This window comes from Gordonia sp. UBA7599 (assembly GCA_002477755.1).
In the GTDB taxonomy this organism is placed as follows: domain Bacteria; phylum Actinomycetota; class Actinomycetes; order Mycobacteriales; family Mycobacteriaceae; genus Gordonia.
Map to the genome: position 1 here is coordinate 1 of DLKD01000131.1, position 54,252 is coordinate 54,252.

Below are 54,252 nucleotides of genomic sequence, written 5' to 3' on the forward strand. Positions count from 1 at the left end.
TCGGGCCCTTGCGAGTGCGGGCGTTGGTCTTGGTGCGCTGACCGTGGACCGGGAGGCCGCGACGGTGCCGCAGACCCTGGTAGCAGCCGATCTCGATCTTGCGACGGATGTCGGCCTGCACCTCGCGGCGCAGGTCACCTTCGACCTTCACCGACGCCTCGATGTATTCGCGCAGCTTGGCGACATCGGCGTCGGTCAGATCCTTCGCGCGCAGGTCCGGCGACAAGCCGGTGGCGGCGAGGATTTCCTTCGAAGTGGTACGACCCACCCCGTAGATGTAGGTAAGTGCGATCTCCAGCCGCTTTTCGCGGGGGAGATCCACACCGGCAACACGTGCCATGTGTTCGATTCCTTTTCGTTCTCAGAGGTCTGCTCCCAGTCCGTCCCGATCACTGTCGGGCCCCGGCCTCTGATCCGGGGGTCGGCGGATACGCGTCTGTGTCCGCTGGTGCTGGAAGTTCGTCAGATATTCGGTTGTGTGTATTCAGTTGTCACTGTTCGGCCAAGCGACCGGTGGAAGGGCGCTGCTCAGCCCTGGCGCTGCTTGTGGCGCAGGTTTTCGCAGATCACCATGACCCGACCATTGCGGCGGATCACCTTGCACTTCTCACAGATCGGCTTGACGCTCGGCTGGACCTTCACGTCAGCTTCTCCTGTTTCTTGTCACGGGCAGTGCGGTACCCCGCACTGCTCGTGGTGAGTTCCCCCGGCAGGTGCCGGGAAGTCTTACTTGTACCGGTAGACGATTCGTCCACGGCCGAGGTCATAGGGCGAAAGCTCGACGACCACGCGATCCTCGGGCAGGATGCGGATGTAGTGCTGCCGCATCTTCCCGCTGATGTGGGCGAGAACCTTGTGTCCGTTCTCCAGCTCAATGCGGAACATCGCATTGGGCAGGGGCTCGACCACGCGACCCTCGACCTCGATGGCACCGTCTTTCTTTGCCATGTCCTCCGCGCTCCCGGCCCGTAGGGCCTGGTGGTAGTAGTCGGCGCGCGGTACGCGCACCGACGATCCATCCTACGCGACGTGGCGCAGTCGATCCAATTCGGACGATCAGACTTTGACGCCCATGGAACGGGCGATGGGCCCGAGGCCCTCGAACGGCTCGCCACGGGCCATCAGGACCCACCGTGATCCGTCCCGCCGCAGGTCGGCGTATACGAGCGCGCTCTCGCCGGGGAACTGCGCCGAGAGGTCGCATCGCGCGAGTTGCCCGGCATCGGAATCCCACAGTTCGACGCATCCGGCCGGGAACCGGCCGAACAGCGCTTCGCCGCCGTAGGAGCTCACCGCGACGACCACGCGGTCGACCCGCGGCGGCAGCGCCGCGGTGTCCACCGTCATCTCCTCGTTCCACCCGCGGAAGACCGCGGCATCGGAGGTGAGCCGGATCGCGCCGTCGCACGCGGTCAGGTTGTTGAAGAAGACGAAGTCCTGATCAGACGCCACCACGCCGTCGGGCCCGAGGGCGAAGGCAGCGATATCGAGGTCGAGTTGGGTACTACCCGGCTCGATGGTCCAGCCGACGCCAATGCTTACTTTCTGCAGTCCTCTGCGCGTCGCCATCGTCAGCGGCCTCCCCACGGGTCGTAAGCGGTCGGAGCCACCGGCACGGCCGGCCGCCCACGGGCGTAGGTGCGCGACGGCGGCAACCACAGGAACACGACGGCGAGCACGCCCGCGAACACCAGCGCGATGACCACCGGCCCGCCCATCAGGCCGAACAGCGACAACGCGGCCAGCACGGTTCCCAGCGGGGCAGGCCACGCCTCACCACGCCACACCGCGTAGCCGAAGCCCGCATAGGCCAGTGCGAACACCGCGGCGAGCAACACGGTGAACACGATGGCCGTCGTCGACAGGTCGGCGACCTCGCGGCCCAAGTATTCGCGCTGGGCGTCGTCGACCCCCGACTCCGATGCGGCGCGCACGCCCATCACGGCCTGCACGACGCACAGGCCGACGGCCACGGCCAAGCAGGCCGATACCAGCCACACGGTGACCGGCGGTGCCGACGTGCGCGTCGCGGTCAACGGACGGGCCGATGCAACCGGCGGATACCCCGGGGCCGACGGGTGGGTCGGCAGCCCCGCCGGCACGGGCGGGTACGCACCGGGCGCGAACGGATCTGTACCGCGGAATCGGGGATCGGTCATCAGGCGCCGTCCATCATCACATTGTCAGCGGCCAGCACCCATCGCACCGGGTCGGTGACCCGGAACGGCGAGATGCCGCGGTCGGACAGCTTCTCCCCCTCCGGCGACGCGCCGAGCGCCGACACCGCGAAGAACCGGTGCTCGTATTGGTGGCCGGTCACCGGGTTCACCATCGTCGTCAATGCCGGACCGGCGTCGAGCTTGGTGAGCAAGCTGCGGACCTCTTCGTGCAACCCCTGGCCGTCGTTCTCGTCGTAGCCACGGGCGAGCAGGCTGGGATCGCGGTTGTAGGCGGCCCCGAGCTGCCCCATCACCTGCCCCCACGCACTGGCCTCCACCGCGCTTAGCGCCTGCAATGCGTCGAACTTCGACAGGATGACGGCCAGCTTGGGCGAGCCGTTGCCGATCAGGTTCGTCATCGTGTGCAGGACCTGCCTCGGGTCGCCGCCCAGGCTCGATGGCGGAGGCACCAGGTCGCGCAGCTGGTTGGCAACCTCGCCGACGCAGAGCGGGTCGAACATGAACAGCACGGCGTCGGCGCGGGAGAAGAACTCCCACGCCACCCCGCCGACGTCAGCGGCCTCGAGGTCCTCCCCCGCGACGTCGCGGATGACCAGGTAACGCCGCCGACCCGCCCATTCGCCGAGATTGAAGATGAGCGGATCGTGCTGGTAACTGCCATGCAGGGAGGCACGAGGCGTCGGCTGCAGGATCCCGCGCTCGGTGAACAGCGGCGTCTCGTACTCGTCGCGGAAGCGGCGGACGGTCTCGTCGTTGGCCGGGAAGACCTCGCGGTTGAGACGAGCCGCGAAACGCTGCAACTGCTTGATGAGCACCGCTATGTACACCGTCTTGCCGGTGGCGCGCGCACCCGCCATCGTGATGCACGTGGCACTGCCGTAGTACCAGTGCTGCGGCAAAACGAAGTGGCAGACCGGGCACGCCGGATCGCAGGCCCGGTCGGGCACCGGCGGCCACGAGCCCGACCACTCGTTGCGGCGGGCGACCTTCACCCGGCCCATCCGGACCTCGCGCCCGGCATAGGCCGACGCGACCGGGTCGACGGTGACCTCGGCGGGGTCACGATCTACCCAGGCGACGGCGTCGTCGGTCGTGAGCGACGAAAAACACCTCGGGCACTTGGTCAACGCACACCCCCGTGCAATGCGAAGGGCGCCAGCAGGTCGGCTACGACGCGCGCGACCACATCGGGGCGTGCGGTCAGCACCTGCACGGGATCGTCCGTCGGCATCAGCACCGCTCCCCGACGGCCGCCCGTGCCCGACAGTGCACCCGACAACACCAGGAGCACCTGGTCGTCGAACGGCTCATCGGCTGGCGCCGCATCGGTGACCAGGACGGTGAGCGTACCGGCGGCCGGCGGCAGCGCGGGACCGCCGCTCAGGCCGTATCCCTGCGCGGGTGCGGTGCCCAGCGCGGCACCGACACCGTTGGTGGCGACTGCGACGGCGGGCGCGGCGGCCGGCCCCAGCAGGCCCAGGGTCACCTCCGATCCACCGGACACGACCTCGGCCAGTCCGGCGACGATGTCACCGGCCGCAGCCACCATCCCGGAGGCGAAGAGCGGCGCCATCGACGCCGATGCGTCGACGAAAAGACGAACCGGGCGGGCGCGGTTCTCCGCGACCTGGTCGACGTTGAGCGCGCCGCGCGCCGCCACACGCGCCGCCTCGGCGAGCGGGGGAAGCTTGGAGTCCGGGCGTGTCAGCCACGTCGTGACCGTCACCGTGTCGGCCACTCCCGGGGCAATGCTCGCCAACTTGATGAAGCCCAGTCCGGACACATCGCGCGGCGTCAGCTGGGCGACGTCGGCCTCGTAGTCCGCCGCCGAATCCGGTCCGATAGACACGTGCACAATCGTGCCGGGCGCGAACAGGTCGCTGCCCTGTGGCACCGCGCCGATCACGATCTCCTCGGTCACGTGCGGGATGATCAGCATCGTCGGCGCCGTCTCCACCACCGCGCCCGACGGGCCGCCGTCGGCAGTCCGCGCGACCAAGCGCACACCGTTGGCGTTGGGGGTGCCCGACACCGCGATCCGCGCCGCAAGGGGACGACGGGCCAGCGTCGCCGCCGACTTTCCGTCCAATACGTACGTTGCCATCTACCCCAGTCCTCCCAGTCCCCCGTGGCCGAACGACACCGGCCCGGCGGGTCGTCTTATACCGACCTGCACAAGCCAGCTACCAGCCGCTTCCCGTAAGCCGGTGAAGAATTGCTCAGCGGTGTCGGCATCCAGTCCGCACACCACCCGCCAGGCCGCGTCGCGCAAGCCGTCTACGTCTGCCGGTCCACGATAGTCGCCGGCGGCGATCCGTTGCTCGATCAGCCACTGCGACCAAGGCACCAACCGCCCGGGTTCCCGCACCGAGGGTGACCCCAACCCTTCGAGCGGCCCCGCACCGGCTCCGGACAACCTCCTCGCGACGGTGAAGGCATGACCGACGACCCACGCGGTGTCGAGCATCCAGGCCGCTTCGGCGCGCGCCAACTCGTCAACGACCTGGGCGTACAAACCCTTCACGTTCGGTCCGCCTGCCATCCTGCCGTTCAGCGAGGCGCAGAAGCCTGAAGTCGGATCGGCCCACGACACACCATCGCTCTGAGCGAGGACGAATCCCGCCGCAGTCATGACGACGAGGTCATCGGCCGCCTGGGTGACCCAGGTGACCGTCGACCCGGGTTGCGGCACGCTCGACGCCGACCCGGCGAGGGTCTGGACGCTGTCGCACCACTGCTGCCGGTCGGCGGTGCCGCCGTGCCGCCAGGCCCGGCGCAACCAGGCCGCCGCCACCAGTTCCGGCGTGGCGGCGTCGGGCGCATCCAGGATGGCGGTCAATGCCGCGTCCTCCACGTCGCCGTAGAAGACCAGCGAGTCGAGGATCTTCGGGGGCACGCGATCGGTGGCCGCGGAGAATTCGAGCAGGTCCGCCGCGCTCGGCCGCGCCAGCGCCACGACTTGGTCGACCAGTGCCCGACATTGCGCATCGTCGAGACGGTCGCAGCGCAGCGCACCGCGGATCGCCTCGCCCGCATAGTGCGCACGGGCGTCGGCGGGGATCCCCAATTCCGGGTCGCGCAAGACCGCCTGGGCTGCGAAGGCGAACAGATAGTCGTCGACGTCGGTCCCCGGCTCCGGCCGGGCGAAGCGGACGCCGTCGGCCACCGTGCCGTAGAGCCACAGGGACACATCGGCGCGCAGCCCGTCCAGTTCCTCGGGCGACCGTCGGACGAATTCGGGCCGGACATAGCGCGCGAGCACCGCCTCGGAGATCTGTCCGGCATCGAGCGCATCGGCCCAGCCGGGCTCCCCGACCGAGTCAAGGCCGACCCGGGTCAACGCGCCGGTCAGCGTGGTCCGCACCGTATCGAGATCGGCGTCGTCAGCGGCGAGGCGCTCGATGAGTTCCGCGCACCGCAGAACGGCGCGGGTGGCGCCGGTCCGGTCCGGGGCGCCGGAATCCGGTGTGCTCAGATGCGCGAGGACGTCATCGGGCAGCGCACCGACGCGGGCGGTGACCACCGCGGGTACCGCGGCGAGATCGCAGCGGTCCAACCAACCCGGGTCGCGCAGTGCAGCGGCCAGGACGTACTGCGCCAACAGGCCGGTGCCGCGACCGCGCCGGGCGGCACCACCCAGGCGCGCCACGGCTTCGTCGGGGGTCGGTGGATGGGTGCGCAGGGTCCCCTCGACGAGCGCGGCCGCCCAGGGTACTGCGGCGAGATCCTCCGGCGCCTCGTCCACGACCACCGCGGCCGCATCCCGGTGGAACTCGGCGAGTTCGGGGTCGTCGAGGACCGCGACGGCGATAGGCCATTCGGGAACGAGTACGGAGCCATCCACCGCCTCGAATGCCGCGGCCACCGCATCACGCCGGGACAGCACCCGAAGAGCGATCTCCTCGTCGGCAAGTACAGCCTCAGCCAGGACCGACAGCGCGGTGACGGCCACCGTACCGGCGGCCGCAGCAGGCAGGCGGTGCACCGATCCCGGGTCGCCGAGGTAGGGCTCCTCAGTCTCGTCGATGACGGCGCCGACGCCGGTGTGCCCGATCAGCCCGGTCGCACCGGCCCGCGGCACGACCACCAGATGCAAGTCGGCGGCTACCCCGGCCGCAACCGCATCAGCGGAATCGTGGGTGCTCCACGAGAAGTCCCGCGCACCCGCCGGGGTGAGGAAGTGGCTGACGGCCGCTATCCACGAGGCGGCGCGGTCATGATCATCGACGGCTAGGACGACCGGTCCGTTCGTCGGATTGGTCAGCCGCGCGGCGACGGCATCGAGCAGCACTCGCGCGACGACGGTGCGGTCACCGGCCGGGTCGAGCAGGAAGGCCACCGAGGACTCCACTGACAATGCCGGGTTTGCCACCAGCGCCGGCGGACCGTCGGGAAGCGTCGCCGCGGTGACGGCCTCCTGGCCGTACGGGATGAGCCACCCCGGCCAGTGCCACAGTTCGATCGGCGCAAATCCGCCGACGGCCCCGTTCTGCTCCTCGACGGCGATCACGTGGGCGAACACATTGCCCGGCCGGCCAGTGCCATCGCGCCCGGCGTCGACGGTGTGCCAATAGGCGGCCCGACCGTCGCCTAATGCGACGTAGCTCAGGCGTGCGGGGCGGTGCTCGATCTGGTCGGGCGTCGGGAAGGCCGGCAGGGTGGGCTCGAGGTCGAATCGGGTGACGATGCGCGCGGTGAGGTGCTCGATCTCAGCGGGATCCAGGTCCCCGACCACTTGCTTGACCTGCCACCCGCCGCCGTGGCTGCGCTGGCCCGTCGCGGTGTGCAACGAGCCCCGCGGGGTCGACGCGCCGGCGTCGAACGAGGTGTAGGTGAGTTGGGAGTACCGACCCGGCCATGCGGTGGGCACGGTCGTTGTGACGGGCGCTGCGCCCGGCGCGGGCGGCGGGCGACGCGGTGCCGACGGTCGTTTGGTCAGGTCCGCCATCGTGTCACCACTGCACCTGCGGTACCTGCGGCGGCGGTGGCACGAGCCGCAGGTTGGCCATCGGCGGGTCGAGGACCGCAATCGGCCGTCCGCCGCGTCGACCGCCGTCATGGACGAACAACCGCACGTACCCGCTGACACCGGTCAGATCGGCCACCCACTCGGTCTGATGCTCTCCAGGGAGCAGTTCCCCGGTGATCTGGCAGTGCGGCACCAGCTGACCGCTGTCCGTGTAGAAGCGCATGGTGCGGCCATCGGCCGCATCCAGCGGCAGACGGTCGGGGCGGTGAACCAGGACCAGCGGCGGCAAGTCCATCACCGCCGACTCGCTGTGCAACAGCAGGCGGACCACATGCTGCCCGGGTGCCGCTTCCAGCGGCTCGAGCTTGTACGCGAGGCGGGCCAGCCCGGGATACTGCAGGCCCACCGGCTCACCGACGATCTCGCGGCCGCCCGAATACGACACGGCGACCAGCACCACCTGGCAGCCCTTGAGGGTCAGCGGCCGCGCCAGGATCAGTGCTCCGTCGCGCTCGTACTGCTCGGCACTGACCTCGCCGAACGGCCGGCCGTGGCACAGCTGCTCGGCCGGCACACCGGGCTGACCGATGTAGGCGCGCACTGCGGCCGCACCGCGCGGCCAGCCGAAGGTGATCATCTCGCAGTGGAAGCGCTCCACAATGCGCGGATCGACGACCGACGGCAACGGCCGCGCCAGCACCTGGGTCTTCCCGATCCGCGCCTTCCCCGAGGCCACGGTGACCGGCGTCAGATAAGCACGGTCCCAGCCGCTGGGCCACGGCACGCCGAGCATCTGCGAATGCGTCGGATCAGCTCCCGCCTTCACCGGATGACGCACACGGGTGGCTTCGTTGAAGCCCTGCGGCGAGAGTGCGTCGATCTCGATGTCGGCGCGCTCCAGCCCGGCAGGCGGCTGCTGCTGGAAGCGGTAGACGCGCACCTCCTGCCCGCTCTCCGGAGTCGTCCAGGTCAGGTCGAACTGCGAGTTGTTGTCACTGATGGCCACGGCGAGATCGGCGATCGACGTGAGCTTGGCCGAGACCAGGATCTCCTGCTGCGCCGGGCGCGAGAGCCGCAACTGGTTCCCGACCGGCACCTCGGCCTGCGCGCGGTAGAGATAGCGGCGGCCGCGAGGCACATCGGCGTCGACGAACCCGGTCAGATTGAGATCGGTGATGCTGATCTGGTAGCGCGGATCGGTCGTGATCGGCCCGCCCTCGTCGAGCGGGATGCGGAACACCCGGACCGCGCGGGTACCGGTGAACACCGACCATTCGCCCACGACCCGGCCCTCGTCCTCGGTGAGTCGCATGTCCTCGACCGGGCTGATCTCTTCGCCCGCCGCCCACTTGACCGGCTGGGCCGCGCGGGCCTGCGCCTCGTCGGTGCCGGCGTGCGCCCACACCTGGTAGTGACGCACCGCGGTCGTCAGGAAACGGGTGTCCTCGGTGGATGTACCGACGGTGACCGCCACCTGTTCGCCGACTTCGGGCTTGTAGGGCTGCTCACCATCACCTGACACGACCCGGTAGATGACTATCGGGACACCCGGAACCGGATCCCAGCTCAACCGGACGCCGTCGGCTGTGGTGGCAATATTGATCTGCCCGGGCACGACCTCGGTCTTGGCGTAACCGAACTCGGGGAAGTCGGCGTGGGTCAACGGCAGCAGATCGGGGTCGACGGCAGCGGCGCGCGCTACCGCGGGAGCCGGATCGATATGCGGCGGGGCGTAGGTCGGCTGAGGCAGCGGACCGGTCGGCGCCGGAGGGCCGACCGGTGCCGTCGGCGCCGACTGACCGCCGGTGAACCGCGCGAACAACGCGGCCAACTCGTCGACGAGGGCACCGGCACCGGGGAGCTTCTTGCGCAACTGCTCAGCGGAGACCGGCGCGCGCTTGGCCAGGTTGCGCAGGGTGAGGTCCTTGATCGTCTCTGCCCCCGGAGCACCCTCGGCGATCTTGGCGCCCCGCCACGCGATCAACGCGGTGGTCAGGTCCTCGACCGGATCGGTGGGCACCGGTGGCGGTACCGGCGCGGGGGGCACGACCGGTGACGGCGCTGCCTGCGCGACCGCGTGCGGAGGCTGGGCGACCACCGGCGGTTCTGGCGGGGGCCCGACCGGCGTGAGCGAACCGGGGACGTGCGCGACGGCGATGACCGGCAGCACGCCCAGGCCCACCTGGTTCAGCAGATGGTCGATCACCGGACCCCAGTACCGCGCTTCCGGCGATGCCGAGATGTCCTCGCGCCACGTTTGGGGTCGGCGCGCGATCGCATCGAGCTCGCGGTCCGGTGGCACCGCCTTGCCCTCGGCGGCCGTGGCCGCGGCCCACTGGTTCAGGGCAGTCGAGTAGTCCTGCACGGAGACCATGTGTCAGCGCCCCATCTCCGGTGGCCGGAACGGATCCGGCGCGAGTGTCTGGCTGGCGGGGTCGATCGGCGTCGGGGGTGTGACCGGGGAGCGCGGCGGCTCCCACGACGATGTGACCGGCGCGACGGGCGCCCCCTCGGTGCGCAGGTAGTCCAGCGTGATCGCCTCCGACAATTGGGTGGCGACGCAAACCATCCCCAACCCGGCGCGCACGCGGTGACGCACGTCGACGCGAACTCCCGCACCCCCGTGCGTGACGGCGATGTCGGTGAGCAGGGCATGGTCGAACGATCCACCGGGCGCCGCGTCGCGGTCGATCCCCGCGAGGAACTCCTCACGCGGCAACGTCGGACCGCCGGCGACGGCGACGGTGCTGACCAGCCGCGGAACCAGATCGCCCAGCGGACCGTCGAGGGACTGCAGGGCACGGCCCCACACGATGTCGGCACCCGTGGAGCCGATCACGCCGCGGAACAGGTCGGTGGACCACCGATCCAGTGCGGTACCGGTGTCCTTGCCGTGATCGAGCCAGACCGGCGACGCCTCGGCACCCGCTTCGCGCGAACCCAGCCGCGGCGGGATGGAGGACAGGATCAAGTGGTCCCACGACGGCGTGAGCCAACCGGGCCGGAACAGGTCCAGTCGCAGGTAGCTCACCGACTCGTCGACGTCGGGGTGGCTGGGCCGGGCCGAGCCCAGCCCGGTCGACATCGGCATCCCCCACATCATCGGCAGCGTGGCCGCCGACCCCGCGCTCGGCTTGCCCAGCGGCGCCTCGAGATAGGCGCCGAGGGCCCGGTTCCAAGAGAGGAATTGGCCGTACGCCTGAGAGAGCCGACGGACATCGCGCAACGCGGCGCGCAGGTTTTGCCGGTCCACCTCGAGCCGGTCGATCGCGGCGCGGCGCTGGTGCAGCAGCGCGAAGATCGTCCGCTGCGACTGGATGAACCCCCACAGGCAGGCCCCGACGCTGATCACCAGTAGCGAAACGATGACGATCAACGAGATCCACCAGGCCAGGTCGTGGCGGACCGTGAGGTAGATGAACAGCGCTGTGACCAGCAGCATCGACAGGACCGTGGCTTGAACCGCGCGGCCCAGGGACTTGTTGCGCTGATCGGGTTCGGGCGGCGGCGCGACAGCGGTGTTGACCTGGTGGAGCAGCTGCAGAACCTCGTTGTAGGCGCCGTAGAAGGCGTCGCCAAGGCGCTGGCCGGCGGCCACCCCGAAGCTGCGCCCGGAGTTGCGGCGCCATGTGTTGAGCTCGGTCAGCGTGGACCGTGCGCCGACGCCGTGGTCAGAACTGGACTCCAGCTCGTTGAGACGATTGGACAGGTCGTTGATGCCGAGCACGTCGGTGGCGTCGACGCTGTCCACCTCGACCGCGGCCGACACCGGGCCCGGTATGGAGCGGAACGCGGCCGACGGACCGGGCACGACTTCGTCGGCGTGCTTGACGATCGCGCGTGCCGAACCGACCTGGATGGGCGGAAGGTCGCGGCTGCGCGTCCCTGCGTCGGCCAGGGTCAGCGCGGCGCGCGCGTAGTCCTGCCACACCGGCGACAGGTCCGAATCGGCGTCGGCCAACTGCCCCGACGGGTCGAACAGCGCCCCCGACAGAGCGCTCGAGGCGGCACCGATCTCGGCCCATCCGGCCGGCCGGCCGGAACTGGTACGGCCGTTGACCACAACCTGGTAGGCGGCGGGCTGCCCCTGGAAGGCGGCCTGCTCGACGCCGACGGCGATCTTGCTCGACACGCTGTCGACGACGCTGCGGTACCACGCAGCCGGGGCATTGCGGATCGACGCCCAGACGAACGCGAAGAACATCTTCAACACGGCCATCGCACCGATCTGGGCCGGCGGTACCGCGTCGTAGGCCATCCGGGGCCCGCGCAGGACAGCAGCGTACTTGCGCCAGAACGCATCGGCCATCGTCGAGGTGGCCGTCGCGACGTCGGGAACGTAGACGATTTGGGACCGCTGGTCGCTGGGCAGCGGCAGCACGCCGTCGTTGGTCAACAGTGCGGTGCTGAGCGCTTCTTCGACCTCGTCGGTGCGCAGCTTGCGGTAGAAGGAGCGACCCAGGCGGACCGACTCCCCCGGAACGACGGGGAGCGTGTCCAGCGGGGCGTGGTCGACCCCGCTCCACAGCCCGACCAGGCCGGCGATCACCGGCGCGGCGTGGCGGCCGATGTCGTGGGCCGGGTCGGCGGCCGTCAACGGCACCCGGCCGAAGCCGGGGCCGCGCGCGTCCTCGGGCGACAGCACGACGTTGTGCCACCCGGGTACCGCCAATTCGCTGGTGGAACCGGCGACCGCCGGGGGGCGCGCGACGAGTGCCCGGATACGCGTGACCGCACCGGCGCCGGTCGCGCTGATCAACCGGTCGGCCAGCGACGTCTCGTCGGCCACCGACAGCCGGCGGGCACCGGGCAGTGCGGGGACCACCGAGCACACCCGCAGTAGCGACGTGCGCCGACCGGCCACGAGCTCAGTCAGGCCCACGTCGTGAACACGACCCCGCGAGACCAACGCCACCGTCGTCAGCGGCGTGTGTCCCGACGGATCGGCGACCCAGAGGAAATCGTCGACGAGTCCGGCGGCGGACAGGTCGGTCAACGCCGACATGACGCTGTCCGCCGGGCCGGTGGGCGCCACGAGGACGGTCAGCGCGGACATCAGAACCCGCCGGGTTGGTGGGGATCGCGAGGCGCGCCGAACGGATCGGACCCGCTCTCGGGACCCCCGCCGTATGACGGCGCAGCAGGCGGCGCCGGGTCGGCCGGCGGGTTCGGGGCGGCCGGCGGGTTCGGGGCACCGAATGCCGCCGCAGGGTCCATCGACGGCACGACGAAGGTGTCGCCGGATTGGAAGTTCGGGGCCGGGGCCGGAGCCGCAATGCCCTGCTCGGCCAACGCGACCGCGCTATCGATCAGCCCGATCAACTCGTCGGTCGCCCAGAACACGTCTGGAGCCACGTCTCGGTAGAGCGGCGTCTTCGACGCCTGCTGGCGCACCGTAATGCGTGCGAAGACACCGGTTCCCTCGGCACCGGCATGACCGGGGGTGGCGCCCTCGCCGGGCTCCATGTAGTTCGTCGACACGAAGTCGTGCTGGTAGCCGAAGTATGCCCGCAGCCTCTCGGCACGGTCTCGGATGGTCGCGCCCGGCCCGGTGTCAGGAATGGCCGACGCCACACCCGTCCCGGTCTCACCGGTGCGCAACCAGTTCGCGATGTTGATCGTCGCCGCCAAGTGGCCCTGGTCCAAGCCCGACGACGGGTTCTCGGCACCGGAGTCGTAGATGTGGCGCAACGCGCGGTAGGGCGCCATTGACGACATTGCCGGCGGCTTGTGGCTCTGGGCGATCGCAAGCAGCACCGACTCCAATACCGCCGGCAGCCAGTCGTAGTCGGCGAGGAACTCCGACTGCGGCGTGAGCAAGGGGTTGGGGAACGCCACCCAGCGGCGGTCCTGCGTATCCCAGACGTGCACCGCGTCGGCAAACGGCGGCGGGGGCACCTGGATGAACCCGATCGCCTGCCCCAGGACCCAGCCGGCGACCATGGCGCGACGCTCGTTCTGGTGCATCGGCAGGCTCGCCTCCAACGGCCGGGCCCGTCGCATCGTCCAGAAGGCCTTGCGTTGTCCCGGCGACGATGCGAGCCACTGCCGCGCGGCCGGTTCGATCACCGCTTCGTAGGCCAGCGGCGAATAGTTCGGGTAGGACCCGAAGATGTCGATGCGCTTGATCTTCGCCTCGTCGGTCAGGGCGTTGACGACGGCGTCGGCACTCTTCTTGTCCACACGGGCCGTCGCACCCAGGCTGGTCCGCAGGTCGTCGGCGACGGGCAGCCCCTTGAACGGGATGGCCGAGAACTTGTAGCGGTAGACCATCTCCGCGACGCCGTGGATGGCCTGCATGGCGTTCTCGTTGACACTCGCCAGCGGACGAGCCAGGTTGACCGCCTCGATGAAGCGCAACTCCAGGTCGGTACGGCGCGCGAGACGCTCGGACTCGGGTGCGTCGTAGCCCTCGACGTACTCACGCAGCGACACCGAGCAGAACCGGTCGAACGATTCCCCCGTGCGGGCGACGAAGCGCCGTGCCCGGCTCAGCAACTCGGCCGGGCGCAGGTGGACGTCGTAGGTGGCGCGCTGCGCGATGAGGCCGTCACCGGTCTCGGGATGGCGCGGGAAGGCCCGCGAGATCCAGGTCGTCGTGCGTTCGACGACCGGCTGCACCTCGGCCGGCGACTTGCTGCCGTCCAGGGTGGTCCAGTAGCCGGTGACCACATGCCCGGCGGCCCGCGAGATCCCCTCGCCCAACAGGCGGGGATCGCTGCTGGTCGCCCCGACCGCCGCTGGCAGGTCGATCTCGTAGCGCTGCTTGAAGTCCGCCGACCGGGTGAGCATCACCTCGTTGTCGGCCTCGGAGAACCGATCGGCGACGAGTTCGTCGGCGTCAGCCGGCCAGGCCGCGTACTCGTCGGTTTGCAGCTGTGCCAGACCGACCTGCTGCCGATTGGCCCCGGCGGCCTGCCGCAGCATCGTCTGCGCCTCGTTGAGGGCGTCGATCAACGGGTCGAAGACCTCGGTGACCATCGCGCCGCACGAATTGGCGACATGGTGGGCCAGTGCCGCATAGATCTGCCGCTCGACGGTGCGCGCCGAACCGGCGAACACCTCGTCGGCGATCGGCCCCGGGTTGGTGATGGTGCCCGAGAGTGACGCCAGCGTCGCCTTCGTCTCGCCGGGCAGGTCGGCGATGTCGGCGGGACCGTACTTCGACAGGTCGGCACACGCCGGCATCAGCACGTCGTCGAGCAGTCGGGCGACCCGCTTGACCAAGCCCGTCGCATACGGCAGGCCCTGCGTGGCCAGCGCACGCGTGGTGGCCTGCTCCAAGTACGCGACGAAGTGCTGGTGCCACCCGAACGCGTGGTGATAAGCGGCGGCATTGGCGCCCTCGGCGAGGCTGTGCCGCTGCGCGGCGAGCACCTGGCCGACCCGCGCGGCCCACTGCTCGCCGTTGACTCCGGGCGTCTGGTCGATCATCGGACGCACACACGAATTGACGACGCCGCGCGCCTGCGCGGCCACCTGGTCGCCGGGCAGCACGGTGTGGGTGAGCCACGGCGCGATCGCATTCCCGTCGGCCACTGCGGGCAACCCCAACGACGCGCAGATGTTGGCCCACTGGTTGTCCAGGATCGCGTTGACCTGCTCCTCGTCGGAAGCGTCATTGCCCGGCTGGAGATGCCCGTGCAGTAGTTTGTCCACGCTGCTTCGCGCCAGGCGCTGGGCGGAGTACTCCGCGTACCGGTCCCGGCCCATCGACAGGCTGGCGTACCCGAAGGTGCCCCATGGGATGTTGTTCCACTGCTTGTTGCCCCAACCGAGGAACTCCAACGACCCCTGGTCGCCGGTCTGGTTGGTCAGGTCCCACTCGATGAACTGCTGCGTGGCTGTGCCCGAGAGAACCATCCCCGCCAAGCCGCGACCCAGGCCGCGGTACACCGCGTTGGGCGTCCCGTCGCCGAAGATCGTCCGCTGCGCGCCGACGTAGCGGCCCACCGGGAAGACACGGGCGAACGGGATACGCTCGCCCTCGCCGTTCTCGTGGCCCAGCGCGCGCAGCAGCTCGACGTCGGTCACGCGCGCCGAGCCGGTCTGGCTGGCGACGATCTCCCCGAGCATGGCCAGCGCGTTGGCGCGGGTGCCGGTGACTGCCGAGTCGTCCAGCGATTCGAAGATGTCCGGTGTGACCAGGAACATGCCCATAAGGCGCGGATCCACCCCCTGCACGAGGGTGAGCATGCGGCAGATGTCCAGCGCCATCGACGCACCGGCACCGCCGGCCATCGACGAAACGACGAGCACGATCGGCTGGTCGTTGGAGCTGTACGCCCCGGCGCCGGGGATCTTCAGCGACCGCATCTCACTGTCGGTCGAGGTGGCGAACAGCGTGTCCCACGCCCGCTGCAACGACTTACGGACGGTGTCGACCCGGCTTAGGGTGATCATCCGGCCGAGCGCGCGGTACTGTCCGGCGCCGGTCGACAGCGGCGTGTACACCTGCTCCGGTTCACGCGGGGCCCACGTGGCGATCGTGTCGAGGGCGTTGTTGGCGGCCAGACGCTGCGACATCGCGTTGTCGAGGACCTTGTAACCGTCGCTCTCGGGTCCGGTACCGACGTACGCACCGCCGTGATCGGGCACAGTCCCGACGCCGGGGACCGGCGACGGCGAGGTGGGGACATCGAGGTGGACGAACTGCCACCCCGCCGGAAGCTTGTTGATGCCGTGCGACCGGAGGTCAGACTCAAGCTGATCCATCATGTACGCCAGGGCGGCCCCACCGGACCCACCGCAGCCGACGACCAGAAAACGCTTCATGTGTGCTCAATCCTCTTCACGGATGGTTCGATGTGGCTGACTCGACATACTCGGTGCGGGCCACGGTTTCAGTGTTGGAACGGGTTGTAGTCCGGAGGAGTTCCACCACCGGGTCCGGACGGCGGACCGGCGGGTCCTCCGGGCGGCGGACCGACGGGCCCTCCCGGTGGCGGCCCCTGCCCCAGTGGCGGTGCGCCGAAGGATCCCGGCGCGGAAGCGGGCGGGGGTGCGGCGAAGGGATCGGCACCGGCGGCGAAGCCGCCGCCTTGAGCGAACGGATCGGCGGGTCCCGCCGCCACCGTTGGCGCACCGGCCTGCTGACGCAGGGTCGCGATCAGTGTGGGCAGCGATTCGGTGATCTCCTCGCTGAAGCGTTGCAGGGTCGCCGCCCCGGCATCATCGCCGACGAGGACCACAACCGACGCCTGGTCGGGACCGCCGCTCGGGTTGTGCAGGACGAACCACCGATTGTGGACATTCAATGGCAGCCGCGCTTGTGGCGGCGTCCCGAAGCTGTCACCGGACTTCCCGGCCGCGCCCACCATGCCGGGCGCGCTCGCGACGACGAATCCCGTCCCGAACGGCGACTTACCGACCCTGGTATCCAGCCGCACTCCGCCGCCGGGCAGATCGAGGTGACGCGACGGACTGGCCGTGCCCGAGACCATCGCGACCAGATCGGTGTCGCGGAAGGCGAAGGGAGCATTGTCACGCAGCACCGAGGTGCCACTAAGGGTTACCGGGATGACCTCGGAGCGCAGGGTGCGCGCGGGGATCCGGGCGGTCCACCACTTCGCGAGATAGGCCAGGCCCAACGGGATCAGTGGTCCGAGCAGCAACGCCGCCAGGACGCCCAACAACGTGTTCGACGCGTCCTGCTTCTTGGCCAGGGACGCGCTGAACTGCACCTCCATCGGCTTGGGCGCACTGCCGTCGGCCTTGGCCAGCATCACGGTGACCGTGCCGTTGACGTCGCCGCGAGCCTGGTTGGGCACCCGCAGCGTCAGCGGCATCGAACCCTGCTTGCCGTCGGCGGCCTTGGCGCAGGACTCGCGGCTCGACGCTGCCGACGTCACTGCCAGACCGTCGGCGCCCGACGGGGCCGCGGTCACCTTGGTCGCGCCCTCGGGGGTGACCCAGACGCAGCCCGGTCCGGTCATCGCCAGTTGCGCGGTCGCCTCCCCGGCACCGGTGACGGTGCCGAAGTCGACCCGCGCGACTACTTCGGGATAGCCCGTGGGAGCGTAGATCGTCACCGGCAAGTCGACGCCCTTGGGCACCAGCGGGGTTCCGGGCACCCGTGTGCCCTTCGCGTCGCGCGCCGAGGCCGTGGTCACCGACAACTTCATCCGCAGCGTCGCGGCGCCGGGCGCGACCCCGGCGAGGTTGGCGGTCCACTTCTTGGTCACCGATGCCTTGCCGGCGTCGGAGACGATCGGGATCGTCTTACCGGCCCGGGTGACCAGCTCGGCGTCGAAGGACACCGTTCCCGGCAGGCCCGAGACGTCAACGGTCTCGTTCTTCTTGTTGACGACCTGGAACTCGAAGGCGGCGGCCTTGTTGCCGCTGCGCAGCTTCTCGGTGCCGTGTGCCGGCCACGTCGGCGACAGATCGCCGTAGATGCGGATGTTGGACTGCGTGTCCGCGTCGACCTTCGGTTGCGGTGAGACGAACACGAGTGCCCACACGCCGCGCCATTTTGCGACGTCGGTGCTGGTCATCTCGATCGATACCGACTTCTCACTCGGTGACGCGAAGTCGACCGAGGCGCCGCCCACATCGAGCTTGCCTGCCTTGCCCGCTTCGAGCCGGTGTTCGCTGCCGTCGGGCGCGACGAGCACCGGTGTCAGGCCAGCGACCGTCGCGTCGGCGATGATGCTCACACTCGACACCGACCGGTCGAGCACAAACCGGTGCTTCCCGGCCTCACAGACCTTGTTGTTCGGGCAGGCGGCATGGGTCGCCTCGACCCCCGAACCGCCGCCGATGCGGGCGAACGCCCGTACCAGGCTGTCGATGTCGGTGACCCGGTAGAACGCGCCCGGCACGGGCTCAGTCACCGAGCCGCACTTCACGCCACCGGGCGCGCTGCCGGTGGCGATCGCCTGCATCAGTGCGAAGTCGGTCTTGCCGGACTCGCCGTCGAGGCCGATCGCCACGGTGATCACGCCTGATGACCGCAGCTGGTCGGCGACACCGCCAGGACGGCAGACGCTCTCCTGCGCCGCCTTCTTCATCGCGTCGCGGTCGGCGGGGCTGTTGAGTTGCTGGCCTGGGGCGTATTCCTTGTCGACCTGCCCGCGGTTCTGGTAGTCGAAGTCCAGCGCGCCGTCGGAGAACCACACCAACATCTGGCATCCCGGCGCACCGTCGGGCTTGCGCTTGCCCGCAAGCGATGTCGCGGCATTGGCCAGGGCGGTCGCGTAGTCGGTGTCACGCCCGGAGTTGCTGTTCGCCAAGGTTGCCAGGCCGTCGGAGATCGTGCCCAGCGACCGCTCGTCGAGCACCGTCCAATCGGTGATGACGCGATAGCTGTCAGAGAAGGCCGCCACCGACACGTCGAGCTTGGAGCCGTCGCGCTCCCCCGCCAAGCGCAATTGACGCGCCAATTCCTTGGCCGCGGCCACGCGTGCGGCCTTCGGATCGGTCTTGCGCAGACTCAGCGACTCATCCATGAGGAAGAGGACCTGGCCGCTGCGCTGCCCGGCGACGCACGCCGCGAAGCGCTGCACCGCCGCGTCGGCATCGGTCGGCGCGGCCTGCGCGGAGGCCCCGACGAGCAGCCCCAGGGGTGCCAGCACCGTAGTCAGCGCACCGACGGCCAGCAGGCGTCTCATCCGTCCCCCCGTCATACCGCTCCCCCGCGCCATTACAGCTGCCCGACCCAGAATCCGACGGCGAGCGCCGTCACGGCGATCCCCACAACGACGGCCACGAGTGCGACCACCCACCACAGCCCTGTCGAACCGGGGCGCGAGTACACCGTGGCGGTCTTCCTCTCGGTGTCGACGGCGACGAAACGGGCGACCAACCAGATCGCGATCGGTCCGGCCAGCACCCAGCCCAGCAGCGACCACCACTGACCCCAGCCCAACGCGCCGATGACACCACCGATGACGGCGCACACCGTCGCCGCCAGCAGCAGGCCGTTCGGCGGGGAAGCCATCGTGATCGCCGGACCGCTGGCGGCCGGGATCGTCGCGGTCGTCGGTCGGGCCAGCGGGTCGTTCGGCTCGAAACCGGCCTGCGCATACGGGTTCGCGGGTGGGTACGCGGACGGGTACGGGCTGGCGGACGCATACGGATTGGCCGGCTGCGGCACCTCGTGCCGACCGTGTCCGGGATAGCCGGGACCACCATTCGGCACGGCTTGCCCACCGGGCATCGGGCCCGGCGGCGACTGCCCCGGATCGTTACCCGGTCCAAACGGATTGAACGACGACACGCTGACATGTTTTCACATGTGTCCACCTTCTGCGTGTCCCGGGCGAAGGAATCAAACGTCACAATTCGGGTTGCAATCCGGCGTGCGAGGGCCGAGCGACGTCCGATTCACGGCTTGTCCGGGACCTGATCTGGCAGGATCGATGGTGTGATCCCTTTCCTCTGGCGCACCGCGACCACGGGCCTGACACTGTGGCTGGCCACGCTCCTGGTCCCCGACAGCATGCATTTCGAATGGGGGGACGCCACGTCGACTTGGCAGAAGGTCGGCATCGTCGCTGTCGTGGCCGTCGTCTTCGGCGTGATCAACGCATTCATCAAACCGGTGGTGCAGGTTTTGTCGATCCCCTTCTACATCCTCACCCTGGGCCTGTTCCACGTCGTGATCAATGCGCTCATGCTGTGGCTGGTCTCCTGGTTCACCAAGCAGGTGACCCATTGGGGGCTCATCGTGGACAGCTTCTGGTGGTCGGCCATCTGGGCAGCGATCATCGTGTCGATCGTCGGCATGGTCGTCGCAGCTATCACCGACGCCCTCGCCGATAGATAGGTATGCCCATGGCTTCACCCCGTCGCATCACGACCGGACTCGCCGCACTCGCTGTGGCCGTCACCGCAACGACGGTCCTCGCCGGTTGCTCGGCGTCGACGGCGGTGGACCAGACCCGGTCGGTCACCGTCGTCGGCAACGGGAAGGTGACCGGCGTCCCCGACACCCTGAGCGCCTCCATCGGCGTCGAGGCTCAGGCCCCCGACGTCTCGGCCGCCATCAACGAGGCGTCGGACAAGATCGCCAAGATCACCGATGCCGCCGTCGCCGCAGGCGTCGACCGCAAAGACATCACGACCCAGCAGGTGAACGTGTCACCGCGGTATTCGACGCCGGGTACCGAGGGCGGAACAGCGACGATCAGCGGATATGAGGCGACCAACACCATCTCGGTCAAGATGCGTGACCTGTCCAAGGCGTCCAAAGTGCTCGGCGACCTGGTCACCGCGGGCGGTAACAACACCCGTCTGAGCGGGGTCGGCTTCTTTATCGACGACGATTCGGCACTCATGCGCAACGCACGCGAGGCCGCCTTCGCCGACGCGAAGGCACGCGCCGACCAGTACGCGCGCCTGGCCGGCGACAAGCTGGGCAAGGCCTTCGTCATCACCGAGACGAACACGGTCGATGCGCCGCAGGCCACTACCTTCCGCGGAGCGCCGGACTCCGCCGCTGCGGCGCCCGTACCGCTTGAGCCCGGCCAGCAGACACTGACTTACCGGGTCACCGTCAAGTTCGCGCTGACCTGACCCATGAACCCGGCACTGGAACCCTGGAAAGACTTCAACGTCGCCGTCGCCGGGGCGAGCGCGGCATTGGCGGGCCTGCTCATCGTCGCCATGTCGGTGAACGTCGATGCCATTCTCGCCGCCCCCGCTGTCGCGTCGCGCGCTGGATCAGCGATCGGGTCACTGACGCTGGCGGTCACCGCTGCCTGCCTCCCGCTGATACCCGACCAGTCTGTGGTCGTGCTGGGTGCGGAGATTCTGGTCGGCGGCGTCATCTGCTTGTTCCTGGCCCTGTTGGCCGCGCGCCAGATCTACTCGTCGCGAACCGCTTCGCCCGACCCGTCGCTCCCGCCGCCACCCAGCCACCAACAGCTGTCGGCCAAAGTCGCGATGAACCTGGCCGCGCCGGCGCTGTTCACCGTCGGCGGCGCAATCCTGTTGGCCGACAACGCGAGCGGACTGAATTGGGTTGCCGCCGGGTCGATCGTCTCGATCATCGCCGGCGTGGTCTTCGCCTGGATCGCCCTGGTCGAAATCCGGCGCTGACGCGCGAAACCGCAGGAGCAGGAGTCCCGATGACCGTGTTGTTCAAGAATGATTTCCTCGACGATTTCGGCCAGTGGCCGCTGGCTTATACGCCTTACGGTGGGGCCGACTTCGGCGAACTGCAGGCGATTGCTGCGACAGTCGGGGATGGTGGCGTCGACGAGTACTACGCGGCCTTCACGGGTATGGCCGGGCGTCTGGCCGCCGAGGCCGACGCGGCACAGGCCGCCGGACATCTCGCGTCGGCCCGGCAGGCGTACCTGCGGGCGTCCTCGTACTACGCGGCCTCGTATCACCCGCTGTACGGCTCCCCCGTCGATCCCCGTCTGCTCGACGCCTTCGACAAGCAGGTCGCCCAGCTCGACAAGGGCCTGGCACTCGGCGATGAGCCATGCACTCCGGCGCGGATCCCTTACGACGACACCACGCTCCCCGGATACCTGATCCCCGCGCCCGGGGCCGCAGGGCAGAAGCGACCCACGATCATCTTCACCAACGGCTACGACGCCACGATCACCGACTTGTTCTTCGCCTCAGCCGTCGCCGCCGGTGCACGCGGCTACCACTGCCTGCTCTTCGACGGTCCCGGGCAGGGCGAGATGCTGTACCACCGCGGCATGCCCATGCGCCCGGACTGGGAGCACGTCATTACGCAGGTCGTCGATTGGGCGCTGACCCAAGACATCGTCGATGCCGATCGGCTCGTACTGAGCGGCTGGAGTCTCGGCGGGTACCTCGCTCCCCGCGGCGCCTCCGGCGAGCACCGGCTGGCCGCCCTCATCGCCGACCCGGGCCAGTGGGACGTCGGAGCGACGATGGTCATGATGGCCACGGCGATGGGTGTGTCCGCACAGCAGGCCGCCGATCCAGCGACGATGGACCAGTCCGCGCTCGACGCGATGATGTCGGTGATCAACGGCGTCCCGCGCCTCCAGTGGTCCATCGTCAAGCGCGGGTTCTGGGTCAACGGCGTCGACAACCTGCGCGACTTCCTGGTCACGACGCTGCGCTACACGCTCGCCGATGTCGGCAAGAACATCGCCTGCCCCACCCTGGTGACCGCGGCCGAGAACGACATCCTCAGCAAGGGCGTCGGACAATTCGCCGACAATCTCGGCGACCGCGTGACGACCATGAATTTCAGTGCGGCCCAGGGCGCGGGTATGCACTGCGAGATGCTGAACCGATCGCTGCTGAACCGACAGTCCCTCGACTGGCTCGACGACGTGCTCGGCGGGCCGCCGTGCGGGCCGTAGTCCAGCGGGTCTCCTCGGCGCGCGTCGTCGTCGACGACGAGGTGGTCGGCGAACTCGATCTCGACGACGGCCGTCAGGGCCTCGTGGTGCTCGTCGGCGTCACCCACGAAGACACCGAGGCACAAGCCGTCGCCCTCGCCGACAAGATCTGGCGGTTGCGCATCCTCGACGGTCCTGACGGCGGGCAGGCAGGCGCAGCTGATGTCGATGCACCGATCCTGCTGGTCAGCCAGTTCACCCTGTACGCGAACACCGACAAGGGCCGTCGTCCGTCGTGGAACGCCGCAGCGCCCGCCGCTGTCGCCGAACCGCTCGTCGACGCGGTGGCCACGGCGTTGCGCAGCGCGGGCGCGACCGTCGCGACGGGACGGTTCGGTGCGCACATGCACGTGGGGTTGGTCAACGACGGGCCGGTCACGATCCTGCTCGAGCAGTGATCATCAACCGGGTCGCTACGGCCGCAGAGTAAGGATCCGCGGACCGTCAGCGGTGACGGCGACGGTGTGCTCCCAGTGCGCGGCACGGCTGCCGTCGTCGGTGACGACCGTCCAGTCGTCGTCGAGCACACTGGTCTCCTCGGTACCCAGCGTGAGCATCGGCTCGATCGCGAGCGTCGAGCCGACGACCAGGCGCGGCCCGCGGCCCGCGGGGCCCTCATTGGCGAGGAACGGATCGAGGTGCATTTCGCGGCCGATGCCGTGACCGCCATATCCCGCGACGATGCCGAAGTGCCGACCGAACTTCTCGCGTGCGGCGAGGGTGCCTAGCTCGATGGCGTGGGAGATGTCGGTCAACCGCGCTCCGTCGACCATTGCGGCGATGCCGGCCTCCAACGACAACCGGGTCGCTTCGCTGAGATCTGCGTCTGCCTCGGAGATCTCGCCGACACCGAAGGTCCAGGCAGAGTCGCCGTGCCAGCCGTCAAGGATCGCACCGCAGTCGATCGACACGAGGTCGCCGTCGGCGATGACCACCTCGGCGCTGGGGATGCCGTGCACGACGACGTCGTTGACCGAGCTGCAGATCGACCCCGGGAATCCGTGGTAGCCCTTGAACGAGGGCACTGCTCCCGCGTCGCGGATCACCGCTTCGGCGACGCCGTCCAACTCCAGGGTGGAAACTCCCGGCTTGGTGGCCTCACGCACGGCGACCAGTGCGGCGCCCACCACGGCACCGGCTGCGGCCATCGCGTCGAGTTCACCCGCCGAACGGAACGGGACGACACCCCGACGACCGAACCGGACCATGGAGGTAGCGGCTACTCGCCGGGCGCGTCGGCGTCGACGCCGAGCGAGGCGAGAACGCGGCGGTGCACTTCGTGGACTTCGCCGACGGCGTCGATCGAGGTGACCTCGGAGCCGTAGTGCTCCAGCAGCGGGGCCGTCTCGGTCGCGTAGACCGACAGCCGGTTGCGGATGACGTCCTCGTTGTCGTCGGCACGGCCGCGGGCGAGCATGCGCTCCACGACGACGTCGGCGTCAACGGTGAACGAGAGCACTGCGTCCAGCTGCACGCCCATCTCCTCGAGGGCCTCGGCCTGCTCGATGGAGCGCGGGAAGCCGTCGAGGATGAAGCCGCGCGCCGCGTCGGGCTCGGCGATGCGCGAGCGGACCATGTCGACGGTCACCTCCGAGGGGACCAGATCGCCCGCGTCGAGGTAGCGCTTGGCCTCGACTCCGATCGCGGTGCCCTGCGAGATGTTCGCGCGGAACAGGTCGCCGGTCGAGATGTGCGGAATGCCCAGTGCTTCGGAGAGCAGTTCGGCCTGCGTGCCCTTGCCTGCGCCGGGAGGGCCGAGAATGACGAGTTTCAATTGAGGAACCCTTCGTACTTGCGCTGCATCAGCTGGCTGTTGACCTGCTTCACGGTATCGAGCGCGACCACGACCATGATCAGCAGCGCGGTGCCGCCGAAGGGCAGGTTCTGCAGACCGCCGGAATTGCCGACCTGCATGAACAGGTTAGGCAGAATCGCGATCAAACCGAGGTAGATCGAGCCGGGAAGCGTGATCCGGGACAGGACGTAGCCGAGATAGTCGGCGGTCGGCTGGCCGGGACGGATACCCGGGATGAAGCCGCCGTACTTCTTCATGTCGTCCGCGCGCTCCTGCGGGTTGAACGTGACCGCGACGTAGAAGTACGTGAAGAAGATGATCATCGCGAAGTAGGTCACGATGTAGACCGGGTCGCTGGGGTTCACCAGGTGCTGGTCGATAAACGTCTGCCACCCCTTCGGCGCACCGTCGCCGCGGGTCAGATTGCTGATCAGCATCGGCAGGTAGAGCAGCGACGAGGCGAAGATGACCGGGATGACGCCGGCCTGGTTGACCTTCAGCGGCAGGTACGTCGACGAGCCGCCGTACATCTTGCGCCCGACCATCCGCTTGGCGTACTGGACCGGGATGCGGCGCTGGCCGCTCTCGATGAAGACGACACCGCCGACGATGATGATGCCCGCGACGAGCACCAGCGAGAACGCAACCGCGCCGCGGTCGTTGAGGATCATCCGACCCTCGGCGGGGATGCGGGCCACGATGCCGGCCGAGATGAGCAGCGACATGCCGTTGCCGATGCCGCGCTCGGTGATCAGCTCACCGAACCACATGACCACCATCGCACCGGCGACCATGACGATGACGATGATCGACAGGCCCAGGATCGACTGGTCGCGGATGATGTTCTGCGCATCGCAGTTCGCCTGGCCCTGCAGGAGGTTGCCGTTGGCAGCGAGCGCCACGATGCCGGTGGCCTGCAGCAGCGCAAGCGCGACCGTGAGGTAGCGCGTGTACTGCGTCATCTTGGCCTGGCCGGCCTGGCCCTCCTTGCGGAGTTCCTCGAAGCGAGGGATGACCACCGTCAGCAACTGCACGATGATGCTCGCGGTGATGTAGGGCATGATGCCGATCGCGAACACCGACAGCTGCAGGAGCGCACCGCCGGAGAACATGTTGATCAGCGAGTAGATCTGCTGCTGCGTCGAATCCTGGTTGGCGGGGTCGAGACACTCCTGGACGACCTTGAAGTCCACGCCCGGCGACGGAAGGGTCGCGCCGAACCGGTACAGCACCAAGATGCCGAGGACGAAGAAAATCTTCTTCCTCAGATCCGGCGTGCGGAACACGGCGACGAGGGGGGAGAGCACTAATTCCTCCTAGTGGCGACCACTTCGGTTCAGTGACGATCGGGGGCGCGCAGACGACAAGGCGCCGTCCGCGGCAACGCTGCAAACTCTAACAGTTGTCCCTGTGGCCGGGCCTTCGGTGCGACGCGCTGCGCGTGGCACCGGCGACCCGGCCGTCGGGACTGCTCAGAGTTCGGTGGTGCTGCCGCCGGCGGCGGTGATCTTGTCCTTGGCCGACGCCGAGAACTTGTTGGCGGTGATGTCGAGCTTCACCGACAGTTCACCGTCGCCGAGAACCTTGACCAGCTCGTTCTTGCGGACTGCACCCTTGGCGACGAGGTCCTCGACGCCGACGGTGCCGCCCTTGGGGAACAGCTGCGCGAGATCGCCGACGTTGACGACCTGGTACTCGACCCGGTTGCGGTTGGTGAAGCCCTTGAGCTTCGGCAGCCGCATGTGGATCGGCATCTGGCCGCCCTCGAAACCGGCCGGCACGTTCTTGCGGGCCTTGGTGCCCTTGGTGCCGCGGCCCGCGGTCTTGCCCTTCGAGCCCTCACCGCGACCCACGCGGGTCTTCTCGGTCTTCGCGCCCGGAGCGGGGCGAAGGTGGTGGAGTTTGATGGTCATCTCTAAACCTCTTCGACGATCACGAGGTGCCGGACCACGTTGATCAGGCCCCGCGTCTGCGGGTTGTCCTCGCGGGTGACGGACTTGCGGATGCCCTTGAGGCCAAGGGTGCGCAGGCTGTCACGCTGATTGCTCTTGGTGCCGATGGTGCTCTTGATCTGGGTGATCTTCAGCTGGGACACGGCAGTCTCCTTCTGTGCCACGGCGCTCACGCGCCCTTCGTAGCAGCGGCGACGGCGCGAGCCCGCAGCATGCCGGCGGGAGCGACGTCCTCGACCGGCAGACCGCGGCGGGCCGCGACCTCTTCAGGCCGCTGCAGCTGCTTGAGAGCGGCGACAGTGGCGTGCACGACGTTGATGGCGTTGTCGGAGCCGAGGCTCTTGGCCAACACGTCGGTGACGCCGGCGCACTCGAGCACGGCACGCACCGCGCCACCGGCGATAACACCGGTACCGGGGCTGGCCGGGCGCAACATCACAACGCCGGCAGCGGCCTCACCCTGCACCGGGTGGGTCACGGTGCCACCGATCATCGGGACGCGGAAGAAGTTCTTACGAGCCTCTTCGACGCCCTTTTGGATCGCCGCCGGGACTTCCTTGGCCTTGCCGTAGCCGACGCCGACCATGCCCTGGCCGTCGCCGACCACCACAAGCGCGGTGAAGCTGAAACGGCGGCCGCCCTTGACGACCTTGGACACGCGGTTGATGGTGACGACGCGCTCGAGGTGGTTGCGCTCGTCGCGGTCGCGACCGCCGCCCCGGTTGTCGCGACGATCGCCGCGCCCACCGCGACGGTCGCCGCCACGCTCGTTGCTGTTGTTGTTATCGGCGGGTCCGGTCCCGCCGTCACGCTGACGTCCGGGCATTAGACGGTCCCTCCGTTGTTGATCAGGCAAAAGGTGTTGGTGGTCATCAGAACTTCAGGCCTCCCTCGCGGGCGGCATCGGCGAGCGCCGCGATCCGACCGTGGTAGCCGTGGCCACCGTGGTCGAAGACGACGGTGTCAATGCCGGCGGCCTTGGCGCGGGCGGCGATCAGCTCGCCGACCTTGGCGGCCTGGGCCGACTTGTCGCCACCGGCCGCACGCACGTCGGCCTCGATCGTCGACGCGGCGGCCAGGGTGTGGCCGGCCAGGTCGTCGATGAGCTGAACGTGGATGTGACGGCTGCTGCGCTTGACCGCGAGGCGGGGGCGCGCAGGGGTACCGGCGATCTTCTTCCGCAGGCGGAAGTGACGACGGCTGGTTGCCGTGCGGCGACGCGTCGAGGCGTCGGTGCCGACCGGCTTGCGCTTCACAGTTGCTGCTTCACTCATGGCTTACTTACCCGTCTTTCCGACCTTGCGACGGACCTGCTCGCCTTCGAAGCGGATGCCCTTGCCCTTGTAGGGGTCGGGGCGCCGCAGGCGGCGGATGTTCGCCGAGATTTGGCCGACTTGCTGCTTGTCGATGCCGGTCACCGAGAACTTCGTCGGCGACTCGACGGCAAAGGTGATGCCCTCGGGCGCCTCGATGGGCACCGGGTGGCTGTAGCCGAGCGCGAACTCGAGGTCACGGCCCTTGGCGGCCACGCGGTAGCCGACGCCGAAGATCTCCAGCTTGCGCGTGTAGCCCTCGGTCACGCCGACCACGAGGTTGTTGATCAGACTGCGCGACAGGCCGTGCAGGGCACGGTTGCGGCGCTCGTCGTTGGGCCGGGTGACGAGGATCTGCTGCTCTTCCACAGCGACCGAGATCGGCTCGCTGACGGTGACCGACAGCTCGCCCTTGGGGCCCTTGACGGTGACGTCCTGGCCATCGATCTTCACATCGACGCCGGACGGGATGGCGATGGGGTTCTTACCGATTCGCGACATGGTGCCCCCTACCAGACGTAAGCGAGGACTTCGCCGCCCACGCCCTTGTTGGCTGCCTGGCGGTCGGTGAGCAGGCCCGACGACGTGGAGATGATCGCCACGCCGAGGCCGCCCAGCACCTTGGGCAGGTTGGTCGATTTTGCGTACACCCGCAGGCCCGGCTTGGAGACGCGGCGGAGACCAGCAATGCTGCGCTCACGGCTCGGGCCGTACTTGAGGTTCACGACGAGCTTCTTGCCGACCTCGGCGTCTTCGACGCGGTAGTCGGTGATGTAGCCCTCTTTCTTGAGGATCTCGGCGATGTTGGCCTTGATCTTCGACGACGGGAGGGTCACCTCGTCGTGGTACGCCGAGTTGGCGTTGCGCAGACGCGTCAAGAAGTCTGCGATCGGGTCAGTCATGGTCATGGGTGACCGTCAACCTTTCTCGTAGCGGTTCCCATGCAGCGGCAATCTGGTTTCCCAGGTCAACCGGTGGGCCTTCCACGAAGTGGAGTTGTGCGTAGGTTCTTCCCTGCCGATGCCCTTGGCTTTTCGCCAGCACCGACGGGGTATGAAGTTGTGGCTCCCAGGGGGCACAGTTCACCCCGGGCAACCGTTCTAGTGTAGGGACTGCGTCGTCCAGACCCAAATCGCCCCGGGGAGCCGCCATTCCTTGGAGTTGCGCAATTCTCGGCCCTCCGGCCACTTTCGCGGACTAGCGTCCCCAATATGAACCGCCCAGCCCAGGTTCAAGGTAAGTCCGCGCAGGCCCTCTTAGACATCGGGAAGTTCTTCACCCGGTGGGATGAGACCGAGGACCGGCGGGCAGTGTTCCGCGACGGTGGTCGCGCGGGTGACGTGTTCTACCGCGACAGGTGGAGCCACGACAAGATCGTGCGGTCCACCCACGGTGTCAACTGCACCGGATCGTGCTCGTGGAAGGTGTACGTCAAGGACGGCATAATCACCTGGGAGACCCAGGAGACCGACTACCCGTCGGTCGGACCGGACCGGCCCGAGTATGAGCCCCGCGGCTGTCCCCGCGGCGCCGCGTTCTCCTGGTACACCTACTCCCCCACCCGGGTGCGCCACCCATATGCGCGCGGTGTCCTCGTGGAGATGTACCGGGAGGCCAAAGCGAAGCTCGGCGACCCCGTCCTGGCCTGGGCCGACGTCACCTCCGACCCACTGCGCCGCCGGTCCTACCAGCGCGCCCGCGGCAAAGGCGGACTGGTCCGGGTGAGTTGGGCCGAGGCGATCGAGATGGCCGCCGCCGCCCACGTGCACACCATCAAGACCTACGGCCCCGACCGGTGCACCGGCTTCTCCCCGATCCCCGCCATGTCGATGGTCAGCCACTGCGTGGGCACGAGGTTCATCCAGCTCATCGGCGGCGTCATGACGTCGTTCTACGACTGGTATGCCGATCTGCCCGTCGCCAGCCCCCAGGTCTTCGGCGACCAGACCGACGTTCCCGAATCGGGCGACTGGTGGGATGCGACGTACCTGATGATGTGGGGCTCCAACGTGCCGGTCACGCGCACGCCGGACGCCCACTGGATGGCCGAGGTCCGCTACCGCGGCACCAAAGTGGTCACGGTATCCCCCGACTACGCCGACAACACCAAGTTCGCCGACGAATGGCTGCCCGCCCAGGCCGGCACCGACGGGGCACTGGCCATGGCGATGGGCCACGTCATCCTCAAAGAGTTCTTCGTCGACGCGACGACCCCCTTCTTCGTCGACTACGTCCGCAAGTTCACCGACCTGCCCTTCCTCATCGAGCTCGACGAGCAGACCCACGACGGTCAGGAAACTTTGGTCCCCGGCAAGTTCGTGACCGCCGACCAGGTCGGCATGGGACTCGGTGACGACGACGACGCGTGGAAGCCCGTCTTCCTCGACGACGGGAACGGCGCCGTCGTCGTACCCAACGGGTCGATCGGGTTCCGCTATGCCGAAGCCGGTCGAGGGCAATGGAATCTCGACCTGCAGGGCGTCACGCCTCGGTTGTCGCTCCATGACGACCCCGAGGCGACGCCGGTGATGATCAGCGTCGCCGCGTTCGACGCCCCGGACGGCAGTGGCTCCGTGCTGCGCCGCGGTGTTCCCGCACGCCGGATCGGCGACCGCCTGGTCACCACCGTCTACGACCTGATGCTGGCCCAGTACGGTGTCGGCCGCAACGGGCTGCCCGGCGACTGGGCGAGCGGGTACGACGACGCGGACACCGCGTACACGCCCGCCTGGCAGGAGGCGATCACCAGCGTGCCGGCGTCGTCGGCAATCCGCATCGCGCGCGAGTTCGCCACCAATGCTGTGGAATCCCAAGGCCGTTCGATGATCATCATGGGTGCGGGCATCTGCCAGTGGTTCCACGGTGACACGACCTATCGGGCGATCCTCGCGCTGCTCAACCTGACCGGCAGCATGGGCCGCAACGGCGGCGGTTGGGCCCACTACGTCGGCCAGGAGAAGTGCCGCCCGATCACCGGCTGGATCTCGCTGGCCAATGCTCTGGATTGGTCGCGCCCGCCGCGGACGCAACCAGGGACATCGTTCTGGTACATGCACACCGATCAGTGGCGCAACGACGGATACTCGACGACCGCGCTGGCCTCCCCGCTCTCGAAGGGCGTGCTGGACCATCCGCACACCGCCGACGCCATCGCGCAATCGGCACGGTTGGGCTGGATGCCGTTCTATCCGCAGTTCTCCACCAACCCGCTGACGGTGGCCGATCAGGCGAGCGCCGCGGTCGACGCCGGCGACGCGGGTAGCCCCGCGGAATGGGTGGCCCGCCAGTTGCACGAGGGTGCGCTGACACCGTCGATCAGCGATGTCGACGCACCCGAGAACTGGCCGCGCACGCTGGTGCTGTGGCGCTCCAACCTGCTCGGCTCGTCGGCCAAGGGCGACGAGTACTTCCTGCGCCACCTGCTGGGCACGCAGCACAACGTGCTCGGCACCGAGCAGCCCGACACCCCGCGCCCACGCGAGGTGGCCTGGCACGACGAAGCCCCGGAGGGCAAGCTCGACCTGCTGCTGTCGGCGGACTTCCGGATGACCTCGACGACGCTGATGAGCGACATCGTGCTCCCCGCGGCCACCTGGTACGAGAAGCACGACCTGAGTTCCACCGACATGCACCCGTTCGTGCACGCCTTCACCCCGGCGATCGACCCACCGTGGGAGGCGAAGAGCGATTTCGAACTGTTCCACGCATTGGCGGCCGAACTCTCGCGGCAGGCGGCCACGCACCTGGGTACCGTCCGCGACATCGTCGCCACACCCAACCAACACGACACTCCGGGCGAGACGGCCAACCCGCACGGGATCGTCGACGACTGGCTGGACTCGCCGCGGCCGGGCGTCGCGGGTACCAACCTGCCGCAATTCGTCGTCGTCGAACGCGACTACACCGCGATCGCCGACAAACTCGCCTCGGTGGGACCGCTGGCCGACAAACTCGGTTTCACCGTCAAGAACATCACCTTCGACATCGGCTCCCAAACCTCGAAGCTGGCCGCCGCCAACGGCGTGATGATGAGTCCTGCCGGGCACCACAGCGTCGCCGACGGGCGTCCCGCCATCGACACCGACGAGAAGCTCGCCGAAGCAATCCTGATGTTCTCCGGGACGACCAACGGCGAGCTGGCCGTCGACGGTTTCGAAAAGCTCGAGGAGCGCACCGGCAAGCGGTTCGTCGACCTGGCCATCGGGTCGGAGGAGAAGCGGATCACCTTCGCCGACACGCAAGACTCCCCGCAACCGGTGATCACCTCGCCGGAGTGGTCGGGGTCGGAGACCGGCGGCCGGCGGTATGCGCCGTTCACGATGAACGTCGAGCGCGAGAAGCCCTTCCACACCCTGACCGGGCGGATGCACTTCTACCTCGACCATGACTGGATGCTCGACATCGGTGAAGCGCTGCCGGTCTATCGGCCCCCGCTGGACATGCACCGGCTGTTCGGCGAGCCCAAGCTGGGGCCGACCGGGGAGATGGAGATCGCAGTGCGGTACCTGACACCGCACAACAAGTGGTCGATCCACTCGGAGTACCAGGACAACCTGTTCATGCTGTCGCTGTCGCGCGGCGGTCCGGCGGCGTGGCTCTCGCCGGGCGACGCCGCGGCGATTGGGGTGGAAGACAACGACTGGATCGAGTGCACCAATGCCAACGGCGTCTTCGTCGGACGGGCGATCGTGAGCCATCGCATCCCCGACGGCGTCACCTACGTCCACCACGCCCAAGAGCGGACGATCGACGTACCCAAGTCCGAGGCGACCGGGCGCCGCGGCGGTATCCACAACTCCGTGACACGACTGCTGGTGAAGCCATCGCACCTGATCGGCGGCTATGCGCAGTTGTCGTACGCGTTCAACTACCTCGGTCCGACGGGCAACCAGCGCGACATCGTCTCGACTATCCGCAGGCGCAGCCAGGAGGTGACGTACTGATGCGAGTCATGGCACAGGTTGCGATGGTGATGAACCTCGACAAATGCATCGGCTGCCACACGTGCTCGGTCACATGCAAGCAGGCGTGGACCAACCGGGCCGGCACCGAGTACGTGTGGTTCAACAACGTCGAGACGCGCCCCGGACAGGGGTACCCGCGGCGCTACGAAGACCAGGACAGGTGGCGCGGTGGGTGGAAGCTCAACCGGCGGGGCCGCCTGCGGCTGCGCACCGGTGGTCGGCTGCAGAAACTTGCCACCATCTTCTTCAGCCCGGTGCAGCCGACGCTGCACGACTACTACGAGCCGTGGACCTATGACTACCAGAACCTGATCAGCGCACCGCTGGGCGACGACATCCCCGTCGCCCGACCCAAGTCGCTGATCACCGGCGAGGACATGGCGATCACGTGGTCGGCCAATTGGGACGACGACCTCGGCGGCAGCGCGGCGACCGCCGAGCAGGACCCGGTTCTGCAGAAGCTCGCCGCGCAGGCCTCGGAGAAGATCAAACTCGACCTCGAACAGACCTTCATGTTCTACCTGCCGCGGATCTGCGAGCACTGTCTCAACCCCTCGTGCATGGCGTCGTGTCCGTCGGGCGCGATCTACAAGCGCGAAGAAGACGGGATCGTGCTGGTCGACCAGGATCGATGCCGCGGTTGGCGCCAATGCATCACCGGCTGCCCGTACAAGAAGATCTATTACAACCACCGCACCGGCAAAGCGGAGAAGTGTACGTTCTGCTACCCGCGGATCGAGGTCGGACAGCCGACGGTGTGTTCGGAGACCTGTGTCGGCCGGCTGCGCTACATCGGACTGTTCCTCTACGACGCCGACCGCGTCACCGAAGCGGCGTCGACCGCCGACGAGAAGGATCTCTACGAGGCCCAACTCGACCTGATGCTCGACCCGTCCGATCCAACGGTCCTGGCACAGGCACGTGCGCAGGGGATTCCCGACGACTGGATCGACGCCGCTCGCCGCTCCCCCGTGTACGCCCTGGCGAAGAAGTACCGGGTCGCTCTCCCGCTGCACCCGGAGTACCGGACGATGCCGATGGTCTGGTACGTGCCACCGCTGTCACCCATCGTCGACCTGCTCTCCGAGCAGGGACACGACGGTGAGAGCCACGACAATCTGTTCGGTGCGATCGACACGCTGCGGATCCCCGTCGAGTACCTCGCCGAGTTGTTCACTGCGGGCGACACCGACATCGTCACCGGGGTGCTGCGCAAACTGGCAGCGATGCGGTCGTACATGCGTGATGTCGCCCTGGGCCGCGAACCCAACCCGCTGATCCCGGCGGCGGTCGGCATGGACGAGGAGTCCATGGTCGAGATGTACCACCTGATGGCAATCGCCAAGTACGCCGACCGGTACGTCATCCCGACTGCGCACCGCGAAGAGGGCCATCAGTTGGAGGAGTTGGCATGCTCGCTCGACTACGACGACGGTCCGGGCATGTACGAGTCCGGCCCGTTCGGTGAGGCGAGCGGGCGTCCGACCCCGGTCTCGGTGGAGACCTTCCAAGCGTTGCGGCAACGGCAGACCAGCGACCATGCCGCAGATGAGAACGTCCTGCGTGGCCGAGTCAACCTGCTGAACTGGGATGGCAACGGGAGTGCGTCGGGCATGTTCCCGTCGGACGCCGGAGCGAAGCAGTGATGCGCAATCCGTTCGCGGCGAAGCCGACCGCAGACCGCCCTCGCAGTTCCGGCGACCACCGGGTCGTCCGCCAGGTCGCATCCTGGTGCCTGCAGTACCCCGACGACGAGCTACTCGAACGCGTAGACCTGCTGCGCAGCGCCCTCGCCGAGCTGACGCCGTCCTCGTCGACAGCTCCCCTGGCCCGGTTCGTCGACCATCTGGGCTCGACCGCTCCGGATGCTCTGCGCCGCGACTACGTCGACGTCTTCGATCTCTCACGGCGTCAGACGCTGTATCTGACGTACTGGTCGGATGGGGACACGCGCCGCCGCGGCGAGGCCCTCGCGGCGTTCAAGCAGCGCTACCGTCGAGCCGGATTCCTCGTCGACACGCACGGCGAGCTGACCGACTACCTGCCGATGGTCCTCGAGTTCGCCGCACGCGTGGATCCGGTTGCGGGCCACGACCTGCTCGTCGAGTACCGGGGGTCCATCGAGTTGATCCGACTGGCACTACAGGAGGCGGGCTCGCCATACGCCGACGTCCTGGTGTCGGTGTGTGCGACGTTGCCCGGTCAATCGCCACCGGACAAGGCAGCGGCACTGGCCATGCAACGCGGACCCGCTGGCGACGCCACCGACCCGATGCCCGCAGGGACGGTCGAGCAGGTCGGCCTCGACGTCGGCGATCCGCGTCTGATTTCGTTGTCGCCGGTGGTCACCGCCCCACCCGCCACCGTCGGGGGGCCGCGATGAACGTCTTCCTGTGGGGAGTCGTCCCCTACCTCGCGCTGATCTCGGTGATCGGCGGCACCATCTGGCGGTTCCGCTACGACAAGTTCGGTTGGACGACACGGTCGTCGGAGCTGTACGAGGCCCGGCTGCTCCGCATCGGCTCACCGCTGTTCCACTACGGCGTCCTGGTGGTGATCGCCGGGCACGCGGTCGGCCTGGTAATCCCGGAATCCTGGACCAACGCCCTGGGGATCAGCGAATCCATGTACCACTGGGCCGCAGCCGTCGGCGGGATTCTCGCCGCCGTGGCCACCCTCGTCGGCGTCGCGATCCTGATTTACCGGCGGCGCACCGTGGGTCCGGTGTTCGCGGCGACCACAACCAACGACAAGCTCATGTATCTGGTCTTGGTGTCCGCGTTGGTGGCGGGCACCTACATCACCGTGGTGGGAATGATCGACCCGCACGGGCCCGGCGTCGACTACCGCCAAACCGTTGCGCCGTGGTTCCGGTCCATCTTCGCGCTCCACCCTGACATCAGCGCCATGGAAGCGGCACCGCTGCGCTTCCACATCCACGTGCTCATCGGAATGCTGCTGTTCATCCTGGTGCCGTTCACGCGCCTGGTCCACATGTTCACCGCACCGCTGCACTACCTGTTCCGCCCGTACATCGTCTACCGCAGCCGGGACGGCAAACCCACGTCCGGTGGAAGCCACACCGAAGCGTGGGCGCCGATCGGCACGAAAGATGGAGCCCGTCGATGACGACCGCCCAACAACCGGCATCCGCGCTGCGCGCCGGACAGACCCGCAACCTCGTCCTCGCCACGCTGGCATTCGCGATCACCTTCTGGGCCTGGAACCTGATCGCACCGCTCGGCGTGTTCTACGCCAGCCCCGGCGAAATGGATCTGAACGCCTCACAGAAGTCGATCCTGATCGCCGTGCCCATCCTCGTCGGCTCGCTCGGCCGAATCGTCGTCGGCGTACTGACACCACGGTTCGGCGGGCGCGTCATGTTCACCGCGCTGCTACTACTGTCGGTTCCGTTCGTGATCCTCGTCGCTGTGGCCGGTGAGTTGAAGTCGTACCCACTGATGATCGTCATCGGCTTCTTCCTCGGAATCGCCGGGACCAGCTTCGCTGCCGGAATCCCATTCCTCAACAACTGGTACGAGCCAGCGCGACGCGGATTCGCCACCGGCGTCTTCGGCGCCGGCATGGGCGGGACCGCCCTGTCGGCGTTTTTCACACCCCGGTTCAAGGAGTGGTTCGGCTACTTCCCGACGCACATCATCATCGCGGGCGCGCTGATCGTCGTCGCCGCCATCTGCTGGGCCGGAATGCGGGACGCGCCGACGTGGACGCCCAACACCGAACCACCCATGCCCAAGCTGGTCGATGCGCTGAAACTCCCGATCACATGGCAGATGGCATTCCTGTATGCCGCGGCGTTCGGTGGGTTCGTTGCCTTCTCGACCTATCTGCCGACGTACCTCAATGATGTCTACGACATGACCGACCTCAAGTCGGCCGGTGCCCGCACCGCGGGATTCGCGGTGGCAGCCGTCATCGCACGCCCACTCGGCGGCGTCCTGTCCGACCGGTTCGGTCCGCGCTTGATCACGGCCATCTCGTGCGGTGGAGCCGCGTTGCTGGCGCTCTGGATGATCACCAAACCCGCGATGCCGTGGTATGCCGGGGTCGACTTCATCCTGATGGCCGTGATGATGGGAATGGGCGCCGGCTCGGTCTTCGCCTGGGTCGCCGTCGCGTCGCCGCCCGCCCGAGTCGGTGCGGTGACCGGGCTCGTCGGTGCGGCCGGCGGCCTCGGCGGCTTCTTCCCCCCGCTGCTGATGGGCGCCACCTATGACGACGCCGACCACTCGTACACCATCGGCCTCACGCTGCTGGTGGTCTTCGCGGCGGCGGCCTGCCTGTTCACCGTGTTCGGCATCCGACAGCACGACAACGACTAGTCAGACAAACTCTGCTTCCACCGGTTCGACCTTGTTTCCGACGGGATCCTGCTACGCCCGACGACGAAGCAGCAGCGCCGCGGCAGCGGCAATCCAAACCCCAAGCAGGACGACGGTGAGGTAGATGCCGAGGGTCTCCAGGTCAGCCGATCCGATCCGCTCGACGAGTCCGCCCCAGCCGAAGGTTTCAGTGCCCACACCCGCGAGTTGCACACCGGCGACCAGGACCGCAACCACCGCCGAGATCCCAGTCATCACCAGCGGATACCGGATGACGCGACGCTGCGAGGGAACACCGTCGGCCGTCGGGGCCTGCCACGCGTAGGCCCGGCGCATGAGAGCCCCCTGGGTGGTGTCGAGCAGCGACATCCCCGCCGCGAAAAGGACCGGCAGGGTCATGACCGCCCACCACGGCACCTGGCCCAGCGTCGCCGCACCGGCGATGGCGAGCAACCCGATCTCCGTGGCGGTGTCGAACCCAATACCGAAGGCGAACCCGACACCGAACATGCGCGAGGGTCGGTCCACGACCGCCTCGAACCGGCGCATCAGCCACCACATTGGTCCGCCCTTGGCTTGCTCGGTGCCGTCGCGGCGAGACTGACGCAGCGACCACATGTTGATCGCGGCGATCGCCAGGAGGAACACCGACGACACCGTCGGACCCCATACACCGGTAAACCCGCGCACCGCCGAATCGTCATCGGAGATCGCCGCGGCCGCCGCGGAGAGCCCCGCGGCCAGCGCGGCGCACAACAGCAGCACGACCGTGGAATGGCCCAGGGAGAACCACAGGCCCACCGTCGAGGCCGGTTTGCCGCGATCGACGAAGCGACGGGTGGTGTTGTCGATGGCGGCGATGTGGTCAGCGTCGAAGGCGTGGCGCATGCCCAGCGCGTACGCCGCCAGCCCGACGGCCAGCGCCGTGGACCCACCGGCGGCATAGCTCACCCCGGACGGCACGACGACCAGCAGCAACATCCCCCAGCCCACCACGTTCAACGCGACGATGACCCCGACAGCCACCGGCCAACCCGACAGCGTCGCGCCTACGGTGTCGCGCTGCCCGCCGCTCATCTGCGCTCCTCGTCCATCGCCCGGTCTCCCACCGTATTGCGCCACGACTCCCATGTCGCGCCGAGCGGGCTGAGGTGGGTGGCCGGTCCGATGAAGCGGGCCAGCGCCCCCGGCTCGGCCAAGCTCATCACCCCCGGACCACTCTCGCCCCGTGGCCGACGACCTAGCATCAGGACGGTGTCGAGCACCCGGTGGGCACCGATCACCCCCGGTACCGGGTTTGCGCCATCTAGGTCGATCTCTTCGACCAGCACCGGCGTGCCGTCGCGCGCCACGACCTCCGTCGCTTGTCGCACGCGCCCGCCGCCCTCACCGCTGCGCCCCAGGACAGTCGTCTCCCGGACCAGTGCACATCCTCCGGTGTCGAGTTCGACGCGCAGGGACCGGGTCAGGTTCGATCCGTCGGCGACGACCGTCTCACGTCCGTGCCACAACAGCGTCGCGCCGCGTCCCACCGCAACGTCCACCGACCACGTCGATGCTTGCCCGGCCGCGTCGTAACAGACCGTCCCCCCGACCTCGACGAGTTCAAGTCGACACCCCGCCCCGACCTCCACGCGCACCGACAGGTGGTCACCGCCGAGGACCATCGCCCCGCCCGGTACCAGCGCGATCCGAGCGGTGTCGCGGGTCCGGTCGAGCAGTCGCGGGACCAACACGGTGCCGGCTCCCGACGACATCACGACGCCGGCGCGCGGATCTCCGGCGCGCACGCCGACCGTCGTCGTGGTCATCAGTGCTCGTGTGCGCGGGAGTGGGCATGACTGTGGGTGTACCCGCCGTCGGGGTGCTGCTCGTCGGCGTGGAAGTGCGGAGCCATGGGGCCGGGGTCGATCGGGGTGTGGTCACCGGAGCGGCGCGCCGCGATCATCGAGAGCACCCATGTCCGTAGCTGCGCCACCGACTCCGGGTCGTGGCGCGAAAGCGCGAGCACCGGCCCGCCCTCGCGCGCCGCGCGCGCGTCGGCGGCCATCAACTCGACGTCGACACCCACGTGTGGAGCGAGGTCGGTCTTGTTGACGACGAGCAGGTCGGCGCGGGCGATCCCCGGCCCGCCTTTGCGTGCCACATCGCCGCCACCGGCGACGTCGAGCACGAAGATCTGAGCGTCGATGAGCGCCGGGGAGAACGTGGCGGTGAGGTTGTCGCCGCCGGATTCGACCATGACCAGGTCCAGCGGCGCAAAGTCGCGCTCCAGGTCTTCGACGGCGAGCAGGTTCTGCGTCACATCGTCGCGGATGGCGGTGTGCGGGCAGGCGCCGGTCTCCACCGCGCGGATCCGCTCGGCGTCGAGCACGCCGGCCGCCTTGAGCATCCGGGCGTCTTCGTCGGTGAAGATGTCGTTGGTGATGACGCCGATCGCGATCTCGTCGGCCAGTTCGCGGCACACCGTCGCGATCAACGACGACTTTCCGGTGCCGACGGGCCCGGCGATGCCGAGTCGGAAAGACCGCGCGGGGTCAGTGGTCTCAGGCACGGAACAACCTCTGGGTCAGGAGTGCGTGGGCCTGCGCCCACTCCTCGGTTTGCGGGGCACCGGCCGCCGGGATCGCGGCCGGTTCGATCAGGGCCGCCAACTCGACGACGAAGGGCTCCGCGGCCGCGCAGGCGTCCAGCACCCACCGGCTGACCTGCGCCGGATCGCACGGGTCGAGCTTGAGGAGCGCGGCCGCGGCCGTAGCAGCATCGTCGTAGATGACGGTACGGACTAGTTCCACGGCCGACATCTCCGACGCGGCGGCGATCGCCCCGATTACGACGGCCCGGCACAGCGGTCGGGCCTGCTCGGCGAGCACCGGCCACACTGGACCGGGCCACAGCGAACCGGCCAACCGCAGAAGGCCGCGTGCTTGCGCGGCAGAGGCCTCCCGCAGGGCCGGCGACGGGGTGCGCGCCGCCCACGCGGCCAGTACGGCATCGAGGCCGGCATGTGAATCGGCGTCGTCGAGCAGCGCGTGACGGGCGACGACGGCGGTACCGGCCTCCACCCGCACCACGGTCCGCGCCCGGCCAAGCATGTACTCGCCGATCTCTTCGGGCGCCAGCCCGCTGCGCAGCGCCGGTTCGACACCGGCCGAGTAGGCGTGGCCGCCGCTGGGGAGCCGGGCGTCGGCCAGCAGCATCGCGGCGTACATCAGAACATCGAGTACAGCTGGGCCAGGGGCAGCCGTTCCGCCGGTGCCGGGGTGACGGCTTCGCCGTTGATGCTGATGGCGAAGGTGTCGGGAGCGATGTCGATGATCGGCAGGGCGTCGTTGACTTTCATATCCTTCTTTCCGATGCTGCGCGTGGGCCGCAGCGGCACCAGTCTCCGGCGCAACCCCAGACGCTGCGCGAGCCCGTCGTCCAGCGCCGCCGGGGAGACGAAGGTCAGCGAGAGGTCCGCCCCGATCGCGTCGCCGAAAGTCGGGCGGGCCAACACCGGCTGCGGTGTGGGGATTGAGGCGTTCGGATCGCCGAGGGCGGCCCAGGCGATCGCACCGCCCTTGATGACGACCGACGGGCGCACGCCGAAGAACTTCGGCTCCCATAGCGTGAGGTCGGCGAGCTTGCCCGGTTCGACGGAGCCGATCTCGCCGTCGAGGCCGTGCGCGACCGCCGGGTTGATCGTGTACTTCGCCACGTACCGGCGTGCGCGCAGATTGTCGGCCGGTTCGTCGCCGGTCTCCCCTCCGCGTCGTGCCTTCATGACGTGTGCGACCTGCCACGTGCGGGTGATGACCTCGCCGATACGGCCCATCGCCTGGGCGTCCGACGACGTGATGGATAGTGCCCCCATGTCGTGGAGGATGTCCTCGGCGGCGATCGTGGTCCCACGGATCCGAGACTCGGCGAAAGCAAGGTCCTCGGGCACCGCCGGGTTCAGGTGGTGACAGACCATCAACATGTCGAGGTGCTCGGCGACGGTGTTGACGGTGTGCGGCAGCGTCGGGTTGGTCGAACCCGGGATGATGTGCGGCAGCCCCGCGATCGACAAGATGTCGGGCGCATGGCCACCGCCGGCGCCTTCGACGTGGAAGGCGTGGATGCTGCGGCCGTCGATCGCCGCCACTGTCGAGTCGACGAAGCCGGCCTCGTTGAGCGAGTCCGAGTGCAGCGCCACCTGCAGGCCCCACTCGTCGGCGGCGGTGAGCGCAGAGTCGATTGCCGCCGGCGTCGAGCCCCAGTCCTCGTGGACCTTGTAGCCGCCGGCCCCGGCGAGTGCCTGCTCGGCCAACCCCGCGGCCGAAACGGTGTTGCCCTTGCCCAGCAGCACGATGTTGAGCGGCAGCCCGTCCAGTGCGCGGTGCATCGTCTGCAGGTGCCACGCGCCGGGCGTGACGGTTGTGGCCTTGGAGCCTTCTGACGGCCCGGTGCCGCCGCCGATGACGGTGGTGATGCCGGTGGCGAGCGCCTCGTGCAGCTGCGACGGGGAGAGGAGGTGGACATGCGAGTCGATAGCACCGGCGGTGAGGATCTTCCCCTCCCCCGCGATGACGTCGGTCGACGGCCCGATGACGAGGTCGGGGTGCACGCCGTCGGCGATATCGGGGTTGCCGGAGCGGCCGAGCGCGACGATGCGGCCGTCGCGGACGCCGACATCGGCTCGCTCGATCCCCCACCAGTCCAGGACGATCACGTTGGTGATGACGGTGTCGAGCGCACCGTCGGCGCGGGTCCGCGTCGACTGGTTCATCGACTCGCGCACCGACTTGCCGCCGCCGAAGACCGACTCCTCGCCGCCGACAGTGTGGTCCTTGGTGACCTCGATCCACAGATCTGTGTCGCCAAGCCGGATCTGGTCGCCGGCCGTCGGGCCGTAGATGGACGCGTAGGCCGCCCGGTCGATGGAAACCATTTAGAGACTCCCATCGGCTTTGCCACGCTGGATACCCGGCACTGCCCGCCGGCCGCGCAATGCAACGACGGCGACGGTGCGCGACGCACCCGGCTCGAATCGCTCCGACGTGCCCGCTGGGACGTCGAGGCGGAACCCGTGGGCGGCAGCGCGGTCGAAATCAAGGGCGGTATTGGCATCGGGCAGATGAATGTGCGAGCCGATCTGTACGGGCCGGTCGCCGGTGTTGACGATGACGAACTCAGCTCGCTCGTCGGGGCCGCGATCGGCGTTGAGTTCGATCTGCCCGGGTCGCACACGGATCGCGCCGGGACCGGAGTCGCTTGATGTGGAGTCGGTTGTTGCCATCTCTCGCCTCGTCAGTCGATCGGGTGATGCAGGGTGACCAGCTTGCGGCCGTCGGGGAAGGTGGCCTCCACCTGGACATCGGTGATCATCTCGGGTACGCCCGGCATCACCTCGTCGCGACGCAGGACCGACCGGCCCTGTTCCATCAGCTCGACGACCGACGCGCCTTCCCTGGCCCGCTCGACGACCCAGGTGGACAGCAGGGCGACCGACTCGGGGTAGTTGAGCAGGATTCCCCGCTCACGCCGGTCGCGCGCCACCATCCCGGCGACCGCCAGCAGCAACTTCTCCGTTTCGGCCGGTGTGGTGTGCATGGCAGTTGATCCTGCCACCCCTCTGGGTACGCCGCGCGACAGTGAGAATTCAGCGTCGCCGCACTGCGATCGAATCGAGCACCAGGTCGAGCCCGTAGGAGTACTCGTCGGCGAACCGATAGGACTCGGTGACGACCGTCTCCGCGAGCTCCGCCAGATACGGATAGTCAGCCACCGGCAGTGCGTCGGTGAACTCGCCGACGAGTTCGTCGGCGCCGTCGGAGAAGGGGAGATTCATCTCGGTGAGGACGAACCCGTAGACGTACGAGTCGATCGCGGAGAAGGCGTGCGACGCGAGTTCGACGGTGAAGCCGTTGCGGCGCAGACAGCCCAGTACGGCGTTGTGGTGCGTCAACAGAGCCGGCCCCGGGGTGCGTCGGGAGTCGACCAGTCCAAGGGCCCACGGATGCGCGGCGAGCACGGCGCGCGCCGAGTCGGCCCGTCGCACCATCCCATCGCGCCACCCATCGTCGGGGGCCGGCAGCTCGATCCGCGTGAAGATCCAGTCCACCATCGCATCGAGCAGGGCGCTCTTGTCAGCGACGTGGTGATAGAGCGACATCGCCTCGACGCCGAGTTCGCGTCCGACGTTGCGCATGCTGACCGCCGACAATCCGCCGGCGTCGGCTACGGCGACTGCCGCGTCGACGACCTTCTCCCGGGTCAGGTGCGCGCGTGCCACGGTCGTACTCCTTACGCCCGACGTTTGCAGACTTACGACCGTAAGGCTAGCATTCCCAGCAAGACTTACAGGCGTAAGGAGAATGGCATGAGAGCAGCAGTCGTCCCGGTCTACGGCCCGCCCGAGGTCGTCGAGATCCGTGATATCGATCGACCCGAACCCGGGCCCAAGCAGGTACTCGTCCGCGTTGTCGCCGCTGCGGTCACCTCTGGGGACGCCCGCATCCGCGGCGCACGCTTCCCCGACGGTTTCGGCGCACTCTCGCGGCTGGCCTTCGGCTGGCGGCGGCCCCGACGACCCGTGTTGGGCGGAGTGGTCTCTGGCACGGTGGCGGCGCTCGGTGCCAAGGTCGACGGGTTCGCCGTCGGCGACGAGGTGGCCGGGATGACCGGCACTGCGATGGGCACCCACGCGCAGTATGTCGCCATCCCCGCGAAGAAGTTGACCCACAAGCCCCCGACGGTCAGCCACTCCGACGCGGCGGGCGTGTTGTTCGGCGGCTCAGCGGCACTGCACTTCTTGCGCAGCGTGGACACCGGCGCGAACACGACAGTCCTCGTCAACGGCGCCTCCGGCGCCATCGGCACCAACGCGGTGCAGATCGCCAAGCACCTGGACGCTACGGTCACCGCGGTGACCAGCGGGTCCAATGCCGCGCTCGTCACCGACCTGGGCGCCGACGACGTCATCGACTACACCAGTGTGGACCTCGCAGCCACGAAGCGGCGCTTCGACGTCGTCCTCGACACCGTCGGCAATCTCGATCCCGCTTCCGCAGCACGACTGCTGACCGACAGCGGCACCGCGGTGCTCGCTGCCGCGACCCTCGCCGAAAACGTCATCCCGCGCCGGCGCGTGAAAGCAGGTGTGGCACCCGAGCGCGCCGAGGATTTCGCCCACCTAATGAGCCTCGTCGCCGACGGGACGCTTCGCGTCGTGCGCGACGACATCGGCCTCGACGACATCGTCGACGCCCATCGGCGCATCGATTCCGGGCGCAAGGTCGGCAACATCGTCGTGCATCCCTAGCGATCTCTACACCCCGCATGGTTTCGACAAAGCCGCGTCGGTCGATGCTGGTTCGACGAAACGGCGATGGATTCGCACAGTGTCGACGCCTCAGTCGAACCGAAGCACGTGGGGGTTGAGGATCCCGGCGGGGTCGAAGGCATGCCGGATCGCCGCCATCATTGCCAGGTCGACCGGCGATCGACCCAAGCCGATCCACGGGTTCTTCGCCCGTCCGATGCCGTGCTCGGCGCTGATGCTGCCCTGATACTGCGCGACGAGGCGGAAGACGGCGTCGGTCACCTCCTCGCGCTGCTCGGGCGGCACGTCGAGCAGGTTCACGTGGATGTTGCCGTCGGCGAAATGTCCGAAGTTCAGTGGCCGGATGCCTGGGTGGTCGGCGCGCAACAGTTCGGGGAGTTCAGCCAGGAAGCCGCCGATCTCACGCACCGGCACGGAGATGTCCAGCTTGAGCACGGGGGTCACCGACGATGACGCGGCCGACTCGGTGTGGCTTTCGCGGTAGTGCCACAGACGCTCGGCGTGGCCCTTCTCCACCGTCCCGTCGACGACTCCGGCGCAGCGCGCCAGCACCTCGACCAGCGACCCCTCCGGATCGTCGGGTCCGGATACCTCGAGTAGCACCGTGTAAGCAGCACGGTCATCGAACGGGTACCGCAGATCCTTCTCGGCGCAGACCAGATCCAGTCCGTCGTCGGTCATCAGTTCCGCCGCCTCCAGCGTCAGACCGGCTTCGAGGATGGCGTCGCGCAGCGAGAGCGCCGCACCCGCGTCGTCAACTCCGACCAACACCGTCGCCGTGGCCTGCGCCGGAAACACCAGTCGCAACAACACTCGGGTGATCACCGCGAGCGTCCCCTCCGAGCCGGTGAGCAGACCGGGCAGGTCGTAGCCGATGTTGTCCTTGGGCAGTGCCGCCCACCGGGTCAGCACCCGGCCGTCGGCGAGCACGGCCTCGAGCCCCAGCACCTGGGCGCGGGTATTGCCGTGCTTGACGAAGGCGATGCCGCCAGCGTTGGTGGCCACTATGCCGCCCAGCGTCGCCGATTCCCGCGACGCCAGATCGACGCCCAACGCGAGTCCATGACCGGCTGCGGCGCGCTGGGCGTCAGCCACCCGTACGCCCGCTCCGGCCGCCAGCGTGCAGCCGAGTGCGTCCACCTCCTCAATGCGGTTCAGTCGAGCCGTGGACAACACGACCTCGCCGTGCAGTGGCACCGAACCGCCGACCAAACCGGTGTTGCCGCCCTGCGGGACCACTGCCACACCGGCGCGGTGACAGCGTGCGAGCACCCGCGAGACCTCGTCGGTGTTCGCGGGCCGCACCACCGCCGCGGTGTGCCCGTGCCAGTTGCCGGTCCAGTCGGTGACATAGCCGGCGACGACGTCGGGGTCGGTCAGGACGTGGGTGCCACCCACGATCTGTTCCAAGTCCCCGCGCAACTCCGCCACGCTGTCAGCCTTCTCATCTTCTCCGCCCACATCGGCGAGCCTACGGCGGTGCACCGCCGGGCATGCCCTGGAACGAGTCCTCGATACAAGGCCGCCTCGTCGTCGAAAATCGGTAGCGTGGCGCTATGGCACTCACATGGAACGGCCGCCCGCCTCTCGTGAAATCCACCGTCGTCGTACTCACCGTCGGTGTGCTGTGCCTGACCGGGTGTGATCGCTCGACCAGCAGTACTGACGACGCGTCGGCGACGGTGACCGTCACGACCACCGTCGGACAATCCGCCGCGCCCACCTCGCCCGTAGAAGCAGACATGGCAGAGCCCAGCTCCTCCAAACTCGCGTCAGGCGCGGTGAACCCGGCCGACTACGCCGTGGGCGGCAACTACTACTTCACCTCCCCGTCGGGGAAGTGGCAGTGCGCGATTCTCGCCGCCCAGCCCGATTCGGAAACCGGCTGCCACGGCCACTTCCCCGACTTCGTGCCACGTGTCCCGGGCTCCGGCGCCCCCGAGGTCATGGTCGCACCCAACGCCGTGGTGATGTCGACGCGCAATCAGAAGGCCATGCTCATCTCCATGGGTGACGCCCGGTTCTATCCCGAATCGCGCAACTCCCGACCCCTCCCCTACGGTCGGACGCTGACCGTCGGGCCGATCACCTGCACGATTGCCGAGGCGACCGGCGTCAGCTGCGACGATACGAAGACCGACCACGGCTTCACGGTGTCCGAGACCGCCGTGACACTGCGCTGAGAGGATCCACCATGACCACTGCGCAAGACCTTCGGTCGGGCCTGAGCACCATCGCCGCCCAGGAGTTGTTCGACGCCCTCGCACCTGTGACCGTCGACGAGATGATCGGGCGCTGGCGCGGCTCGGAAATACCCACTGGCCACCCGATGGACGGCCTACTGGGTCTGACCGGGTGGTATGGCAAGGAGTTCATCGACGCCGAGACCGTCCACCCGCTGCTGTTCGGCGAACCCGGCGACCTGTATGCGGTGAACCCCAAGCTCGTGCCGATGAACACACTGACCGGCGTCGCGTCGCGCGTTCCCCGCGTCATGCCACCGGGAGGACGCGCCGCCTTCCGCGGGTTGCGGACCCGCAAGCCGCGCGCCCGCCTGCGCGTCATCTCCTACCGCGGCGCCAGCGGCGCGGCGATGGTCTACGACGACATCCCCGTCATCGACCACTTCCGCCGCGTCGACGACACGACGCTCCTCGGCGTGATGGACCAGCGCGGGGCTGACCAGCCCTACTTCTTCCTCCTGGAGAAGGACGGGCCCACGCCCATCAGCCCTGGGTGATCAGCCGAGCGTGATCAACGCGGGGGAATCAACGCAGGGTGATCAGCGGCGTAAGCCCGATTGCGGCATCGTCGTCGGCCAACAGCACCCACGGCTGTACCGGCAGAGGCTGATCAGCCGCGGGCGTGGCCCGAGTACCGGCCAACAGATACTCGTACAGCGCGACGATCGGTGCCTCGTTGGCAAAGCGCGGTGCCCCGGACACGCAGAACCGCAGGTCGCCGACCGTCACTCGGCCCGCGCCGGACACCTCGATCCGATAGGTGCGGTACCCGACCGGGCCCGATCCGCGCGGAGCCTCGCTGATAGTCGCGGCCTCCCCCAGCCGGCGCTGATGTTGTCCGCGGTCGTTAGTGGTGAAGGTTGAACCGCCGACCGTCGCCCATCCGTGACCGGTGGGCTTGAGAAGACGCACGGCGAATCGGTCAGCAGGAAGGTCCGATCCCAGCACGAGTGCGAAGCCTCCAAGGACGACCGGCTCGGCGAACTCCACCTCGACGACGGTCCCACCGTCGGACGTGATCGTCGTGACGCCGATCGGGACGTCGACCGGAGCCGTGTCGAGGGACAAGTTGTTGGTCAGCCGCCAGATCGCCGCCTGCGTAGCAGCTATCGCCTGGTGTTCCCGCAGGTTTCCGCAGTTCAGCGGGTAGCCCGCGGCACGCAGCCGACTACTGAGCTCTGCCAGACCGACGTGGGGATAGGACTGCGCTAGCAGAGCCGAGATCGCCGCCGACCGGAACCGGGCGGCGTAGGCGCCGGTCACCTCGTCCCACGAATGCGGGCGATACACGGTGGGACTGTCGGTGACCATGCCGTTGAAGTCCAGCGAGTAGGCGCCGACGTCGGGGTTGAGCCGGATCAGGTCGGTGCGCGCCTGTGCCCCATCGGCGAATCGGACCCGGCCGACCGTCGGCGAGTACGTGCCGCCGCGGTAGCGAGTCAACCGGGCGAAGGGTGCCGGGCGCGGCACAGAGAGTATCGCCGACGGCGCGATCGCGGCAGTTTCAGACGGCCACGTACTAACAGGCAAGACAGTCTCGGACAGCCAGAGTGGGGCCGCCGATGCGGTTTCGGACATGGAGTTCTTCCCTAGCGATGAGGAGGATTGCGGTGCAAGAAGTCGACGGACGAGCCGTCGTTCATCGACACCGACAGCCGGGCGCGACGACGACGGCGTCGTGCATTCGCCTCGACAGGGAACAAGCCATGACTGTCAAGGTAGGCGATCAGTGCCGCAAGTCGGGCAACGATGGCGGGTTCTGCTCGCAGTGAGTCCAATACCCCGCGGTGGTTGCCCGTCCGCGGGTGCCGCGGATCTACTGTCAATCGACCTGCTCGCGGCGCATACTTGGCCCCCGAGACGGCACACCCTGCCCCGAGACGGAGGATTCCAGTGACCAACCCGCAGAATGAGTCCCAGGCGCTCGGCGATCTCGCCGCACGGCAACTCGCCAACGCCACTAAGACCAACGCCCAGCTGGAGACGATTACCCCTCGCTGGCTCCTTGACCTACTGCAATGGGTCCCCGTCGAGGCCGGTATCTACCGGGTGAACCGCGTGGCCAACCCCGACCGGGTGTCGGTCCACGTCGCGCAGGGCGAGTCCGACCTCGACGGCCAATTGCCCCAGACCTACGTCGATTACGAGACCCACCCGCGCGAGTTCACGCTCCGTCCGATCGCGACGACGCTGGACATCCAGACCCGCGTCTCCGACCTGTACTCCAGCCCGCACAACCAGGTCGCCGAACAACTGCGGCTGACCATTGAGACCATCAAGGAGCACCAGGAGTCCGCACTCATCAACAACCCCGAGTACGGGCTGTTGGCGCAGGCGGTCCCCGAGCAGCGCGTCGCCACTCTCACCGGCCCGCCCACCCCGGACGACCTCGACGGGCTGATCACCAAGGTCTGGAAGTCGCCGGGCTTCTTCCTCACCCACCCGCTCGGCGTCGCCGCGTTCGGCCGCGAGGCCACCCGCCGCGGTGTCCCGCCAGCCACGGTCAGCCTCTTCGGCTCGCAGTTCTTGACGTGGCGCGGCATCCCGATCATCCCGTCGGACAAGGTGCCCGTCGAGAAGGGCAAGACCAAGTTCATCCTGGTCCGCACTGGCGTCGAACGCCAGGGCGTCGTCGGCCTCTTCCAGCCTGAACTCGAGGGCCAGAGCCAGACGCCGGGCCTGGCGGTGCGCTTCTCGGGGATCGACCGTGCCGGCGTCGCGTCGTACCTCGTCACGCTGTACACGTCCCTGGCCGCGCTGACCGACGACGCCCTCGCGGTGCTCGACGACGTCGCGGTGGACAACTTCCATGACTACTCCTGAGCCGCGCCTGCCCAACGAACCGCGCGAGTTCCGCTCCGCCCAAGCCGATGGCGAGTGGCCGGCGAGCACCGCGGAACTGTCGGCGCTCGCCGGCCAGCTCTACGCCTCCGCACAGCGGATCGTCACCGGGACCGGTGCGCCGTTCGTCCCGCACGTCCCCGGACCGGTAGGACTACCAACCGTCGCCCCGGGGGCAGCCGCCCCCAGCGGATCCGCACTCGAGCAACTCACCGCGGTCCCGCAGTTCTACTTCGCCGATGGCGCGGCCGGCGCTTCGCCGTACTACTTCGTCGACGCCGCTCCCGCCGAGGAGAGCGTCGACGAGTCCGGGCCAGAAGTTGCGTCGATCGAGGTCGTCGAACCGGAGCCGCCGTCGGTCGCGACGACCGGCGACCGTCCGCTCGACGTCGAGGAGGTACGCCGCGACTTCCCGATCCTGTCCGAGACGGTCAACGGCCGGCCGCTGGTGTGGTTCGACAACGCGGCGACGACGCAGAAACCGCGGGCGGTGATCGACCGGATCTCGTACTTCTACGAGCACGAGAACTCCAACATCCACCGCGCGGCCCACGAACTGGCCGCCCGCGCGACCGACGCCTACGAAGATGCGCGTGACACCGTCGCCAAGTTCATCGGCGCCCCCCGCAGCGAGGACATCGTCTTCGTACGCGGCACGACCGAGGCCATCAACCTCGTCGCGCAGTCGTGGGGCGCCAAGCACCTGGGTGAGGGTGACGAGATTGTCATCACCCATCTCGAGCACCACGCGAATATCGTCCCGTGGCAGTTGGTCAGCCAGCAGACCGGTGCCGTCATCAAGGTGGCACCGGTCGACGACCGGGGCAACCTGCTGCTCGACGAGCTTGAACGCCTCGTCGGCCCGCGCACCAAGATCGTCGCGGCCACCCAGGTGTCCAACGCGCTGGGCACGGTGACACCGGCCAAGCGGATCGTCGAAATCGGGCACCGCTACGGTGCACGCGTCCTCATCGACGGCGCGCAGTCGATCCCTCACATGCCGATCGACGTCGTCGACCTCGGCGCCGACTTCTTCGTGTTCTCCGGACACAAGATCGTCGGGCCGACGGGGATCGGCGTCCTCTACGGCACCGAGGACGCGCTTGCCGACACCCCGCCGTGGCAGGGCGGGGGCAACATGATCGCCGACGTGACGCTTGAGCGCGCCATCTACCAGGGTCCACCCAACAAGTTCGAGGCCGGCACCGGCAACATCGCCGACGCGGTCGGGCTGGGCACCGCGCTGCGCTACGTCGCCGACCTGGGAATCGAGCGCATCGCCGCGTACGAGCACCTCCTGCTGGAGTACGCGACACCGCGGCTGGCCGCGATCCCCGGCGTCCGGATCATCGGCACCGCCGACGAAAAAGCCAGCGTACTGAGCTTCGTCCTGGCCGGTCATGAACCCCTCGAAGTCGGCAAGGCGCTCAACGCAGAAGGCATCGCCGTGCGCGCCGGGCACCACTGCGCGCAGCCGATTCTGCGCCGCCTCGGGGTGGAGCAGACGGTGCGGCCGTCGTTCGCGTTCTACAACACGACCGACGAGATCGACTTGTTCATCGACGTCGTCGACCGCCTGGCCCGCGGCGGCATCTGACCGATACCGCGGCTCAGACGCTGTCGAGCTTGCGCAGCAATTCCCGGGTGCGGTCACGCACCCCCGCGTCGCGGTCGAAGACGATGCCGACGTACTCGTCGACGCCGGCGTCGGCGAGTTCGCCCAGCCGCGCGGTGACCGTCGCCTCGTCGCCGATGATCGCGGCGTCCACGGGGGTGTCGTAGCCCTCGCGGTCGAGCATGGCGCGATACGACGGCAGCGAGTTATACATGCGGAACTGACGCGCTGCGGACTCCTTCGCCCCGTCGACATCGTCGGTGACGGCGACGGGCAGAAACGCGACGGTCCGCACGTCGCCCGCGGCACGTCCGGCCGACTCCGCGGCGGTACGCAAGCTCGGGACGATGTGGTCGCGGAGGGTTTTCGGCCCGGTCATCCAGGTGACGGTGCCGGCGGTGCGGGCACCGGCCAGCTTCAACATCTGCGGACCCAGTGCGGCGAGGTAGACCGGCGGCGCGGGCACCTCGGTGAGGCTCATCGCACCGCGGGTCGTCGTGAGCTCGCCAGCCGCGTCAGCCGCTTCGCCTGAAAGCAGCGGCAGCAAACCGTCGAGGAACTCGGCCATGCGCCGCACCGGCCGGTTGTACGGGATACCCCACATGCCCTCGGTGACGACTTGGTGGGTCAGCCCGATACCCAGCACCAATCGGCCTCCGGTGACGGCGTTGACGGTCAGCGCCCGCTGGGCGAGGTTCATCGGGTGTTGCGGCTGGATGGGCAGGACACCGGTGGCGAATTCGATCCGCGGCACCTCCCGCCCCGCGACGGCGAGAACCGTCAGCGCATCCGGATCGTTGGGCATCTGCGTGGCCCAGATGCGGCGGAATCCTTCCGCCTCAAAGCGGGCCAGCTCGGCGATGTAGTCGTCGAGGTGCAGCTTCTTACGACCGTCGACGGTGTGCATGAGGGTGATTTCCACATGTCCAATCTATCGCCCGGAACACCAGGGCTTGGGCCGGTTGTGGCCGATAACGCCGAACTGACCAGGACCAGCTTGCGGTCCCCGATGCGGTCCCCGATCAACCCACCACCGTCAAGCGCGTTGCGGGGTACGTCGCGGTCGTCACACCGTCGTCGAGCACCACTCCGGTGAACCCGTCGGTCGGCGCGGTGAAGTGGTAGAACCGCAGCACGGTTCCGTCGGGATCAGGGATGTCCAGGCGGGCACCCTCCGGCCCCTCGACGCACGGGCCGTGGGCGACGCCGAGTCGATCGCAGTGAGCGGCGAGATCGTCCATCGCGGCACGCGATGCCGGGGTGAAGGCCACCACGTCGAAGCCGGTGAGATCGGGTGTGCCGGCGCAGTGCTCGCGCAGCCGCAGAGCGATGTTGAACCGGCCATCGGGGTCGATCAGGCCCGCGCCGCGCACCTGTCCCTCCTCGGAGAACTCGGTCCAATGGCGCAGCCCCAACACGTCGCGGTACCACGCGATGCTGCGGGCCAGATCGGTGACGGGTAGCTTGACCTGAGCAAAGCCGGCGATGAGTGCGGCCGTCGATGGGTGCGTTTCGGTGTGTGTTTGTGTCATGGCAGCGACGCTACGGACGAGGCGCGGCACAATGAATCCGTGAGCGTCCGGCAATCCTGCGCATTCGTCCAAAGACGACGATGGACGCGCTGACCGCCGTCGTCGACGAACTCCACTTCACCCACGTCGGGTACCGCTGGCTGGAGTATGACGGCCCGTTCCGCGTTCCGTTCAACCAGGACGGGCTGCGCGGAGTGCACGCGGTGACCGCGGGTGAGTGCGACCTGGACTTGGGCGACGGCGAGACCACCCGACTCGTCGCCGGTGACGTGGTCATCCTGCCGCGCGGCGACTCGCACTCCCTGGTCGGCACCGGCCCGTGCACCCTGCTATGCGGCGCCTTCGTCGTGCCCGCCACCGGCCACCCGGTCCTCACCGCACTTCCCCGCGTCGTCGTCGCACCCTCGAGCGGACCGCTGTCGGTCGGCCCGTTGATCGACGCGCTCGGAGCCGAAACCACCTCGCCTGCGGACGGCGGCGACGTGCTGTTGGCCCGATTGTCGGATGCCCTCGTCGTGCAGGCGTTCCGGTTTCACATGCAGCAGTCGCCGCAGCGCGGGTGGTTGGCGGCCCTGCGTGACCCGGATATTTCGCGGGTCCTGACCGCGATCCACTCAGATCCAGGCGGCGAATGGGACATTGCATCGTTGACCCGGGTGGCACGCATGTCGCGCTCGGCATTCTCGGCACGCTTCACCGAACTGATGGGGCAGTCGGCGATGCGCTACGTCACCGCGATCCGGATGCAGCGGGCCATCACCCTGCTGCGCGACGAGCGGTCCACCGTCGCCGCAGTGGCAACGCGTCTGGGGTACGCCTCGGAAGCCGCGTTCGCAGCGGCCTTCAAACGGGTGACGGGTGAAACGCCCGGCAGCATACGTTAGTCCAATAGACCAAGTGGACCAAATGGACTAACCTTGGTGGTATGCCGATCACCGTCAACATCCACGAAGCCAAGACCCAGATGTCCAAGCTTGCTCGCGAGGTCGAGAAGGGCGAAACCGTCATCGTCGCACGCGCCGGGATTCCGATCATGGAGTGGAAGGCAGTCGCCCATCGCCCCGTCCGTATCGGAGGGCGACCGGGGTTCGGTGGGCCGAACTGGGAGGATGCCTTCACCGAGGAAACCGAAGCCGAGATCCTTGCGATGTTCGACGAGGTCTGAGCCATGCTCTTGCTCGACAGTCACGTGTTGATCTGGCTGCTTCGCGGGGATGGTCGACTGGGTTCCAAGACGGAGGAACTGCTGGTTAGCCAGCATCCCGTTTACTACTCGGCTGTGAGCGTGTTGGAGTTGACGATCAAGGCACTCATGGGTCGGATCGATCTGCCGAACACGCTCTCGGCGGCGCTCGAAGAGGAGGGCCTGCGTCAGATGCCCCTTACCGGTGAGCACGCTGAGCTACTTGCAGACTTTCCGGAGTTGCTCGGACATGACCCGTTCGACCGCGCACTGGTGGCCCAAGCGAGGGCCGAGAATCTCACGTTCGTCACGGCCGATCGTCGACTGCTCTCCTTGGGACGCACCTTCATCCACGACGCCTCGGCATGAGCGGGACCGCGGTAGGCCGTACCGCCCCGGGAAAGCACCCGGCCAGACCACACGACGACCCCGCCTCACGTGGCGGGGTCGTCGAGTTGTTCGTGTATGCGGTCCGGACGGACCGTCAGCTCACCAGCTGGACTTCTGCACGCCCGGCAGCTCGCCGGCATGCGCCATTTCGCGCAGGCACACGCGGCACAGGCCGAACTTGCGGTACACCGAGTGCGGACGACCGCACTTGTTGCAACGCGTGTAGCCGCGCACGGCGAACTTGGGCTTCTTGTTGGCCTTGTTGACCAGAGCCTTCTTTGCCAT

53 protein-coding genes are annotated in these 54,252 nt (G+C 68.3%); 18 read left to right on the forward strand and 35 right to left on the reverse strand.

The window, feature by feature from the left end:
- The 13 genes from rpsM to B4L26_RS14545 all read right to left on the reverse strand — a co-directional run.
- On the reverse strand, nucleotides 1-340 hold a 340-nt coding region (gene rpsM, locus B4L26_RS14485), incomplete at its 3' end, for a 30S ribosomal protein S13 (RefSeq protein WP_290719833.1).
- Between the two features lie 188 nt (nucleotides 341-528).
- The gene (rpmJ, locus tag B4L26_RS14490; protein ID WP_005207978.1) at nucleotides 529-642 is read right to left on the reverse strand and encodes a 50S ribosomal protein L36; all 114 of its coding nucleotides are present in this window, start codon (nucleotides 640-642) and stop codon (nucleotides 529-531) included.
- A gap of 84 nt (nucleotides 643-726) precedes the next feature.
- Nucleotides 727-948, reverse strand: a complete 222-nt coding sequence (infA, locus tag B4L26_RS14495) for a translation initiation factor IF-1 (protein ID WP_005187701.1) — start codon at nucleotides 946-948, stop codon at nucleotides 727-729.
- Nucleotides 949-1,056: 108 nt separating this feature from the next.
- Nucleotides 1,057-1,569 (reverse strand): TerD family protein, encoded by a 513-nt coding sequence (locus B4L26_RS14500; protein WP_290719834.1) that lies wholly within the window; start codon nucleotides 1,567-1,569, stop codon nucleotides 1,057-1,059.
- Between the two features lie 2 nt (nucleotides 1,570-1,571).
- Entirely contained in the window at nucleotides 1,572-2,159 is a 588-nt protein-coding gene (locus B4L26_RS14505; protein WP_290719835.1) for a hypothetical protein, read from the reverse strand.
- Nucleotides 2,159-3,307: a TRAFAC clade GTPase domain-containing protein gene (locus B4L26_RS14510; protein ID WP_290719837.1), complete on the reverse strand. Its 1,149-nt coding sequence runs from the start codon at nucleotides 3,305-3,307 to the stop codon at nucleotides 2,159-2,161. Before B4L26_RS14510 ends, B4L26_RS14505 begins: the two co-directional genes overlap by 1 nt.
- Nucleotides 3,304-4,284: a hypothetical protein gene (locus B4L26_RS14515; protein WP_290719839.1), complete on the reverse strand. Its 981-nt coding sequence runs from the start codon at nucleotides 4,282-4,284 to the stop codon at nucleotides 3,304-3,306. Before B4L26_RS14515 ends, B4L26_RS14510 begins: the two co-directional genes overlap by 4 nt.
- Nucleotides 4,285-7,128, reverse strand: coding sequence for a hypothetical protein (locus B4L26_RS14520; RefSeq protein ID WP_290719840.1), 2,844 nt, complete (start codon nucleotides 7,126-7,128; stop codon nucleotides 4,285-4,287).
- A 4-nt stretch (nucleotides 7,129-7,132) separates the two neighbouring features.
- A complete protein-coding gene (locus B4L26_RS14525; protein WP_290719841.1) occupies nucleotides 7,133-9,523 on the reverse strand; it encodes a hypothetical protein in 2,391 nt (796 codons plus the stop codon).
- 3 nt (nucleotides 9,524-9,526) lie between these two features.
- A complete protein-coding gene (locus B4L26_RS14530) occupies nucleotides 9,527-12,205 on the reverse strand; it encodes a hypothetical protein (protein WP_290719843.1) in 2,679 nt (892 codons plus the stop codon).
- A complete protein-coding gene (locus B4L26_RS14535) occupies nucleotides 12,205-15,924 on the reverse strand; it encodes a tubulin-like doman-containing protein (protein ID WP_290719845.1) in 3,720 nt (1,239 codons plus the stop codon). Before B4L26_RS14535 ends, B4L26_RS14530 begins: the two co-directional genes overlap by 1 nt.
- A 68-nt stretch (nucleotides 15,925-15,992) precedes the next feature.
- Complete coding sequence (locus tag B4L26_RS14540) at nucleotides 15,993-18,761, reverse strand: vWA domain-containing protein (RefSeq protein WP_290719847.1); 2,769 nt, start codon at nucleotides 18,759-18,761, stop codon at nucleotides 15,993-15,995.
- A 32-nt stretch (nucleotides 18,762-18,793) separates the two neighbouring features.
- Complete coding sequence (locus tag B4L26_RS14545) at nucleotides 18,794-19,369, reverse strand: hypothetical protein (RefSeq protein ID WP_290719848.1); 576 nt, start codon at nucleotides 19,367-19,369, stop codon at nucleotides 18,794-18,796.
- A gap of 147 nt (nucleotides 19,370-19,516) precedes the next feature.
- Between B4L26_RS14545 and B4L26_RS14550 the strand changes: the two genes are divergently transcribed.
- From B4L26_RS14550 to dtd, 5 genes are read left to right on the forward strand one after another with little or no spacing between them, the layout of a single operon-like run.
- A complete protein-coding gene (locus tag B4L26_RS14550) occupies nucleotides 19,517-19,918 on the forward strand; it encodes a phage holin family protein (protein ID WP_290719849.1) in 402 nt (133 codons plus the stop codon).
- Nucleotides 19,919-19,926: 8 nt separating this feature from the next.
- Nucleotides 19,927-20,667 (forward strand): SIMPL domain-containing protein, encoded by a 741-nt coding sequence (locus tag B4L26_RS14555; protein ID WP_290719851.1) that lies wholly within the window; start codon nucleotides 19,927-19,929, stop codon nucleotides 20,665-20,667.
- Between the two features lie 3 nt (nucleotides 20,668-20,670).
- Complete coding sequence (locus tag B4L26_RS14560; RefSeq protein WP_290719853.1) at nucleotides 20,671-21,192, forward strand: hypothetical protein; 522 nt, start codon at nucleotides 20,671-20,673, stop codon at nucleotides 21,190-21,192.
- 29 nt (nucleotides 21,193-21,221) lie between these two features.
- On the forward strand, nucleotides 21,222-22,448 hold the full coding sequence (locus B4L26_RS14565; RefSeq protein ID WP_290719854.1) for an alpha/beta hydrolase family protein: 1,227 nt from the start codon (nucleotides 21,222-21,224) through the stop codon (nucleotides 22,446-22,448).
- Nucleotides 22,436-22,885, forward strand: a complete 450-nt coding sequence (gene dtd, locus B4L26_RS14570; protein WP_290719856.1) for a D-aminoacyl-tRNA deacylase — start codon at nucleotides 22,436-22,438, stop codon at nucleotides 22,883-22,885. The genes B4L26_RS14565 and dtd overlap by 13 nt, the downstream gene beginning before the upstream one ends.
- A 15-nt stretch (nucleotides 22,886-22,900) precedes the next feature.
- Here the strand turns inward: dtd and map are convergent, their stop codons facing one another.
- From map to rpsH, 9 genes are all read right to left on the reverse strand, one after another.
- Complete coding sequence (gene map, locus B4L26_RS14575; protein ID WP_290719858.1) at nucleotides 22,901-23,695, reverse strand: type I methionyl aminopeptidase; 795 nt, start codon at nucleotides 23,693-23,695, stop codon at nucleotides 22,901-22,903.
- 11 nt (nucleotides 23,696-23,706) lie between these two features.
- A complete protein-coding gene (locus tag B4L26_RS14580; protein WP_290719859.1) occupies nucleotides 23,707-24,261 on the reverse strand; it encodes an adenylate kinase in 555 nt (184 codons plus the stop codon).
- The gene (gene secY, locus B4L26_RS14585; RefSeq protein ID WP_290719861.1) at nucleotides 24,258-25,589 is read right to left on the reverse strand and encodes a preprotein translocase subunit SecY; all 1,332 of its coding nucleotides are present in this window, start codon (nucleotides 25,587-25,589) and stop codon (nucleotides 24,258-24,260) included. Before secY ends, B4L26_RS14580 begins: the two co-directional genes overlap by 4 nt.
- Nucleotides 25,590-25,754: 165 nt before the next feature.
- Nucleotides 25,755-26,195, reverse strand: coding sequence for a 50S ribosomal protein L15 (gene rplO / locus B4L26_RS14590; RefSeq protein WP_290719862.1), 441 nt, complete (start codon nucleotides 26,193-26,195; stop codon nucleotides 25,755-25,757).
- A gap of 2 nt (nucleotides 26,196-26,197) precedes the next feature.
- Nucleotides 26,198-26,377, reverse strand: a complete 180-nt coding sequence (rpmD, locus tag B4L26_RS14595) for a 50S ribosomal protein L30 (protein WP_290719863.1) — start codon at nucleotides 26,375-26,377, stop codon at nucleotides 26,198-26,200.
- A gap of 26 nt (nucleotides 26,378-26,403) precedes the next feature.
- Nucleotides 26,404-27,060 carry a 30S ribosomal protein S5 gene (rpsE, locus tag B4L26_RS14600; protein WP_290719865.1) on the reverse strand — a complete coding sequence of 219 codons (657 nt, stop codon included), beginning with the start codon at nucleotides 27,058-27,060 and terminating at the stop codon, nucleotides 26,404-26,406.
- 46 nt (nucleotides 27,061-27,106) lie between these two features.
- The gene (rplR, locus tag B4L26_RS14605) at nucleotides 27,107-27,508 is read right to left on the reverse strand and encodes a 50S ribosomal protein L18 (protein ID WP_290719868.1); all 402 of its coding nucleotides are present in this window, start codon (nucleotides 27,506-27,508) and stop codon (nucleotides 27,107-27,109) included.
- Nucleotides 27,509-27,511: 3 nt separating this feature from the next.
- Nucleotides 27,512-28,048 carry a 50S ribosomal protein L6 gene (gene rplF, locus B4L26_RS14610; RefSeq protein WP_290719870.1) on the reverse strand — a complete coding sequence of 179 codons (537 nt, stop codon included), beginning with the start codon at nucleotides 28,046-28,048 and terminating at the stop codon, nucleotides 27,512-27,514.
- An 8-nt stretch (nucleotides 28,049-28,056) separates the two neighbouring features.
- Nucleotides 28,057-28,455, reverse strand: a complete 399-nt coding sequence (gene rpsH, locus B4L26_RS14615) for a 30S ribosomal protein S8 (protein WP_290719872.1) — start codon at nucleotides 28,453-28,455, stop codon at nucleotides 28,057-28,059.
- Between the two features lie 303 nt (nucleotides 28,456-28,758).
- Between rpsH and B4L26_RS14620 the strand changes: the two genes are divergently transcribed.
- From B4L26_RS14620 to B4L26_RS14640, 5 genes are read left to right on the forward strand one after another with little or no spacing between them, the layout of a single operon-like run.
- Nucleotides 28,759-32,490 carry a nitrate reductase subunit alpha gene (locus B4L26_RS14620; protein ID WP_290719875.1) on the forward strand — a complete coding sequence of 1,244 codons (3,732 nt, stop codon included), beginning with the start codon at nucleotides 28,759-28,761 and terminating at the stop codon, nucleotides 32,488-32,490.
- Entirely contained in the window at nucleotides 32,490-34,157 is a 1,668-nt protein-coding gene (gene narH, locus B4L26_RS14625) for a nitrate reductase subunit beta (protein ID WP_290719876.1), read from the forward strand. The genes B4L26_RS14620 and narH overlap by 1 nt, the downstream gene beginning before the upstream one ends.
- Complete coding sequence (gene narJ / locus B4L26_RS14630; RefSeq protein ID WP_290719878.1) at nucleotides 34,157-34,894, forward strand: nitrate reductase molybdenum cofactor assembly chaperone; 738 nt, start codon at nucleotides 34,157-34,159, stop codon at nucleotides 34,892-34,894. The genes narH and narJ overlap by 1 nt, the downstream gene beginning before the upstream one ends.
- On the forward strand, nucleotides 34,891-35,640 hold the full coding sequence (narI, locus tag B4L26_RS14635; protein ID WP_290719881.1) for a respiratory nitrate reductase subunit gamma: 750 nt from the start codon (nucleotides 34,891-34,893) through the stop codon (nucleotides 35,638-35,640). The genes narJ and narI overlap by 4 nt, the downstream gene beginning before the upstream one ends.
- Nucleotides 35,637-36,854 (forward strand): MFS transporter, encoded by a 1,218-nt coding sequence (locus B4L26_RS14640; RefSeq protein WP_290719884.1) that lies wholly within the window; start codon nucleotides 35,637-35,639, stop codon nucleotides 36,852-36,854. The genes narI and B4L26_RS14640 overlap by 4 nt, the downstream gene beginning before the upstream one ends.
- Nucleotides 36,855-36,905: 51 nt before the next feature.
- Here B4L26_RS14640 and B4L26_RS14645 read toward each other — a convergent pair whose 3' ends face one another.
- The 8 genes from B4L26_RS14645 to B4L26_RS14680 are packed head-to-tail and all read right to left on the reverse strand — an operon-like array spanning nucleotide 36,906 to nucleotide 43,113.
- Complete coding sequence (locus B4L26_RS14645; RefSeq protein WP_290719887.1) at nucleotides 36,906-37,931, reverse strand: HoxN/HupN/NixA family nickel/cobalt transporter; 1,026 nt, start codon at nucleotides 37,929-37,931, stop codon at nucleotides 36,906-36,908.
- Nucleotides 37,928-38,665 carry an urease accessory protein UreD gene (locus tag B4L26_RS14650; RefSeq protein ID WP_290719889.1) on the reverse strand — a complete coding sequence of 246 codons (738 nt, stop codon included), beginning with the start codon at nucleotides 38,663-38,665 and terminating at the stop codon, nucleotides 37,928-37,930. The genes B4L26_RS14645 and B4L26_RS14650 overlap by 4 nt, the downstream gene beginning before the upstream one ends.
- A complete protein-coding gene (gene ureG / locus B4L26_RS14655) occupies nucleotides 38,665-39,408 on the reverse strand; it encodes an urease accessory protein UreG (RefSeq protein ID WP_290719891.1) in 744 nt (247 codons plus the stop codon). The genes B4L26_RS14650 and ureG overlap by 1 nt, the downstream gene beginning before the upstream one ends.
- Entirely contained in the window at nucleotides 39,401-40,066 is a 666-nt protein-coding gene (locus tag B4L26_RS14660; protein ID WP_290719893.1) for an urease accessory UreF family protein, read from the reverse strand. Before B4L26_RS14660 ends, ureG begins: the two co-directional genes overlap by 8 nt.
- Nucleotides 40,066-41,769 (reverse strand): urease subunit alpha, encoded by a 1,704-nt coding sequence (locus B4L26_RS14665; protein WP_290719895.1) that lies wholly within the window; start codon nucleotides 41,767-41,769, stop codon nucleotides 40,066-40,068. Before B4L26_RS14665 ends, B4L26_RS14660 begins: the two co-directional genes overlap by 1 nt.
- Nucleotides 41,770-42,117, reverse strand: a complete 348-nt coding sequence (gene ureB, locus B4L26_RS14670) for an urease subunit beta (RefSeq protein WP_290719897.1) — start codon at nucleotides 42,115-42,117, stop codon at nucleotides 41,770-41,772.
- A gap of 11 nt (nucleotides 42,118-42,128) precedes the next feature.
- A complete protein-coding gene (locus B4L26_RS14675; RefSeq protein ID WP_290719899.1) occupies nucleotides 42,129-42,431 on the reverse strand; it encodes an urease subunit gamma in 303 nt (100 codons plus the stop codon).
- Between the two features lie 49 nt (nucleotides 42,432-42,480).
- Entirely contained in the window at nucleotides 42,481-43,113 is a 633-nt protein-coding gene (locus B4L26_RS14680; protein ID WP_290719900.1) for a TetR/AcrR family transcriptional regulator, read from the reverse strand.
- 87 nt (nucleotides 43,114-43,200) lie between these two features.
- Here B4L26_RS14680 and B4L26_RS14685 point away from each other — a divergent pair, with 87 nt between their 5' ends.
- On the forward strand, nucleotides 43,201-44,142 hold the full coding sequence (locus B4L26_RS14685; protein WP_290719902.1) for an NAD(P)-dependent alcohol dehydrogenase: 942 nt from the start codon (nucleotides 43,201-43,203) through the stop codon (nucleotides 44,140-44,142).
- A gap of 90 nt (nucleotides 44,143-44,232) precedes the next feature.
- On the opposite strand, the gene B4L26_RS14690 is transcribed toward B4L26_RS14685, so the two are convergent.
- Nucleotides 44,233-45,624, reverse strand: coding sequence for an FAD-binding oxidoreductase (locus B4L26_RS14690; RefSeq protein WP_290719904.1), 1,392 nt, complete (start codon nucleotides 45,622-45,624; stop codon nucleotides 44,233-44,235).
- 95 nt (nucleotides 45,625-45,719) lie between these two features.
- On the opposite strand from B4L26_RS14690, the gene B4L26_RS14695 reads away from it, so the two are divergent.
- The gene (locus B4L26_RS14695) at nucleotides 45,720-46,346 is read left to right on the forward strand and encodes a hypothetical protein (RefSeq protein ID WP_290719906.1); all 627 of its coding nucleotides are present in this window, start codon (nucleotides 45,720-45,722) and stop codon (nucleotides 46,344-46,346) included.
- An 11-nt stretch (nucleotides 46,347-46,357) separates the two neighbouring features.
- Entirely contained in the window at nucleotides 46,358-46,903 is a 546-nt protein-coding gene (locus B4L26_RS14700; protein WP_290719908.1) for a DUF4334 domain-containing protein, read from the forward strand.
- Between the two features lie 28 nt (nucleotides 46,904-46,931).
- Here the strand turns inward: B4L26_RS14700 and B4L26_RS14705 are convergent, their stop codons facing one another.
- Nucleotides 46,932-47,849 carry a TQXA domain-containing protein gene (locus tag B4L26_RS14705; protein WP_290719910.1) on the reverse strand — a complete coding sequence of 306 codons (918 nt, stop codon included), beginning with the start codon at nucleotides 47,847-47,849 and terminating at the stop codon, nucleotides 46,932-46,934.
- A 450-nt stretch (nucleotides 47,850-48,299) separates the two neighbouring features.
- Between B4L26_RS14705 and B4L26_RS14710 the strand changes: the two genes are divergently transcribed.
- Both B4L26_RS14710 and B4L26_RS14715 read left to right on the forward strand, forming a co-directional pair.
- Nucleotides 48,300-49,229, forward strand: coding sequence for a family 2A encapsulin nanocompartment shell protein (locus B4L26_RS14710; RefSeq protein WP_290719912.1), 930 nt, complete (start codon nucleotides 48,300-48,302; stop codon nucleotides 49,227-49,229).
- Complete coding sequence (locus tag B4L26_RS14715; protein ID WP_290719913.1) at nucleotides 49,216-50,844, forward strand: family 2A encapsulin nanocompartment cargo protein cysteine desulfurase; 1,629 nt, start codon at nucleotides 49,216-49,218, stop codon at nucleotides 50,842-50,844. The genes B4L26_RS14710 and B4L26_RS14715 overlap by 14 nt, the downstream gene beginning before the upstream one ends.
- Before the next feature lie 13 nt (nucleotides 50,845-50,857).
- Here the strand turns inward: B4L26_RS14715 and B4L26_RS14720 are convergent, their stop codons facing one another.
- Together B4L26_RS14720 and B4L26_RS14725 are read right to left on the reverse strand one after the other, a co-directional pair.
- On the reverse strand, nucleotides 50,858-51,784 hold the full coding sequence (locus tag B4L26_RS14720) for a TIGR03564 family F420-dependent LLM class oxidoreductase (RefSeq protein WP_290719915.1): 927 nt from the start codon (nucleotides 51,782-51,784) through the stop codon (nucleotides 50,858-50,860).
- Between the two features lie 100 nt (nucleotides 51,785-51,884).
- Nucleotides 51,885-52,394, reverse strand: a complete 510-nt coding sequence (locus B4L26_RS14725; RefSeq protein WP_290719918.1) for a VOC family protein — start codon at nucleotides 52,392-52,394, stop codon at nucleotides 51,885-51,887.
- A gap of 80 nt (nucleotides 52,395-52,474) precedes the next feature.
- Between B4L26_RS14725 and B4L26_RS14730 the strand changes: the two genes are divergently transcribed.
- Genes B4L26_RS14730 through B4L26_RS14740 form a run of 3 tightly spaced genes read left to right on the forward strand, consistent with a single transcriptional unit; the run spans nucleotide 52,475 to nucleotide 53,946 of the window.
- Entirely contained in the window at nucleotides 52,475-53,278 is an 804-nt protein-coding gene (locus B4L26_RS14730) for an AraC family transcriptional regulator (protein ID WP_290719920.1), read from the forward strand.
- Nucleotides 53,279-53,319: 41 nt separating this feature from the next.
- On the forward strand, nucleotides 53,320-53,559 hold the full coding sequence (locus B4L26_RS14735; RefSeq protein ID WP_290719922.1) for a type II toxin-antitoxin system Phd/YefM family antitoxin: 240 nt from the start codon (nucleotides 53,320-53,322) through the stop codon (nucleotides 53,557-53,559).
- Between the two features lie 3 nt (nucleotides 53,560-53,562).
- Complete coding sequence (locus B4L26_RS14740; RefSeq protein WP_290719925.1) at nucleotides 53,563-53,946, forward strand: type II toxin-antitoxin system VapC family toxin; 384 nt, start codon at nucleotides 53,563-53,565, stop codon at nucleotides 53,944-53,946.
- Nucleotides 53,947-54,066: 120 nt separating this feature from the next.
- Here B4L26_RS14740 and B4L26_RS14745 read toward each other — a convergent pair whose 3' ends face one another.
- Nucleotides 54,067-54,252 (reverse strand): type Z 30S ribosomal protein S14, encoded by a 186-nt coding sequence (locus tag B4L26_RS14745; RefSeq protein WP_020791084.1) that lies wholly within the window; start codon nucleotides 54,250-54,252, stop codon nucleotides 54,067-54,069.

Excerpts from the sequence above, each read along its gene's own strand:
- B4L26_RS14730 (WP_290719920.1), top strand. The coding sequence starts at position 52,475 with ATGGACGCGCTGACCGCCGTCGTCGACGAACTCCACTTCACCCACGTC.
- B4L26_RS14500 (WP_290719834.1), bottom strand. The coding sequence starts at position 1,569 with ATGGCGACGCGCAGAGGACTGCAGAAAGTAAGCATTGGCGTCGGCTGG.
- B4L26_RS14650 (WP_290719889.1), bottom strand. The coding sequence starts at position 38,665 with ATGACCACGACGACGGTCGGCGTGCGCGCCGGAGATCCGCGCGCCGGC.
- B4L26_RS14740 (WP_290719925.1), top strand. The coding sequence starts at position 53,563 with ATGCTCTTGCTCGACAGTCACGTGTTGATCTGGCTGCTTCGCGGGGAT.
- rpsE (WP_290719865.1), bottom strand. The coding sequence starts at position 27,060 with ATGCCCGGACGTCAGCGTGACGGCGGGACCGGACCCGCCGATAACAAC.
- B4L26_RS14685 (WP_290719902.1), top strand. The coding sequence starts at position 43,201 with ATGAGAGCAGCAGTCGTCCCGGTCTACGGCCCGCCCGAGGTCGTCGAG.
- B4L26_RS14555 (WP_290719851.1), top strand. The coding sequence starts at position 19,927 with ATGGCTTCACCCCGTCGCATCACGACCGGACTCGCCGCACTCGCTGTG.
- B4L26_RS14715 (WP_290719913.1), top strand. The coding sequence starts at position 49,216 with ATGACTACTCCTGAGCCGCGCCTGCCCAACGAACCGCGCGAGTTCCGC.
- B4L26_RS14540 (WP_290719847.1), bottom strand. The coding sequence starts at position 18,761 with ATGAGACGCCTGCTGGCCGTCGGTGCGCTGACTACGGTGCTGGCACCC.
- B4L26_RS14535 (WP_290719845.1), bottom strand. The coding sequence starts at position 15,924 with ATGAAGCGTTTTCTGGTCGTCGGCTGCGGTGGGTCCGGTGGGGCCGCC.
- narH (WP_290719876.1), top strand. The coding sequence starts at position 32,490 with ATGCGAGTCATGGCACAGGTTGCGATGGTGATGAACCTCGACAAATGC.
- B4L26_RS14745 (WP_020791084.1), bottom strand. The coding sequence starts at position 54,252 with ATGGCAAAGAAGGCTCTGGTCAACAAGGCCAACAAGAAGCCCAAGTTC.
- rplF (WP_290719870.1), bottom strand. The coding sequence starts at position 28,048 with ATGTCGCGAATCGGTAAGAACCCCATCGCCATCCCGTCCGGCGTCGAT.
- B4L26_RS14560 (WP_290719853.1), top strand. The coding sequence starts at position 20,671 with ATGAACCCGGCACTGGAACCCTGGAAAGACTTCAACGTCGCCGTCGCC.
- B4L26_RS14620 (WP_290719875.1), top strand. The coding sequence starts at position 28,759 with ATGAACCGCCCAGCCCAGGTTCAAGGTAAGTCCGCGCAGGCCCTCTTA.
- narI (WP_290719881.1), top strand. The coding sequence starts at position 34,891 with ATGAACGTCTTCCTGTGGGGAGTCGTCCCCTACCTCGCGCTGATCTCG.
- rplR (WP_290719868.1), bottom strand. The coding sequence starts at position 27,508 with ATGAGTGAAGCAGCAACTGTGAAGCGCAAGCCGGTCGGCACCGACGCC.
- B4L26_RS14505 (WP_290719835.1), bottom strand. The coding sequence starts at position 2,159 with ATGACCGATCCCCGATTCCGCGGTACAGATCCGTTCGCGCCCGGTGCG.
- ureB (WP_290719897.1), bottom strand. The coding sequence starts at position 42,117 with ATGGCAACAACCGACTCCACATCAAGCGACTCCGGTCCCGGCGCGATC.
- map (WP_290719858.1), bottom strand. The coding sequence starts at position 23,695 with ATGGTCCGGTTCGGTCGTCGGGGTGTCGTCCCGTTCCGTTCGGCGGGT.
- narJ (WP_290719878.1), top strand. The coding sequence starts at position 34,157 with ATGCGCAATCCGTTCGCGGCGAAGCCGACCGCAGACCGCCCTCGCAGT.
- B4L26_RS14660 (WP_290719893.1), bottom strand. The coding sequence starts at position 40,066 with ATGTACGCCGCGATGCTGCTGGCCGACGCCCGGCTCCCCAGCGGCGGC.
- B4L26_RS14695 (WP_290719906.1), top strand. The coding sequence starts at position 45,720 with ATGGCACTCACATGGAACGGCCGCCCGCCTCTCGTGAAATCCACCGTC.
- B4L26_RS14725 (WP_290719918.1), bottom strand. The coding sequence starts at position 52,394 with ATGACACAAACACACACCGAAACGCACCCATCGACGGCCGCACTCATC.
- B4L26_RS14520 (WP_290719840.1), bottom strand. The coding sequence starts at position 7,128 with ATGGCGGACCTGACCAAACGACCGTCGGCACCGCGTCGCCCGCCGCCC.
- B4L26_RS14700 (WP_290719908.1), top strand. The coding sequence starts at position 46,358 with ATGACCACTGCGCAAGACCTTCGGTCGGGCCTGAGCACCATCGCCGCC.
- B4L26_RS14515 (WP_290719839.1), bottom strand. The coding sequence starts at position 4,284 with ATGGCAACGTACGTATTGGACGGAAAGTCGGCGGCGACGCTGGCCCGT.
- B4L26_RS14525 (WP_290719841.1), bottom strand. The coding sequence starts at position 9,523 with ATGGTCTCCGTGCAGGACTACTCGACTGCCCTGAACCAGTGGGCCGCG.
- B4L26_RS14530 (WP_290719843.1), bottom strand. The coding sequence starts at position 12,205 with ATGTCCGCGCTGACCGTCCTCGTGGCGCCCACCGGCCCGGCGGACAGC.
- rpsH (WP_290719872.1), bottom strand. The coding sequence starts at position 28,455 with ATGACCATGACTGACCCGATCGCAGACTTCTTGACGCGTCTGCGCAAC.
- infA (WP_005187701.1), bottom strand. The coding sequence starts at position 948 with ATGGCAAAGAAAGACGGTGCCATCGAGGTCGAGGGTCGCGTGGTCGAG.
- B4L26_RS14675 (WP_290719899.1), bottom strand. The coding sequence starts at position 42,431 with ATGCACACCACACCGGCCGAAACGGAGAAGTTGCTGCTGGCGGTCGCC.
- B4L26_RS14645 (WP_290719887.1), bottom strand. The coding sequence starts at position 37,931 with ATGAGCGGCGGGCAGCGCGACACCGTAGGCGCGACGCTGTCGGGTTGG.
- B4L26_RS14735 (WP_290719922.1), top strand. The coding sequence starts at position 53,320 with ATGCCGATCACCGTCAACATCCACGAAGCCAAGACCCAGATGTCCAAG.
- B4L26_RS14565 (WP_290719854.1), top strand. The coding sequence starts at position 21,222 with ATGACCGTGTTGTTCAAGAATGATTTCCTCGACGATTTCGGCCAGTGG.
- B4L26_RS14665 (WP_290719895.1), bottom strand. The coding sequence starts at position 41,769 with ATGGTTTCCATCGACCGGGCGGCCTACGCGTCCATCTACGGCCCGACG.
- B4L26_RS14640 (WP_290719884.1), top strand. The coding sequence starts at position 35,637 with ATGACGACCGCCCAACAACCGGCATCCGCGCTGCGCGCCGGACAGACC.
- rplO (WP_290719862.1), bottom strand. The coding sequence starts at position 26,195 with ATGACCATCAAACTCCACCACCTTCGCCCCGCTCCGGGCGCGAAGACC.